The organism is Mycolicibacterium llatzerense, from assembly GCF_000878195.1.
GTDB lineage: Bacteria > Actinomycetota > Actinomycetes > Mycobacteriales > Mycobacteriaceae > Mycobacterium > Mycobacterium llatzerense.
Genome location: NZ_JXST01000046.1, coordinates 1 through 49,272 on the forward strand (window position 1 = coordinate 1; position 49,272 = coordinate 49,272).

Below are 49,272 nucleotides of genomic sequence, written 5' to 3' on the forward strand. Positions count from 1 at the left end.
GACGGGCTCCGGCAGCAGCAGCGGCGCATCCGGCAGCAGCGGTGGCGGTGCATCTGCGTCCGGAGGTGGCGCTTCCCACGCCGCCGCGTAGTCACACCTTTTCAAGTCCAGTGGGTCCCGCTCATGAGCGGGACCCACTGTCGTCTGGTGTCGCGAGGGGTCGCCAGACATGCAGCGGCCCCCGAGCTTTGGATTCTGGCGTGCACGGAAGGGCTCGGGGGCCCGGGGGCCGTGGGGAATTACCCAGCGCACGTGGGTGATTCACCTGCGCGCCTCGGGATGCACCGAATAGGCACTCAAGGTGATCGCCACGCAGTAGTCGCGGCCCAACCGGGTGCTCAGCGTGGTTCCGGTCGTCGGCGCCACCGGCGGCAGGCTCTCCATCGCCCCGCGATCGGTGATCGGGGCCTCGGCCCGGGATCACTCGGGTGCGAGCTCAATGGGTGTCATGAAATTCCGCATTCAATATCTTTCTGGTAATAACTTTCTTTTGTGCAATTCTCAATACTGAATAACTAATTGCGAGTAATGAATGCGACACGGTCATCGAAACGTATTCAAAATGTGCACGGAATTTCATTGGAGGCGAGTTATGTTTTCTTCGCTCTAATGCGGCGCGGCACCTCGCCCACGTCGCTACCTTCACCTCTTGGAGATAACTATGCGATCGAATGCGTCCATGTTGCGTCGTGCCGGCGCCATTACTCCGATGGCGCTTGCTGCCGCACTTTGTTTTGCAGGGACGGCACATGCGGCTGTCTCTGTGAATTGGAGTTGTCAGGCTACGGTTTCGGGCACCCCTCAGACGTCGAGCATGACAACCTCGGTTACCGGCACCGCGCCTGGTTCGGTAACCGCGGGTTCTCCCGTGGCCATTACCATTGCGCCGGGTTCATCGACGGTTCCGACGAACCCAGTCCCCCTTGTTACGGTCGTCAGTATCAGCAACATGAAGATGATCATCCCGATCCCGGCGAACTCGACCTATGTCTCCTCCAGTGCATCCGGTGGAACTTTCCCAGGCTCGACAGCCGTCGTGGGCAGTAACGTCGTGCTCACCGTTCCGGGTCCAATTCCCGGTGGCTCGACGTACACCCCGCCTGCGATCACCATCAACGTGACGGCCAATGCTCCCGGCTCAATTACCAGCAACTATGCCGGCAACAGCTATGCGAATCCCGGCATGACCTTCACCACTACCTTGAAACCAGTGATTGGTTCTAATTTCAACGCCGCAACCGCGTGCTACCCGAATCCTTCTCCGACGCTCACCACCACGACCGTCACCTAACTCTGGATGGCGCGCAAGAAATAGCCGACTGTACATATGGACGGCGCTGATCGGATTGGGGTCAGACTCAGCGCAGGGCCTGGGGAAGTGCAGCGGTGAATAGCCCTCGACTGGGCTGAATAACCAGCCCAGTCGAGGGTTATTTCTATTTTCCGGTCACCATCTCGAAGGGAGAAGATTATTCTCTCCCGAATCTCTTATTCGCACCTGTCGGTTGCGTTTGTGAATGAACCCCAGCCCGGCGGTGTCGTCCACCTCGCGGAAGCTGACGTTTGCACATCGAAATAAGCACCGGTACCTGTCTATGAATCCAAACCACCGATGCCACGGATACTGTGCAATGCGGAATTTTTTCTTGGCGTAAGCACTCCAACTCCGCATGCTCATCAAACAGAGATCGCCCGGGTTTCAGACAAGACGGTGCTCCCTGTATGAGTCCAGCGGTTTCCGAGGTTCCAACCCGCGGTCTGGCGCGGTTCGCCGCCGAGTCCAACATGTCCCAGCGGCCAGCCCCACGCGTGTTTGGTACAACGCAGCTGCTGACCGTTCTGGGGTCACGCGGAAAAGTTGAGGTCCATGACCAGCAGGTATTGACCGTCAAAGCGGCGGCAAAGTTGGTCATCGACAGTTCTAGCCAAAGCGTCAATAATGGCGTCCGGAGCCACTCGACCGTCGCTATGATCAGGTCCAGTGGAGAACCTTGGGGGAGGTCTTTCGTCCGATGGCAACTGAACTCGCTCGGATCGCTGCAGACTTGAAGAGAAGACTGGAATCTTTTCATGGATCCGTCGACGAATTGGCGCACGAATTGATGAGGATGCTCGGCGTCAATCACACCGATCTACGTGCCCTGTTGCACATTCTCCTTACGGGCGAGAAGGCAACGACGCCGGGACTTCTGGCCGACCGGCTCGGTCTCACTGCCGCCGGCACCACGATCGTGCTCAACCGCCTGGAAAAGCTGAGATACGTCAGTCGCTCGTTACATCCGACCGATCATCGCCGAGTAGTCGTGTTGGCCACGGATCTGGCTGCTCGCCGTATCTCGGAACTCGTCTCCCCGCTGCTGGATCAGGGCGGCAAGATGTTGTTGAGCTATTACAACGCGACGGAGATTGCCCTGATCGTCGGGTTCCTCAGCCGTACGGACGAAATACAACGAGCTCACCTGAAGCGGATGCGTGAATTGGATCCCTACCCCCAGTAGGAGTCATCGTCGATCTCCAGAACCGCGAACCGCGCGGTTGGCATCTTCGCGGCCGGGTCGTTGGGTATGACGTCGAGCGGTGCGCTGATGAGGCGCGCGGACCTGACGTGCAATGCCGGGAGGGTCCGATCCACGTCGCTGAACTCGTTGGTGCACAGGGTATCTGGTTGTTGTCGAGCATCACACTGACCGCTAGACGTCGCGAACCTGCGCTGCGGTTGAGCGGGAAGCGAAAGCAGATATCGGCCCCGGGCTTCGGGAGTGCGGGTCGCTCGTGCACAACGAGCCAGTAGTCCGGGAATCGGATTGACTCATGGGCATGTCGGGGTGGCAGTCAGCTTAGGTAGCGCCGGGCGTGTTCGTTGCTCTGCGCGCAGCTGAATCGCTCACGCGCGCTGGGTAATTCCCCACAGCCCCCGGCCCCCGAGCCCATCAGTCTGTCTACGCCAGGAACGAAGGTTCGGGGGCCGCTGCATGTCTGGCGACCCCTCGCGACACCAGACGACAGTGGGTCCCGCTCATGAGCGGGACCCACTGGTCTTGGAAAAGGTGTGACTACGCGGCGGCGTGGGAAGCGCCACCTCCGGATGCAGAGGCACCGCTACCACTGCCGGATGCGCCACTGCTGTTGCCGGATCCGGTGCTGCCCGAGCCCGTCTGGCTCCCGGTCGATCCGCTGGGCTTGGTGGGCTTGGTGGGCGTACCGGTCTTGGTGCCGCCGGTGGTGCTGGTGCCACCGGTTGGCGCGGTGGTGCTGCCCGAGCCCGTCCCACTGCCGGTCGATCCGCTGGGCTTCGTGGGCTTGGTGGGTTTGGTGGGCTTGGTGGGTGTATCGGTCGTGCCGGATGCGCCACTGCCGCTGCCGGAGCCGGTGCTCCCCGAACCCGTCTCGCTGCCGGTCGATCCGGCGGGCTTCGTGGGCTTTGTCGGCTCACCGGCCGTGGTGCCGCTGGTGGAGCCGGTGCCACCGGTTGGCGTCGTGGTGGTGCCCGAGGTCGTGCCCGAGTCCGGCTTCGTTTCGGTTGCGGGGGAAGGTGTCTCGGGCGACGATGCGGCAGGTGCCCCTGCGGTTGGCGTCGTCGCGGCGGGTTCTGCCCCGGTGGTCTCGGTCGCCGGAGTCTTCGTCTCCGAGGTCTTCGTCTCCGAGGTCTTCGTCGCCGCGACCTTCGGTGCATCAGGCGTCGTCACCTTCTCCGCACCCAGCGTGACCGTCGCACCCGACAAAGCAGCCGACGGAACAGCGGACGGTGCAGTATCGGCCACCTTCGCCGCGAGGGACGTGGACGTAGCCGGAGCGAGCGCGTGCGCGATCGCGTTGAGGCCTTGGATCACCTGGTCGATCAGTCCGCCTGAGGTGAGCAGCCCAGGGGCGCCGGAGAGCGCAAACCCGTTGAGCACCGCGTTGACGATCGCGCCGGGGGTGGCGACGAGGGCATTGACGGCACCCATCAAGTCCCTGGCTTTCAGCGCGTCGAGGATGGCTTGCGCTTGAAATGCGGTCGCCTGCATGGTGCCGTTGACGGTGCCGATGACTCCGAAACTTGCGCCGACCAGAACGCTCGGGGCCACGGCGACGACGTCCGCGAAATTCTGCGCCATGTTGACCGGAATTTGAAGAAGTTCGAGCAGCGGGAACACCGGACCGACGATGAGTCCGAGCCCTGCACTGAACAGCGTGTTGTAAGCCTCGTAGAGCTGGCCCGCCCGAATCTGGTTGAAGGCGTTTTGAACCCCTGCCGGGAAGCCGTAGGGGTTGTCCAACTTCAGTTGGTCGACGAGATTCCCGAACGAGCTTTGCAGTGCCGCAAACGTCTGCCCGCCGTAGCCGAGGCCGTTGATGAGCAGCTGGTGCAGGATCGGCGCAGGGTTGGTCATATAGGTTTCGACGAGTCCGCCGCCGTTGGCGAGTGCGTCTCGGATGATGTTGCCCCACTGCTCAATCGGGTTCACCGCCGCCGTGAGAGCAACCTTTGCCGAGGACACCGCTTGCGCTTGTAGTTCGGCGATGGCGGGCATCGGTTGGGCGATCGGGGCGAGCGCTATCGCACCGGCACCCGCCAGCGCAATACCCATATTGATGCGTGGAACGGCAACCTGCATGCCATCTCTCCTTAATTGACGGTCGTGACAACCGGAGGCTACCTGAATGGAAGTCGAATTCCGCAAGTATTTTTATTTCCGTCTCGGGACCCCGTCACTCGCAATCTGGATTGAGGTAGGTTGTTGCTGGCTGTTGAATTTTGGAACAGATATCAGCAAACCGATACTCAAACGCGTTTGACTAGGTTCATTTAGCTAAATCCGTTTAACTAAAAGCATTTAACTAAACATGGTTAATTGAATGTGTGAGAATAGTCGAGGGTGCTCAACCGGCGTTCTAGTTGGCTATTTTGATTCGCGCCGGTCGGGAACCAAGGCGCGGGCACCGTCGTGGCCACGGGTGGGTCGCCCGTGGCGCAGGCGCTCTTCGGTAAGGCGGTGGGTATCGCAGGCGGCCGCCCTGTTGCCATCCCGGCTGCACCATCCCGGCTTCGCCCCGTTCGGTGTGGCCGACTTGATTGAAAACAGATCGGCAAACTCCTGCCGACGTGGCTCCACGCAGGCAAGTGCCTGCTCGCGGGGGGCTCCAATGGTTGCCGCCGCAGGTGCCCAGGCAATGCGTGGAGCATTCGGGCGCCGTGGCTTCTAGGTTTGCTACTAGCCTGGCCTCGGGTGCTCAACTGCCCTGCATATGACCTATGAACTGGGCTGTTCAGTTGGCGCGAGAGGGGTATCGCCTTTCTGGAAGTAGCTGTAATCGCGGAAAACTGTTGCTTTGTAACTTACTCATGGGTTAATTTTGTGACAGCGGCGGGCTGAGATCGCTCACGCAATCGAGGGATGGGGTAATGCAGCTGACGTTACGGCCGGCGGGGGTCACGCCGGAACCGAGTAGCTGAACAGGTTGTGGGCTCTGCTGGAAGGCGGAGGGCCACAACCATTTTGGGTGTTCGATCGGTGCGGCGGCCGACGGTTCGCGGATCAGCCGTCACCGCGCGACGCCAGCACGAACACCCGGAGCAGTCAGGCGGGTGGACGCGCGAGCTCCCACGCGAACCGCGCGGCGAACGCAGGGTGATCGTAAGTACGCCTGCGGCGCAGTCAGCTCGCCCGCCCAACGGCGGAGACAGGAAGTGATCGCAAGTGTCATACCGAAACTGCGACGGTGGCAATCGGGTTCGTCATTCCGCCGCGGCCGCAGTAGTCAGCGCAGGTACCGCCATCGGCGCGCGCATGACCGAAGCAACCTCTGTCGTGAGCAGCTCTTCGACGTCGGGTACGGGGATGGTTTCGGTGATGCCGGTGGGTCTGCGCTGGCAGGCGCATTGCACCTGCGGAGAATTGGCCGCTGGTCCCCATCTGCTGAAAGGGGTAGCGGTCAACGACGCGCACGAGCACGCTTACAGGACTGGTTGCGCTGTCGGGTGGCCGCTCGTTGTCGCGCGTGGTTCGCGCACAACCGGATCGGTGCGCGGCTGGCAGGGACGACCGTCGATGAACGATTGCCACTCAGTGGAGTAGAGCCGGCTGTGCATGGTCGGATCACTCATGTTGGGTAGCAATCATTTTCGAATGAGGGGTTGAGAAGGGGCAGGCCGGTGGGAGTCCACCCGGTTGATTGTTTGCGTCGAAGTGCCCGGAAGTGAATCCGTCTGATTGCCTGTTCGAGGAAGCTGGCCGGTGTGACACGACCGCCTGTGAGGTGATTGTGGTTACTGTTCAGGTGAGGGTTCGACGATCGGAGACATACCAATGACCGAAGCACCACCCGAGACCGGTTTGGAATTGCGGTCATTGGTGACCCCGGACGGCATGCTCGAGCTCTCGCTGCACGACGTCGACATCCCGGCCCCGACCGCCGACCAAGTCGTCGTCCGGGTCGAGGCATCGCCCGTCAACCCGTCGGATCTGGGCCTGCTGATTCCGGGTGCGGACATGTCGGCCGCGACGGTCGCGGGCACCCCGGACCGCCCCGTCGTCACCGCACCGCTGCCGCCCGGGGCACTGGCGCAGCTGGCCGTCCGGGTCGGGCAATCGCTTCCCGTCGGCAACGAAGGTGCGGGCACGGTGGTGGCGGCGGGGGAGTCGCCTGCCGCACAGGCGCTCCTCGGCAAGACTGTGGGCATCGCCGGCGGCGCCATGTACTCGCAGTACCGCGTCGTCAATGCCGCCGCCTGTCTGGTCCTGCCCGACGGCGCGACTGCCCGGGACGGGGCGTCGTCGTTCGTCAACCCGCTGACCGCGCTGGGGATGGTGGAAACCATGCGGCGAGAAGGACATTCGGGTCTGGTGCACACGGCGGCAGCGTCGAACCTCGGCCAGATGCTGGTCAAGATCTGCCGCGCTGACGGGGTGCCGCTGGTCAACATCGTCCGCAAGGCCGAGCAGGAAGAAATCCTGCGCGACCTAGGTGCGGTCCACGTATGCAACTCTGCTGCAACGACTTTCGAACAGGACCTGCTCGAAGCGCTCAAAGCCACCTCCGCGACACTGGCGTTCGACGCCACCGGTGGCGGCACCCTGGCGAGCCAAATCCTCAACGGCATGGAGCAGGCCGCCAACGCGACCGCGACGCAGTACTCCCGCTATGGCTCCGCCGTCCACAAGCAGGTGTACATCTACGGCAGCCTCGACACCGGACCCACCGTCCTCAACCGAAGCTTCGGCATGTCGTGGGGCATCGGTGGCTGGCTGCTCACGCCGTTCCTCGCCGGCGCGGGGGCGGAGGTCATCGGCAGGCTACGAGCCCGCGTCGCCGCGGAGCTCACCACAACCTTCGCGAGCACCTACACCCAAGAAGTCTCATTGGCCGGCCTGCTCAAGCCCGAGGCGTTCACCAGCTACCTCAAGAAGGCGACCGGCGAGAAATTCCTCGTGACTCCGCAGGCGGTGCCGTAGCTGCGAGTGCCCTGTGAAGCGCCTCGCGTGACAGGCGTACGGGACGAATCTCAGCTACCTTTCGGCTCATGATCTCCGTGGTCATCCCATGCCGGGACGGTGCGCGTGTCCTCGCCAAACAACTCGATGCCCTGCTGTCGCAGCAAACCAGTGCCGAGTTCGAGATCGTCGTGGCCGACAACGGGTCAGCGGACGGCACTGCCGACCTGGTGCGCTCCTATTCTGATCCGCGCGTGCGTGTTGTGGATGCGGGTCGGGCGCCGGGCGCGAATGTCGCTCGTAATGTGGGGATTACAGCTGCCAAGGGGGAGTTCATTCTGCTCACCGACGCGGACGATGTGGTCCACGACGGATGGATCGAGGCGTATCACCGCGCTTTCGTGGGCGGGGCGGAGGCGGTCGGCGGTGGGCTCGATCGAATTCTCGACGACGGCACCCTGTTGGCGCGGGAACGCCGGCTCTACCCGACTCTGGCCCGCAAGGATGTGTTCGCGAACGGCACGAACTGCGGCTTCACCCGTGAGGTGTTTTCCCGCGTGCAGGGCTTCGATGAATCGTTCAAGCTTGGCGCCGATGAGGTCGACTTCTTTTGGCGGGTAGCCGAAGCCGGGTTCAAGTTGGAGTTCGTGCCCGGTGCGGTGGTGAGCAAGGTGCAGCGCACAGATCTGAAGGCAGCGTTCGTGCAGTATCGGAATTTCGGCCGCGGCGAAGCACGCATCCTGGACAAATTCCGCCCGTGGTGGCTGGGACCCGCCGCAATGGGGGCGGCGCTGCAATCGATCGTATGGGCCGCGGCGTGGTTGTCCGGTGTGGACCGCCGCAAGACGACGTGCTCGTTGGCGTGGAACCTCGGCGCGCTGCAGGAGGCAATAGGGCTGCTGCGTGTCCGTGCCGTCGGTCGGCCTGCTCCAGCAGTTCCGTAACTCAGCGCACGTGCTGCGCCGAAGGCCACGGCCGCCAATTTGCTGACGGCTGTCATCACTTTGGTGGTAACCGCCGTGTGATGGCGAGAAGGTCGCCATTGAGTGCCCGGCCTGCCAGATTACGGTTTGCTAGATGTTTGTCATTTGCGCGCCGTTAGGCCGGTGACAGTCGTACCCTGCTTACCAGTCGACATCGATGAAGGCCTGGCAACGGCGCCCGGCCGCACTTCGATCTGATGGTGGAATGGCATGACAAAACCACGGCCGCCGCTGGAGCCGCTGCCGCCTGTCGCTGCGGGGCAGGTGCATGCGCCGCTGAATCGAGATCGGACCCCGCCGTACAAGATCGCCGGCCTGATCCTGGCTCTCGTTGCTGCCGCAGGGATGGCGCTCACCTGGCTCCAGTTCCGAGGAGCGTTCGACTCCAAAGCCCAGGTGTACGTGCTGGCCAGTCGCGCAGGGCTGTCGATGGACAACGGCTCGAAGGTCACCTACAACGGAGTGCCGATCGGGCGGTTGAAGGGCACCGAAATCGTCACCGCACCCGGCGAGAAGCCCGAAGCCAAACTGATCCTCGACGTCGACCCGCAATACCTTGGCGTGCTGCCGCGCAACGTGGACGTCAAGCTGCTGGCCACAACGGTATTCGGCAACAAATACATCTCGATGACGTCGCCGCCGAACCCGTCGCCGCAGCGTCTCAAGTCAGGCGACACCGTCAACGCTGTCAGCGTCACCACGGAGTTCAATACGTTGTTCGAGACCATCACTGCGATCTCCGAACAGGTCGACCCGGTGAAGTTGAACGCGACGCTGACCGCCGCGGCACAGGCGCTCGAGGGGCTGGGTGACAAGTTCGGTCAGTCGCTGGTCAACGGCAACGTCATTCTGGCCGACCTGAATCAGCGGATGCCGTCGATCCGGCACGACAACCGCGCCCTTGCCGATCTGGCCGAGGTCTACGCGAACGCGTCGCCAGATCTGTGGGACGGACTCACGAACGCGGTGACCACCGAGCGCACGTTGAATGACCAGCGCGGCAACATCGATCAGGCGCTGATGGCATCAGTGGGCTTCGGCAACACCGGCGGCGACATCTTCGAGCGCGGCGGGCCGTACCTGGTTCGTGGCGCGCAGGACCTCCTACCGACGACTCGGGTACTCGACGAGTACAGCCCCGAGATCGATTGCGGGATAAGGGCTCTCCCTCGTGCGGTGAAGGCAACGTCCTTCGCCGTCGGCGGCAACGGTTACTCGCTGATCTCGCACACAGCGCTTGTCGGCTCGGCGAACCAGTACGTCTACCCGGACAACCTGCCGCGGATCAACGCCAGGGGCGGCCCCATGGGCCGGCCGGGGTGTTGGACCGTCACCCGCGACATCTGGCCGATGCCGTACATGGTGATGGACACCGGTGCATCGATCGCGCCGTACAACCACTTTGGCCTGGGTTCGCCTTTCGCGTCCGAATACGTCTGGGGCCGTCAGGACGGCGAGAACACGATCAACCCCTGACGCGCCATCGCCCCTGATCGCGCCATGTCTCGCACAGCACGTGGTAGAACTCGATGCTGTGAGTTGCCTGTGGTCCACGGGTGACGTGAGTGGGGGATCAGGCATCGATGAAGAAGTTCTGGGCGCTGGGATTGGCGGTTGTGCTGATGACCGCAATGACGGCCTGCGGGGAGAAGTCCGAATCGAAGGACGTCACGGCGTCGTCGTCGGCTCCGGCGAGTCAGGACGACGTCCGGGCGATCGCGAAAGACGCCTACGTCTACGGCTTCCCGATGGTCGACTCCTACCGCATCCAAAACGCCTACTTCGTCGACAAGGCCAACCCGCAATACAAGGGTGAGTGGAATCAAACCCACAGCATTGCAAGGGTATTCACGCCCGAGGACACCGCGGTGCAGACGCCGAACTCGGATACGCCGTACACCATGCTCGGTGCCGATCTGCGTGCCGAACCGCTGGTGCTCACCGTGCCGCCGATCGAGGCGGGCCGGTACTACTCGCTGCAGTTCGTCGACGGCTACACCTTCAACTTCGCCTACGTCGGTAGCCGGACCACCGGGAACGGCGGCGGGAAATACCTTCTGGCAGGCCCGGATTGGAAAGGCGACAAGCCGGCCGGCATCACCGAGGTGATCCGCTCGGACACCCAGTTCGTGCAGGTTATCTACCGTACCCAGCTGTTCGACCCCGCAGACCTGGACAACGTCAAGAAGATTCAGGCCGGCTACACCGTCGAGCCGCTGTCGGCATTTGAGCACCAGCCCGCAAAGACCGCCCCGCCAGTCGATTTCGCTGTCCCGCTGTCGCCCGACGACGAGAAGACCTCACCCAAGTTCTTCGAGAACCTCAACTTCCTGCTGAAGTACGCACCGGTGCTGCCGGGCGAGCAGGACGTGCGTGCCCGCTTCGCCAAGATCGGCATCGGCCCCGACGGCGACTTCCATGCCGACAAGCTCAGCAAGGAGAAGCTGGAGGCGGTGAAAGCCGGCATGGCTGACGCCTGGGCCGAAGCCGAGGCCTTCAAGAAGGACAAGCTGGACACCGGACAGGTGACGTCCGCGCAGCTGTTCGGCACGCGGGAGTTCCTGAACGGCAACTACCTATACCGCATGGCCGCCGCGGTGCTCGGCATCTATGGCAACTCCGCCGACGAGGCGATCTACCCCGTGCTGTCGGTGGATTCGACCGGGGCGCCGCTGACCGGCGCCGGCAAGTACACGCTGCGCTTCGCACCGGGCCAGCTGCCGCCGGTGAACTCGTTCTGGTCGCTGACCATGTACAAGATGCCGCAGAGCCTGCTGGTGGCCAACCCGATCAACCGGTACCTGATCAACTCGCCGATGCTGCCCAACCTGGTCAAGGACGCCGACGGCGGCATCACGATCTACGTGCAGAACCAGTCACCCGGACCAGAGAAGGAAGCCAACTGGCTGCCGTCCCCGGACGGTCCGTTCCAGCTGATCATGCGGCTGTACTGGCCCAAGCCCGAAGCACTCAACGGCACCTGGCAGGCGCCGAAGGCGGTGAAGAGTTAGTTCTTGCGGCCGCAGTTCGGCTGGGCCGGCTTGGCCGGCCACGCGCACACGTTGAAGAACGTCTCGGTGCCGAACCCGCCGCCGTCGAACACGCCGTAGTTGTTGCCGTGGGTGCCGGTGTAGGTGGCGCCGCCACCACCGCTCGATCCGCCGTCGTTCGACACGATGGTCGTGACGGCCCAGCCCTTGCCTTCGAGTGCGGCCTTGTAGGCCTTGACCACGTCAGCGGGACCGCCCGTCACCTTGAAGCTGAGGTGAACCCCGTTGTCCGCGATAGGGTCTGGGCCGAAGGTCTGCACGGTACCGGCGGGCGTCGGCACCAGTGCCTGCAGTTCTGCAGGGGTCGCCGCAGCTGCTGATGACGCGGTGCTGGACGCTGCGGCGCTCGTCGACGCGGAACTCGGCGAACTTTTGGCGCCCGAGTCGGACCCGCTGCTGCAGCCGGCCACGAGGCCGATCACTGCCGCCGCGACTGCCACCGAACGAATTGAGTTGCTCATGATCGCTCCCCTCGTTGAGCGCACGGTATCAACGTATTCGGCGGAGCGGTCAAAAATTGCCCGGTTGGGTGGCTGCGTGCATCGCACTTACGATGCCAACGTGGCAGGGGAAGGCTGGGTAGCGCACATTCCGACGGCTACCTACGGCCCGCCTCGGCTGGGCGGGGCCGTCATCGCGCGGCCGGCGATCACCCGATCCCTGCTCGCCTCGGACTCGGAACTCGTGGTGGTGACGGCACCCGCCGGATACGGCAAGACGACCGCGGTGGCGCTGTGGGACGACGCCGACGCTCGGCCGTTCGCCTGGGTGCGGCTGGACCACCTCGACAACGACCCTGCCCATTTGTTGCTGCATCTGCTGACCGCAGCGGACCAAGTCGCCGCCGTCGATGCCGTGACGTTCCAGTACCTCCGCGGCGCGGGCCGGGCCGTCGAAACCCAACTGGTGCCGGCCGTGGTCGCAGCATTGGAGTCCTCGGGACCAATTGTTGTGGTGCTGGACGATGTTCATGAGCTGACGCACGACGCGGCTGTCGACACCTTGCGTGCCCTGGTGCAGCTGGCTCCGGCGTCGACGACGCTGACGCTGATCAGCCGGACGCCGCCACCGCTGGATCTGGCTCGGCGCCGGCTGCAGGGCAGCGTGCTCGAGGTTGGTACCGAACAACTGAAACTCTCTACCGCTGAAGCACAATCGGCTCTCGACTCCGTCGGTGGACCCGACGGCCCCACGGCCGCGCTGGTGATCGACCGTTGTGAGGGCTGGGCCGCCGGGGTGGTCATGGCGGCGATGGCGTTGCGCGATGGCGCCTCCGGTGACGCGATCACCGGCCGCCACCGCCTGGTGGCGGGCTATCTGGTCGAAGAGGTGCTGGGGCGGCTGGACCCGGCCGTCGAGTCGTTCCTCGTCGAATCCGCGGTGCTCGACCACTTCAGCGCCGACGACCTGAACGACGTTCTGCAGCGCGATGATTCAGCCGACATGCTGAGCGCCATCCGCGCCTCGGGCAACCTGTTCCTGGTGCCGCTCGATGATCAGGGCACCGCGTACCGGTACCACCGGCTGTTCACCGATCTGCTCCGTGCGCGGTTGCGCGACCGCGATCCGGACCGGTACCGCGCTGTCGCCGCCCGGGCGGCGGACCACCTCGAGCGCGTCGGCGACATCGATGGCGCCCTGTTGCAGGCCTTGGCGGCCGACGACGCGGCACACGCCGCGGCGCTGGTCGAACGCGATGCCGTGCGTCTCGGATTCGACGGCCGCGCAGGCATCTTGGAGCGCCGGCTGAGCTCGCTCGACGAGCACGTCTTTGCCGACCATGCCGATGCCGCGATCGCCCGAGCCTGGTTGGGGGTGACGCTGGGGGACGCCGATCTGATCCAGCGTTCCCTGCTGGCGGCCTCGGCGGCGGACCGGGGCGCGGCCTTGGCCGACGGCACGCCATCGGTGAAAGTTGGTGCGGCCCTGGTTGGTTCGCTCGTCGGTATCGGCGGCGTGCGCGAGGTGGTTCGGCACGCCGACACGGTGTGCGACGCCGGCGACCACCTGGTCAACCCGTGGTGGGGCGCCGCCGCCTCGGTCAAAGGCGGCGCGCTGTCGATGATCGGTGACGCGGAAAATGCCAGGGCCACATTGGAATCGGCACTCCCGGTCCTTGACGACCTACCCGGCTTCCGGGCCGTGGCGCTGGCGCATCTTGCCCTGCTGGACCTCGACGACGGGGCCCTGTTGTCCGCGGCGCAGCGCAGCGCGCAGGCCCGCAGCATCGTCGATTCCCGCGATCTGTGCGACCTGGTGCCGATGGTGGTGGTGTACGCGGTGGACGGGCTGGTGCGGGGCCACCGCGGCGACGTCGCCGGCGCACGCGACGCGGTACGGGGCACCGAACGGCTGCTGGAGCGGCTGGGCGACCTGGCGGCACGTACCGCGGCGCTGGGGCACGCGCTGACCGCGGCCGCTGCCCTCGAGATCGATGACCCGGAGTTGTGTCGACGGCATCTCGATGCGGGACAGCTCGCCGGCCGTCGGGAGCCCGACGCGGTCGCGGTGCAGCTCCGGCTGGCGCGCGTGCGGGAACTGCTGGCGGCGCATGCGCAGCACGGGCCGCGGCAGGCCCTGACCGCGGCCGAGCTGCGTCTGCTCCCGCACCTGGCCACCCACCTGTCGCTGCAGAAGATCGCCGGGGAATTGCACCTGGGCCGGGAAACCGTGAAGAGCCAGGCCAAATCGATCTACCGCAAGCTGTCGGTGTCGTCGCGCACCGAGGCCGTCACCGAGGCGGCGCGCCTCGGTCTGCTCGACCAGTCCTGACCTGTCAGGCCCTGCGGGCCAGGAACCGGGCGAACGGGATGAGCATCGTGAACTCGGCGATCAGCACCACCGTGATCATCACCGTGACGCGTGGATCGTCGAAGTTCTGGCCGGCCACCACGAAGGCCGCCGCCGCATTGCGCTGCGCCGTGCCCAATGCGAGCACCGGCCGCGCGGTGGTGCTGAAAAACACCAGACCCCAACCGATTCCGGCGCACACGGCGGTGTACACGATGGCCGCCAGGATGCCACGGGTGCCGTACACCGACAGCACCTCCCGGAAATTGGCGACGATCGTCAGGACGACCACCAGCACCATACTGACGGTGCTGAGCAGTCCGATGGCCGGCCTGATCCGCGCGGCCACCGTCGGAGCCTGCTTCCGGCAGAACAGTCCGATCGCCAAGGGGATCAGCATGAGGACCACCAACGACGACGCGATCGCGAGCGGATCGACCTCCGATCCTTTGAGGAAGATCGGCAGCACGATCGGCACGTAGGCCACCGTGGTGATCATCAGCAGCGCCATCAGGCCCACCGTCAAACCCGCGTCGGCCTTGGCGAACTCGGCGAGTTTGATCAGGAACGGCGCGCCCGCCGCCAGCCCGCACAGCAGCAGGCCGATGCCCAGTGGCTCGTCGAGGGCCAGTAGGCGCCACAGTCCGAAGGCAACCAGCGGCGCCGCAACGAAATTGGCGACCAGGGCCAGGCTCACCACCCGAATGTCCTTGAGTGGCGCCAGAATCTGGGCCGGGGTCAGGCTCAGCCCGACGCCGAGAGTGCTGGACGCCACGAACAGGACGACGGCGATGTTGGCACCGCGCGCCGCCAGATCGCTCAGCGTCACATCGTCACCAGATTGCGCCAGAACGACTTCAGGCTGTCGCTGGCGCCGAACAGGGTCGTGAAGTGCGTTGAGTCGACCAGCACGATGTCGCCCGCACGGTCACCGGTCGGCGGCATGTGGATCAGCGCGTTGAACTCCGTATTGCCCGCCAGGGTGAACGGGTGCGGCCGGGTTTGGTCGATCAGCTGCCGGCCCAGCACCCGGAGGTCCGGGCTCTCCGGGGCGGTCAGCGCGTAGTGCGGCAGGTGTGGATGCAGGGCCAGCGTGGTGACGTCCCGCAGCAGGCCGGCCGAATCCAGATCACGGAAAGCGGTAAGCGGCACAATCTGTTTGGTGCCCTCAACCGTCGCGGGGCGCAGGCCCCAGGTGTTGTGCACCGGGATGTTCAGCCCGGTCAGCAGCGACCGCGCGAAACCGCTGAAGCGCTGGATCCGGGGCGTCAGCGGGTCGCCGTGGTGCAGGTACTCCATCTGCTGCTGCTCTTTGTCGTCGGTGAAGCCGACGTCGTGGTGCGGGGCCAGCATCAGGCACGTGCCCTCGCGCTTGAGCCACTGCTGGATCGCGGCGATCTCTTCCGGGGCGGCGTCCTCGTCGCCCAGCAGGTGGTCCAGGCCGAAGATCATCAGAGTGTCGGTGTCGTTCAGGATGCGCTCATCGATCGGCAGCCGGTAACCGGCCTGATCGACCCGCTGGAACACCGCCACCGGATGCCCGGTCGCTTCCCCGGCCACGTCCTGGAAGGCCAACGAGGAGCGGTGGAACAGCTCCAACGTGCCGTCGACGCCCTGCAGGAAGTTCCGCGGGCTGTAGTCGGGACCTTCGTACGCCGGCCACGTCGCCGCGCGCACCTCGGTCATGGTGGAGAACCGGTTGTACAGCAGCGCCGGGTCGCGCTGCGCCTCCCACGGGTAGCTCCACGACCAGTAGATGCTGACACGTCGGTTGCCGTTGTGCGGGCGGGTGATGTGCGCCTGGTTGTAGGTGCGGGCGTAGGACTGTGTCGATGCCATGATTTCTCCTAGTTCTTCAAAGTCGAGAGATGACGCAGTGCGCTCAGGCCGGGCAGGAAGAAATACGCCCCGCCGCGCAGCGTGGTGAATGCCGGTAACCCCTTGTGTACCTTGCGGATCGGCCGCTTCGGGATCGTGAAGTCCAGCGTGCCGTCCTGGGTGCCGCAGATGGGGTCGTGTTCGTTGCCGAGCTCCTGGAACGCCGCGTCGTTGATCCACACGTTCTGAGCGAACTCGAACTGCCGCACCAGGCTGGCGCAGATCAGGAACATTCCCACGCCGCGTTCGACACCGTCGTCGGGCACGCCCTCCGGCAGTGCCGGCCCGTACGTGCCACTGCGCCGGATCAGCCTGCGCCGATTGGGATTCGGCTCGGTATCACGTGGATTGAGCCGACGCGCATGCGAGCCCAGCGGACACTTATAGCCGTGCGGATCCATCGTGCCGTAGTCGAAGTCGTTGTTGCGCATCGGATCCGCACCGAGCTCGGGATCGTCGTGCTCAGGGGCCAGCACCAACGGAGCACCGCTGCGCCAGCGGCCCATGAACTTGGCCGCCAACAGCTCCTGGCTCTCGGCGTCCTCGGCGTTCTGCCGCAGATAGTCGCGGAAGACCCCGACATGCTCCTCCAGACGGCGGTATGCCATGAAACTGCCGTTGCGGGAAAGAGTATCGAGCGCAGGCTGATTCGATATCAGCCCCTCTTCGTCCGGATAGCCGAGCAGGAACTCGCCCGGGGCCAGCGCCCCACCCGCACCCGGGATCAACTCCTCGCCGGACCCCTGCATCTGCGGCTGGGATACCGGATCGCGGTACCCGAAGTGATCGTGGTCGTAGTCGAACGGCGCGGTGGCCGCCAGATCCAGATGCGACAGCGACCGCACCCCGGGGCAGCGGGCCAGCAGCGCGTCGTGTTCACCGACGCACCGCACCCGTTCGTCGTCGTCCCGGGCGAACAGGATGACGATCGCGTGCAGATCGTCGCCCGCGAGCCCACCCACCCAATGCTCGGGTGCGGCCGCACCGGTATCGCCGAGGATGTCGGCGCGGGCGGCCATGCCCTCCCGGAACTCGGCGGGGAAGGTGGCCAGCGCGTCCTCGTCAAGTCCCAACGCGCGCAAGCCGTTCCAGGCGAACGCCAGGTTGACCCACCGCTTGAAGATGTTGACCGTCTTGCGGACATCGGTCGCCGACTGCACGAGGGGAACCATCTCGGCCAGCCAGGCTTGGCCGGCTTCGGGAGTGTCGAAGGTCAGGAACTCGTACCGGCCGGTCAGATGAGGCGTCCCGGTCAGCATGATGTGCTGAATGTCGTCGAATTCGAGGGCTGTCACTGCATTTGGTCCAACATCTCGGAGAACGCGGCCTTGAGCCGCAGGGCCTTCTTGACCTCGACGGAGGTGACGTACGGATACTCGCCGTACTCCAGGAAGCTCGGTACCTGGTGCTCGCGGACGAACATGATGAAGGCCTCGGGGTTGGTCTTCCAATCCTCCGGGAAGCCCTCCAGGTGGGTGAACGCGGTGGTGATGCCGGTCGAGCTGAACAGCTTGACGGCGTCCTCGGTGTACTTGTCGAAGTCGGTATCGAAGATGCCCTGGTACTGGAAGTGCAGACCGGAGCCGACGTCGAACAGCTGCCACCGCAGGTAGTGCAGCTTCAGCGGGGCCAGGACGTCGGGCTGTGCGGCGACGGCGGCTTCGAGCTGTTTGCCGTAGTCGCGGATCGCCTGCTCATGGCCGTCGAGCACCTTGGCGATGATGTTGAAGCCGTAGCACGCCGGGGTGCGCGGGTAGACCGGTCCGTAGCGGCCGCGGGTCAGCTCGAAGTAGCCCTCCTTCGGGATGGCTAGAGCTGCGGGCTGGGTCCAATCGTCATTTCCGTTGTGCGCCATGGCAACGAGATTATGAGCGCCGCGCAGGCACGTCGTCCCCCGATTCGGGGGAAATCGTCGAAGCTGACTCAGCCGCGGCTGACGGTGTTGGACCTGCCCGGATTCGGGATGTCCGGCGTCCCCGAGTGATAGGTGACGTGGTTGTCCATGCCTGACGTGACGATCTTGTCGGCGGAGTCGACGGTCACGGTGTTCTCGATGCCGGATACCTGGACGGTCGAGCAGTGTCCGGTGATGGTGACGCTGTTGGACACCCCGCTGATGTTGATCGTGCGGTCGTTGCACGCCACGGTTCGGTGGCCACGCACGCCCGCGACCTGGATGGGCGCGTTGGGATCATCGGACTGCGGCGGCAATTCGACCAGGCCCGGTCCGGACATCACGGTGGTGCCGTTGACGACCACCGAGGATTCGTCGCCGGGGTGAGCCGGGGTCGGAACGGCGACCGAGACGCTGGGTTGCTGACCGGCGCTGGGCGGGAGAAACGTCGTGTGCTTCTTTCCGGTGAGGTTGGCGATGAAGACGATTCCCGCCACCACCGGACCCACCAACACTGCGAGGACGACGGCGCCCAAGATCATGCGACGTGCCGCGGTACTCGGCACCCCCGACGGCAGCGGCTGCGCCGGCCAGGTCTTCTGCGGTCGGCTGTACTGGGCAGAGTACGGCCGACTTGTGACCGGCGCCCGCGAGGACCACTGCTGGCCGGGTTCGGTCAGCTCCGAGGCCCGGGCCTGTTCGTTCATCGCGCGTTCGAGCTCGCGGATGCGGGCTTCGGGATCGTCGTCGCGACTCATGTTCCGATGCTGTCACACCCGGCGGGGCGGCTCAACGCCACAGGTAGCGGGTCTTGGGCCGGCCGGTCCCGCCGTATTCGCTTCGGCGCGTGACCGTTCCGTCGTCCGCCAGCCGTTCCAGATAGCGCCACGCGGTCACTCGGGCCACCCCGACCGCCTTCGCGGCCTCGTCTGCGGTCAGCCCGTCGGGACTGTCCCGCACCGCGCGGGCGATATCGTCGTTGGTCAGCGTGGCGGCGCCCTTCGGGGCCGCGGATTTGTCTGCGCCGGTGCGTAATTCGGCGAGCGCCCGGTCCACCTCGGCTTGGCTCGCGGCGTCTACCCCGGCCGGCAGCGCCGTCCGGTATCGCTGATAGCGATCCAACCGGTCCCGGAACGCGGCGAACGTGAAGGGCTTCAACAGGTAGGCCAGCGCACCGTGCGCGACGGCCGCCCGCACCATTTCGAGGTCGCGCTCGGAGGTGATGGCGATGATGTCCGGCGCCGGCCGCAGCCCGGACAGCGCCGAGGCCAGGCTGATCCCGGTGGCGTCGGGCAACCCGAGGTCCAGCAGCACCAGGTCGACGGGCTCGTCGGTGGTGGTCGCGCGGCTGGCGAACTGCATCGCCTCACGTGCGGTGTGTGCCACCGCTGCGACGGAAAAACCTTCCAGCCGTTCGACATACGTGCGGTGGGCCTCGGCGATCAGCGGGTCGTCGTCGACGATCAGCACCCTGGTCATCTGAGTACCGCCGGGATCGTCACCGAGACCACCGACCCGTAGCTGACGTCCGACTCGAGGGTGCCCCCGTGCCGCTTGACCACCTGCGCCACCAGGGCCAGGCCGAGGCCGTGCCCCGGCGCCGATTTCGTCGAATAGCCCCGGCGCATGGCGTTTTCGAAGGTCTCCGGGTCCATGCCGGAGCCGCTGTCGGCCACCCGCAGCACCAGTTCGGCACCCGGCTCGCAGCGCACCGTCACCTCAATCCACGGCTCGTCGCGGTCGCAAGCATCCATCGCGTTGTCGATCAGGTTGCCCAGCACCGTCACCATCTCCTGCCCGGTCAGCGGTAGATATGAAGTGTCCGAAGGCAATTGCGAGTCCAACGTGACGGTGAACTCGATACCACGCTCGTTGGCTTGTGCGCTCTTGCCCAGCAGCAGCGCCACCAGTGCGGGTTCATGGACCTCGCTGGATAGCCGGTCGACGAGTCGCTGCGACAGCTCCAGTTCGTCGGTGGCGAAGGCGACGGCGTCCGACGGGCGGCCCATCTCGACCATGGTGATCACCGTGTGCAGTTTGTTGGCGGCTTCGTGCGCCTGCGCCCGCAACGAATCGGTGAGGACCTTCAGTGAGCTGAGTTCGCCCAGGGTGCTTTGCAATTCGGTGCGGTCCCGGATCGTCACGACCTCCGAACCCGCGGCACCGAACACCGGTGAGCGGCTCACCACCAGCACCCGCTCGTCGGTGACGTGGACCTCGTCGCGCACGCCGGGGTCAGCGGCGCGCAGGAACTCCGGCAGATCGGACAGTGCCACCGTGCCCGGCGGCAGGGCCAGCAGGCGGCGCGCCTCGTCGTTGGCCAGCGCCACACGGCCCTTCTCGAGCACCAGCAGACCTTCCGAGACCGAATGCAGGACGGCGTCGTGGTGCTCGTACATCACGCGCAGTTCCTCCGGCCGCAGGCCGTGCGTCTGACGGAGCAGCCGGCGCCGGATCAGCCAGGCGCCGGCCAATGAAAGAGCAAGGGCGGCAAGGCTGATCGCCGCGATCACGGGAATCTGGTGGCGCCACTGCGCGGTCAGTGTGGTCTCGGTGATGCCCGCGGCGACCAGACCCAGCACCCGTCCGGAACCGTCCCGAACCGGGGCGATGGTGCGTACCGACCGGCCGAGCGTCCCGGTGTAGAACTCGGTGAACGTCTGGCCTTTCAGGGCCGGCTCCATGGTCCCCAGATAGTGGGCGCCGATCCGGCTCGGGTCGGTGTGGGTGAACCGGGTGCCGTCGGGCGCCATGACGGTGATGAACGCGACCCCGGTCTGTGCCCGAACGGTTTCGGTGACCGGCTGGAGCACCTCGGTGGCTCGGCCCGCCTGCAGCGCGGCCGCTGTCGATGGGGCATCGGCCAGCGCCGTGACGACGCCGGTCAGTAATTGCTTGGCCGCGGCGTCGTTGGTGCGGCGCGATTGCACCAGCGCCAGCGCGCTACCGGCGGCCAGCACCACGATGATGATCGCGATCTGCAGCGCGACGATCTGCCCAGCCAGAGACCAGCGCGGCGCGGCCGGCCATCTGCGCATCCCTGCGTCCTTCTGTGAACTTCCGTGAACGAAATGAACATATGCGTGACGTGCCTCACGTTCTGGACCAACATCCTTGCAGAAGTTTTCGCCATCGAGGCCGGAGGATTCCCCGACATGACTGATCAAGCGCCGCGTCGCGACCGCACGCACTGGCTGTACATCGCCGTGCTCGTCGCCGTCGTCGGCGGTGTGGCCGTTGGCCTCATCGCACCGGGGGTGGGCAAGGACATCGCGATCCTCGGCACCCTGTTCGTCAACCTGATCAAGATGATGATCACCCCGGTCATCTTCTGCACGATCGTGCTGGGCATCGGCTCGGTGCGCAAAGCGGCGACCGTCGGCAAGATCGGTGGCCTGTCGCTCGCCTACTTCCTGCTGATGTCGACGGTGGCGCTGGCCATCGGCCTCGTCGTCGGCAACCTTCTGAGCCCCGGATCAGGCCTGCACCTGTCCGCGCAGGCGACCGGCCAGGGCGCGAAACTGGCTCAGAAGGCGCACGAGGCGGGCGGTCTCATGGACTTCGTCTCGCACATCATCCCCGAGACCTTGCTGTCCGCTCTGACCAGTGGAAACGTGCTGCAGGCCCTGTTCATCGCGCTGCTCGTCGGATTCGCCGTGCAGGCGATGGGCACCGCCGGCGAACCCGTCCTGCGGGGCGTCGAGCACCTGCAGAAGTTGGTGTTCCGGGTGCTGAGCATGATCCTGTGGCTGGCCCCGATCGGCGCCTTCGGCGCGATGGCGGGCGTCGTCGGCCAGACCGGCTGGAAGGCGGTCACCCAGCTGCTGACCCTGATGCTCGGCTTCTACGTGACCTGCATCGTCTTCGTCTTCGGTGTGCTCGGGGTGGTGCTGTGGTCGGTGACGCGGATGTCGATCTTCCGGCTGGTCCGCTACCTGGCCCGCGAGTACCTGCTGATCTTCTCGACGTCGTCGTCGGAGTCGGCGCTGCCCCGGCTGATCGCCAAGATGGAACACCTGGGCGTGGACCGCAGCACCGTCGGCGTCGTGGTGCCGACCGGCTACTCGTTCAACCTCGACGGGACCGCGATCTACCTGACCATGGCGGCGCTGTTCATCGCCGACGCCATGGGACGGCCGATGGCGATCGGGGAGCAGCTGGCGCTGCTCGTCTTCATGATCGTCGCCTCCAAGGGCGCTGCCGGCGTCACCGGCGCCGGCCTCGCGACGCTGGCCGGAGGCCTGCAGAGTCACCGCCCGGACCTGCTGGACGGGGTCGGCCTGATCGTGGGTATCGACCGGTTCATGTCGGAGGCGCGGGCCGTCACCAACTTCTCAGGTAACGCGGTCGCCACGGTGCTGATCGGATCGTGGACCGGGACACTCGACCGCGCGAAGGCCGAGGCGGTGTTGCACGGCGCCGATCCGTTCGACGAACTGACGATGCTCGATTCGGGTGTCCCCAGCCCGTCCGCAACGTCGGTGTGACGCCCGTCTCATCATGAACAAAATGTGAACTCGTCGATAACAGCGAATCTCAAGCCCAGTTCAGGCGGGTGCTGACGCCCTAACGATCTTGATGAACAGAAGTGGGGCCTGAGTTGTATCGTGCGGATGAGACGGATGGGATTCAATGCGTTCGTGTCGCGGTGTGATGTTTCGCTCACTTTGCCTGGGAATGTCGGGAAACAGTGTTTGGAAACCCTCAGAAATGAGGTCTGCCTGAGTTTGCTCAAATTGAATTTGCCTGATGTTTACCCAGGTCGGAGCGTCGATCGCCTTTGATAACAAGTGCATAACAATTCGCACCTTAAGTAACTCCTAAGAGCACCTGTTCAATTCGCGATGTGGCGTCGCTGAAGCCGTCCGGAATGTCGGTGGGGATCACTACACTTCTTGAAAGCAGCGCTCATCCGGGCGCACCCGGACGGGAAATCGACTACCGGCGCGTTGCCGCGCTGGCGGAGGTACCGAAGATCGTGGCAAATAATAACGCTCGTGCAAAAGCGAAGCGGGCGGGCGCCCAGGCGCTGCGCGGAACCATGGACATCGCGCAGGTTGGCCGCGGCACCATCGCCGACATCGCCGAGAGCGCGGGCCAGTTGGTCGCGACCAGCTACGCCGACAACATGGTGTCGCTGATCGAGCCGCGCAGCCGCAGCATCCGCGATATCGCCGTCGACGGTGAGCCGTTCGCGGTCGTCGCCACCGATGACCGGGCCTACGTCGCCGTGTCGGGTGCCGAATTCGACGGCATCGCCGTCATCGACGTCGTCACCGGTGCCGAGCTGGCCGCCTACCCGCTGGCCTCCGGCGTCAGCGCCCTGGCAGTCAGCCCCGACGGCAAGCGCGTGTTCGCAGGCCGCGCTGGTGACGCCTACATCGACGTCGCCGTCATCGACATCACCGCCGACCGCGTCGGCACCATCGAGATCGCCACCGGTGCCGCCATCAGCATCGACGCCCTCTCGGTCGACCACACCGGTCGCCGGCTCTACGTCGCCACCACCGACGAGATGGGCAGCCAGCTGGTCGTCGTCGACACCGAGACCGCGCGCATCCGCAACACCATCGTCATCGGTGCCCCGATCCGCAGCCTGGCGCTCGGCCCGGACAACACCGCCTACGTGCTGACCTCGGACCTGACCGCCCGCGGTGAGGTGCACGTCGTCGACCTGGCCGCCGGCCGCGTGACCGGTCGCTTCGCCGTCGGTGACGCCCCGACCCAGCTGGTGCTCGGTGCCGACGGCACCCGCGCCTACGTGGTCGACTACGACCGCGTCTCGGTGTTCTGCACCCAGACCAACGCGGTCGTCGACACCATCACCGCCGATGTCCAGCCGTCCTGCGTCACCGTCAGCCGCGACGGATCGCGGCTCTACGTCGCGGACGTGGCCGGTGACGTCACCGCGGTCGCCGTCGAGGCGCCCAAGCCGCTGCTCTACTCGCAGTTCATGGCGACCAAGTCCGTGGCCATGAACGACGTGCGCGCGCTGGAGCCCGCGACCGTCTGATCAGTCCAAAGAGAACGCCCCCACTGTGAAGGTGGGGGCGTTCTGCGTTGTGCGGCTAGTGCGTGCCCGTGCAGTCGAGCGACACCGAAATGGTCTTGCTGGTCTGCGGCAGCAGGATGGAGTTGCCGTTGCGGCCCAGGACCGGTCCGGCGAACGGCACCCACTGCGTGGTCGACTGCGGATTGCGCACACTGGATACGCTGCACTGGGACATCGGCGCCGTCCCCAGCTTGTCGATCGTGACCACATAGCCCTCGGACTGCAGCCGGTTGATCGTGTCTTGTGCCGTTTCAGCAGCGGCCAATCCCGCCGGTGCCAGCACAGTCAGCGCAGCTCCGGCCATCGCTGCGGCGAGCGTCCAATTCCTGCGCATGATTTTCTCCTGTCGTGCCAACACTAATCATCCTCCTACCTGGCAGGGTCGGCTAGCATCTCGACATCCCAGCGGCAGCAACCCAGAGGCGAAATTCACGATGCTCAGTACGATGCAGGACGCCCCGCTCACCATCGCCACGATCATGCGGCACGCGACCGGGCAGAATTCCCGCCGAACCGTCACCACGGCGCTCGGCGGCGGGCAGTACCGCACCGTGAACTACGGCGAAGTCGGCGAGCAGTGCGGGCGGCTGGCCAACGCGTTGCGCGGTCTCGGCATCACCGGGGACCAGCGGGTGGCCACGTTCATGTGGAACAACGCCGAACACACGGTGGCGTACCTGGCCGTTCCGTCGATGGGTGCGGTGCTGCACACCCTCAATATCCGGCTCTCACCCGAGCAGATCGCGTACATTGCCAACGAGGCCGAGGATTCGGTCGTCATCGCCGACCTCTCGTTGACCGCTCAGCTCGCCCCGGTGCTGCCGCAGATGACCACGGTGCACACCGTGATCGCCATCGGCGCAGGGGATTTGGGGCCGCTGGAAGCCTCGGGCAAGACGGTCCTGCGGTACGACGAACTGCTGGCCGCCCAGCCCGCCGACTTCGACTGGCCCGAGATCGACGAGTGGTCCGCAGCCGCGATGTGTTACACCAGCGGCACCACCGGAAATCCCAAAGGCGTTGTCTACAGCCATCGTTCGAGCTTCTTGCATGCTATGGCGACGTGCACCAGCAATGCGCTGGACGTCGGTAGTGACGACGTGACCCTGCCCATCGTGCCGATGTTCCACGCCAACGCCTGGGGTCTGCCGTACGCCGCGCTGATGGCCGGCGCCGACCTGGTGATGCCGGACCGGTTCCTGGACGGCGCGTCGCTGATCGACCTCATCGAGACCCATCGCCCGACCATCGCCGGCGCCGTTCCGACGATCTGGAACGACGTGATGAACTGCCTGGAAAAGAACCCGGGACACGACATTTCGTCCCTGCGGATCGTCGGCTGCGGCGGCTCGGCCGTGCCGGTGTCGATGATGCGGATCTTCCAGGAACGGTACGGCGTCCACATCCGTCAGGCCTGGGGGATGACGGAGACCTCACCGCTGGCCACCACCGCCAAGCCGCTGCCGAACGTGTCCGACGAGCAGTACTGGGCGTCCCGCGCGACCGCGGGGCGTCCGATGTGCGGCGTCGAAATCCGGATCGTCGACGACGCCGGCGCCCCGCTGCCGCACGACGGAGAAGCGGTCGGGGAGATCGAGATTCGCGGGCCGTGGATCACCGGCAGCTATTACCTCGGCTACGACGCGAGCAAGTTCGACAGTGGCTGGCTGCGCACCGGTGACGTCGGCCGCATCGACGACTGCGGGTTCGTCACGCTCACAGACCGAGCCAAGGACGTCATCAAGTCCGGCGGCGAGTGGATTTCGTCGGTCGAGCTGGAGAACCACTTGATCGCGCACCCGGCCGTGCTGGAGGCCGCCGTGGTCGCCGTGCCCGACGATCGCTGGCAGGAGCGCCCGCTGGTTGCTGTGGTGCTGCACGACGGCGCTGCCGCGACTGCCGTCGAGCTGCGAGAGTTCTTGGCGGACAAGGTGGTTCGCTGGTGGCTGCCCGAGCGCTGGACATTCATCGACCAGGTGCCCCGCACCAGCGTCGGCAAGTACGACAAGAAGACCATCCGCGCCCGGTACGCCGACGGCGCCTACGAGGTCGTCACCATCTAGTTCCCTCGCGAGCAGACGCGAAACTGTCGTATTTCGGCCAAAAACGACAGTTTTGTGTCTGCTCGCGGGATCAAGCGCGGACCGCGAGGGTCGACATCAGGTCGGCGAGCCGGTCCGGCCGGTCGAGCATCGAGAAAGTCCTTGCACCGTCGATGATTTCGAGGCGGGCGTGCGGGATCAGGTCCGCCAGCTTCTCGCCGTCGCCGACTTCGAAGAACACGTCGTCGGCCGACCACGCGATGAGCGTCGGCTTATCGAACTCGGGCAGCCGCGCCGCCACCGCGGTGGTGACCTCGGTGCGCAGCGAGCTGGTGAACACTCGGAGGTCCTCGGCGATCGCTGGATTTGACAGCGGGTAGCTGACCCATTCCCGGGTCAGGGCATCGAGGTCGGAGTAGGCGAGGCCGGCATAGGCGCGCTTGCGTACCAACGGGATTCGGATTGCCTGGGCGGCGGTGCGGAACAAGGCCTTCGAGCGCGAAGCTGTGATCAACGGCTTGAGGATCGGCGGCGGAAAGTGCTCGAACGCATCGCAACTGGTCAGCACCATGGCGCCGATGCGCTCGGGGTGGTGGACCGCGACCAGTTGGGTGACGACACCGCCGGTGTCGTTGCCGACGATGACGACGTCGTCGAGGTCGAGTGCGGCCAGGGTGTCGGCGACGATGCGCGCGACGCCGTGGATGCTCCGGTCGGCACCGGGGCGCAGCGGTTCGGGATGTGCGCCGAGGGGCCAGGTCGGGACGATGCACCGCAGGCCTTGGGCTGCCAGCCGCGTTGCGACCTGTCGCCACAGCTGGCCACCCATCATGTATCCGTGTACGAAGACGACGGGTCTGCCGTCCTTCGGCCCGAATTCCTCGAAATGGATGGTTCCGGCGTTAATCTCGATGATCGACATGGATCACTCCTAGCTCGATACTGATTTACAAACAGGCTGTCCGCAACTTACCAACAGGGTGTATGGAAAACAAGAGGCGTACCCAGGAAGAACGCTCCGCGGCGACGCGTGAGGCGTTGATCGTCGCTGCGCGGCGACTGTGGGGTGAGCGTGGTTATGCCGAGGTGGGTACGCCCGAGATCGCGACGACCGCCGGGGTCACGCGCGGCGCGATGTACCACCAATTCGCCGACAAGGCTGCGCTTTTCCTGGCCGTGGTGGAGGCGGTGGAGCAGGACGTGATGGCCCGGCTCGGGGAGTCGGTGGCGGCGTCCGGCGCGACGACACCGGCCGATGCCATCCGGGCCGCGGTCGACGGCTGGCTGGAGGTTTCCGGCGACCCCGAGGTGCGGCAGCTGGTCCTGTTGGATGCCCCGAGCGTGCTGGGCTGGGCGGGCTTTCGTGATGTGGCCCAGCGCTACAGCCTGGGTATGACGGAGCAGTTGCTCAGCGAGGCCATCAAGGCCGGCCAGCTGGCCCGTCAGCCGGTGCGGGCACTGGCGCACGTGTTGATCGGGGCCCTCGACGAGGCGGCCATGCTCATCGCCACGTCCGAGGACCCGAAGAAGACTCGTCGCGAGACCAGGCAGGTGCTGCGCCGCCTGGTCGACGCCATGTTCGCGGGCTGATTACTGCCGCGAGTTACAGCCGCGAGCAGACGCAAAACTGTCGTTTCCGCTCGGAAATTGACAGTTTTGCGTCTGCTCGCGAGAGGTGGTGACTAGCGCTCGGCGCGCTGGTAGGCCGTCACGACGGCGGCGCCGCCCAGGCCGATGTTGTGCTGCAGGGCGGCGTTGACGCCGTCGACCTGACGCTTGTCGGCGGTGCCGCGCAGCTGCCAGGTCAGCTCGGAGCACTGGGCCAGGCCCGTCGCGCCGAGCGGGTGACCCTTGGAGATCAGGCCGCCCGACGGGTTGACCACCCAGCGCCCGCCGTAGGTCGTGTCGTTGTTGTCGATCAGCCGCGGGGCTTCACCCTCGCCGCACAGGCCCAGGGCTTCGTACAGCAGCAGCTCGTTGGCGGAGAAGCAGTCGTGCAGCTCGATGACCTGGAAGTCTTCGGGGCCGAGGCCCGACTGGTCGTAAACCTTCTGTGCGGCTTGCACATTCATGTCGTAGCCGATGATGTTGGCGGCGCTGCCGTCGAACGTCGACGCGAAGTCGGTCGTCATGGCCTGGCCGACGATCTCGACGGCCTGCGAGGCCAGCCCGTGCTTGTCGACGAACGCCTCGCTCGCGACGATCGCCGCACCCGACCCATCGGAGGTGGGGGAGCACTGCAGCTTGGTCAGCGGGTCGGAGATCATCTTGGCGGCCAGGATGTCGTCGAGCGTGTACTCGTCCTGGAACTGTGCGTACGGGTTGTTCACCGAATGCTTGTGGTTCTTGTAGCCGATCTTCGCGAAATGTTCGGCGGTGGTGCCGTACTTCTTCATGTGCTCACGGCCGGCCGCACCGAACATCCACGGCGCCACGGGGAAGGCGAACTCGTCGATCTCGGCCAGGGCCTTGACGTGCCGGCCCAGCGGCGATTCGCGGTCCTGTGCGCCGCCACCGAGCGAGCCCGGCTGCATCTTCTCGAAGCCCAGCGCGATGGTGCAATCCGCCAGGCCGCCGCGAATCGCCTGCGCGGCAAGGTAAAGCGCGGTCGAACCCGTCGAACAGTTGTTGTTGACGTTGACGATCGGGATGCCCGTCATGCCCAGTTCGTACAGGGCGCGCTGGCCGGAGGTCGAGTCGCCGGAGCAGTAGCCGACGTACCCCTGCTCCACCTGGTCGTACGAGATGCCGGCGTCGGCGAGCGCCTTGTTGCCGGACTCGTTCGCCATCTGCGGGTAGTCCCAGCCTTCGCGACTGCCGGGCTTCTCGAACTTGGTCATGCCGACGCCGACGACGAACACACGATTCTTGGCCATGGGTTTCCTTTCGTTACTACCTGTAGTTCAGTCACGCGCGGCGCTTTTAGTCAAGACCTCAAAGGTCTGGTCTCCGGAGCCGAGCCGGTGGTATACAACCTAGAACCTGTTCTAGTTCTGCCGGTCCTCAGGAGGTTTCATGGCGTTGCGGGTCGTGCAATGGGCAACCGGCGGAGTCGGCGTCGCCGCGATCAACGGCGTGCTGGAACACCCCGACCTGGAGCTCGTCGGCTGTTGGGTGCATTCGGAAGCCAAGAATGGCAAGGACGTTGGCGAGATCATCGGCGTGGCGCCGCTCGGTGTCACCGCCACCAACAACATCCAGGACATCCTCGACCTGGACGCCGACGCCGTCATCTACGCCCCGCTGATGGCCAACCCCGACGAGGTCGCCGCGCTGCTGCGGTCCGGCAAGAACGTGGTGACGCCGGTCGGCTGGGTGTACCCGAGCGAAAAGCAGGGCGCGCCGGTGCGCGAGGCCGCGTTGGCCGGTGGCGTCACGCTGCACGGCACCGGCATCGCGCCCGGCGGCATCAGCGAGAAGTTCCCGCTGCTGTTCTCGGCGATGTCCACCGGCGTGACTTTCGTTCGGGCCGAAGAGTTCTCGGACCTGCGGACCTACGAGGCACCCGACGTGTTGCGGCACGTGATGGGGTTCGGTGAGACCCCGGACAAGGCGCTGACGGGCCCCATGCAGAAGCTCCTGGACAGCGGCTTCATCCAGGCTGTCCGGATGTGCGTCGACCAATTCGGTTTCAACGCCGACCCGAAGATCGTTGCCCGCCAAGAGGTTGCGGTGGCGACCGCGCCCATCGACTCGCCGCTGGGGCCCATCCAGCCCGGCCAGGTGGCGGCCCGCAAGTTCCACTGGGAGGCGGTCGTCGGCGACGAGGTCGTCGTCCGCGTCACCGTCAACTGGTTCATGGGCGAGGAAAACCTCGATCCTGCATGGGATTTCGGCCCCGAAGGGCAACGCTACGAGATGGAGGTCAAAGGCAATCCGGACTTCACCGTGTCGATCAAGGGCTTTCAGGGACTCGTCGGCGAGGACGGACCGGAACCCGGCGTCGTCGGCACCGCCGCCCACTGCGTCAACTCCGTGCCCGCGGTGTGTGCCGCGGAACCGGGTATCGCCACCTATCTGGACCTGCCGCTCGTCAGCGCGAAGGCGCTGCCGCGCCTGAGATAGCGTTCATTCGCGCACGCTCGCGGGAAATGGGCTAGGGCTGGATCAGGATGCGGATCGGATTGCCTTCGGCCCGATCGAGTTTCGCGATGCCTTCGGCGACGTCCTCGAGCGGGACGATCTCGCTGATCGACCGAGTGAGGTCGAGGCGGCCGCGAGAGACCAGCGTGGCCAGGGTGCCGATGTCGGCGTTCTGGTAGCCCAGATGGCCGAGCACCTGCTTGCGGGTCAGGTTGAAGAACGACGTGGGGCCGATCGTCGGGGCGTCTGCGCTCATGCCGACACCGACGAACCGGCCGCCGACGGTCAGTGACGCCAGCGCCTGATCGAACGTCGAGCCCTTGCCGACGGCGTCGAACGCGACATCGAGCATCCGGCCTCCGGTGGCCGACGCGATCTGCGCCGCCAGTTCCGGGTCGCGCGCGTCGAACGCGTAGTCCGCGCCGACCGCCAGCGCGCGCTCCAGCACCGCCGGATTGACGTCGACGGCGATGATGGGCGCGGCCCCGACCAACCGGGCCAACTGCACGATGTGCGTGCCGAGGCCGCCCACACCCCACACTCCGACGGACTCGCCGATCCCCACCTGGCCGGTCCGGACCACGGCGCCGAACGGCGTGGACACCGCGTCGGCCAGGATCGCGGCCTGCTCCAGCGGCACGTTGTCGGGTACGCGGGTCAGCCCGAAGGCCTGTGCGACCGTGTACTCGGCCCAGCCGCCGTCGTATGCGAACGCCATGAGCCGGATCCGCAGACAGTTCGACATGTCGCCGCGCATACAGTTCACGCAGCCCATGCAGGGCTTACCGGCGGCGACGACGACGCGGTCGCCCTCGGCCCAGCCGGTGACACCCGGTCCCAGCTTGGCGACGGTGCCTGATGTCTCGTGCCCTTGGGTCACCACCGGGAGCTGCGACGGGAACGTGCCGTTGATCAGGCTGAGGTCGGAGTGGCAGATGCCGCAGTAGGCGACTTTGACGAGTACCTCGCCGGGGCCTGGTTCTGGAATCGGAACATCTTCCACCACAATCTTTTTGGTGTCGGAGTAGAACCGTTGGGCCCGCATCGTTGAGGTCATGACACTCCAGTGGTCAGCTTCGATGGTTACGATCGCCATCATGGCGCAGGCATTGGTGGTCGAGCAATCACGAACAGTTCCCGTCACGGTCGCTGACGCGTTCAGCGGTACGGTTCCGATGCCGTTGAACGAGCTGTTCTGTCGGTGGTACGGGCCGATCCCGCCGATCAAGGCGGTTCGTGACCAGACCGGCATCTGGGACGCGGTCGGGCAGACCCGCACGATTCTGCTGCGGGGCGGTGGCAGCATGGCCGAGACGCTGACGTCGTTCAACGAGCCGCACTCGTTCGGCTACACCCTGTCCGACATCACCGGCCCGATGGCCGCGCTGATCAGCGGCGTCAACGGCGAATGGCTGTTCCAACCCGCCGGCACCGGTACCAAGATCACCTGGCGCTGGACCTTGCATCGGCGCAGTGCGGCGACCGCTCCGCTGCTGCCGGTGTTCGGCCGGTTGTGGAAGGGCTACGCCGGCCGGTCCCTGGAGCATCTTTCTGCCCTCCTGGTGGGATGACAGTCCCACGATGCACGCCGGATCATGTTAGATGAACTAATGACTAAGCGTGCGCTCGTTTTGGCTGGTGGCGGCATCGCCGGCATCGCATGGGAGACCGGCATTTTGCAGGGAATCGCCGACGAAGCCCCCGAGATCGCGGCAGCGGTGCGGAATGCGGATGTGGTGTTGGGCACCTCGGCGGGCTCGGCGGTCGGCGCTCAGCTGGGCAGTGCGCTGAGCATCGGCGAGCTGTTCGAACGCCAGGTCGCCGCCGAGTCCGCGGAGATCAGCCCCGGTATCAACATCGAAGTCGTCTTGACCGTGTTCATCGAGGCGATGTCCACCGCCAACGGCACCCGCGCCCAGCAGTTGCGGCGCCTCGGGGCCGCCGCGGCGGAGGCCGACACCGTCAGCCAGGCCGTGCGCCGCGACGTCATCGAGCGCCGGCTGCCGTCGCACGAGTGGCCCGACCACGACCTGCGCATCACCGGCGTCGACATCGACACCGGCGAGTTGGTGGTGTTCACCCGCGAGTCGGGAGTGTCCCTGGTCGATGCGGTCCAGGCCAGTTGCGCGGTGCCGGCGGCCTGGCCGATCGTGACCATCGGCGGCCGCCGGTACATGGACGGCGGCATGGGCAGCAGCGTCAACATGGTCGCGGTCAAGGACTGTGACGCCGCCGTCGTCCTCGTCCCGGCTCCGTCAGACTCGCCGTCACCGTTCGGTGCGGGCCCCGGCGCCGACGTCAAGAGTTTCGCGGGCAGCGCCTGCGCCATCTACGCCGACGACGAGTCCCTCGCCGCCTTCGGTCTCGATCCGCTGGATCCGGCCTGCCGCATTCCGTCGGCGCAGGCCGGCCGGGCGCAGGGCCGCAGGGTTGCGGCTGAGGTCGCCGCGTTTCTGGCCTAGTTGCCGAGATCGAGGGAATCGAGTGCGGCGCTGGCCAATTCGTGCCCGATGTCGATGACCTCATCGGCGCGATAGAACTCCAGGCTGCGGCACACCGTGCGCGGGACCTCGATCAGCAGATCAGGTGGGTACGCCGCCAGGGTGTGTCGCATCAACGCGGCCTGCGAGATTTCGATGGTGCGGTTCATGACCTCGAACCCGCCGAGCCGCGGCACGGCAGAGTCCTCGGCATCGGCGTCGGCCTCGGCGGGGTTGTCGATGCCGTCGACCGCATTGCTGAAGCGGCTCAGCACCGATCGTGCGGTGGGGCCGTCGAGCAGCGTGCTCGCCGCGGCCCGGTCGATCAGTGACGTCGTGCTGCGTCGCATCCGGCTCAACAGTTCGGCGGTGGCACTGGGGGACTCCGCCGGGTGACTGGGGTCGCTGGCGTTGAGGCTGACCGCGATGGTCAGGTCGGCGTTGACGGCCGCGAGCGGCGCCATGGGCAGCGGGTCCAGGATGCCGCCGTCGGCCAGCAACCGGCCATCGAGCAGATACGGGGCGATGACGCCGGGGATGGCGATGGAGGCCCGGATGGCCGCATCGATGGGGCCGCGCTGCAGCCAGACCGACTTTCCCGCGATCAGGTCGGTTGCGACGGCGGTGAAGGGGATCGGCAGGCTCTCGATGGTCCGCGGGCCGATGATCTCGCGGACGGTGGCCAGAATCTTCTCGGCTCGCAGCACCCCGGCGGCGGTGAGGGACGGATCGAGCAGGCGGAGTACCGCGCTCTGGGTGAGGGCGCTGGCCCACGCTGTGAATTCGTCGAGTTTGTCGGCGGCTTGCAGGGCGCCGACGAGTGCGCCCATGGACGAACCGGAGATGCCGACGACGTCGTATCCGCGCTCGCGAAGCGCGTCGATGACTCCGATGTGTGCATAACCCCGGGCGCCACCGCTGCCGAGGACCAGTGCGACCCGCATGGCCCTATCTTGGCGTGCGGATCAGGCTGAGGTGAGGCGAGGCGGCGTCAGCAGCGGATGCGCGAGAAGAACGCCGCGGAGATCAGGCCGATGATCAGCGCGACCTGTGGCTGTCCGCTGCTCATGGCGAAGACGATGCCGCTGACGGATGCGACCGCGATGAGCAGCAGCAGGGTGCCCATGAAGAGCATCCGGCGCCCGTTGACCGCGCCACTGTGCGCCCGTGCGACCGGTACGTGCTGACGAGCAACCATCGGGCTCATCCCTTCGACTATGAGTGAGACACCCCATAGTGTGCACCATTATGTGAGTCGAAGCACAATTACTGGCCAGTAGTTGGGAAATACGTCGCATTCGTTAGCTGATCTCATTGGTTTCGCGATGTTTTGCCTGGTCGACGGGCAAATTTATTAGTTGTGCTTTGTGTTCTGGGAATGGCATTCGGGTTCGATTTCGCGCCGTAAGAGGCGGCAAAATTAATTTGTTGAACTAATCTAATTAATTCTCCGGAGGCGCCGGCTTGCGTGCGATGTATGACATCGCGAGCGTGCGGTCAGATCGCGAAATCGATGTTGCCAGGGTCCAGCGTGCGTTCAAGGCTGGCCTCCGCTGGTTCGGAGCGAGACCCGCTCGCAGGAGTGCCTAGCGTCAATCACCAATCGCACGCGGCGACCGTGATTGCACTCAGGGACCTTTCCGCGGCGTCTGCGGTCCCTGAGTGCAAAAACCGCCGGTCGATCGCAGTGCTGATTGCGCTCAGGTACTTGTCCCTGGGGATCGGGACTGACACCGCGACGAACACCGCTCGGCCGGCACAGATCAGGTCCGCCGCCACGTACGACGGTGGCGCGAGCCTGACGGGACGGCGGAAACACGCGTCGAAATTCGCCGTGTGGTCAGGCTCGGTGAAGGTCGAGGACGTTGAGTCTGAACTGAGGTCGCAAAAGTTCGATTGAGCAGGTGCGCAGGTGCGCAGGTTCGCGGCCGCCGCTGACGCGCTTCAGTTGACGCAGGGGATTCCGCCGTTGGCCCGCACGGGCGGGCCGGATTCGGGCGTCGGCAACGTGGTGTCGTAGTTGGACGACTTGGCCGCGGCCATGGAGACGCTGTCCAGGGTGTCGGGTACCTGGTAGCCCGGACCCAGCGTGACGTGGATGCGGCCCGCGGGCACCGACGGGTCGGCACGGACCGCGTCGATGCCGAGCAGTTCGGCCAGGTGCTTGGCCTCGGCGTCGGCTCCGGTGCCGAAGTCGACGGCCGTCGAGCTCAGCTCGCCGTCCTGCGAGCTCCTGGTCTGGCCCATGGAGTATTCGAGATCGCCCAGGATCTCCGACATCTGCCGGCCCAGGCCCATCACGTCGGAACCGTTGATGACGTCGATGATCGCGGTCTTCGCGTTCTTCGACGTGGTGCCCGTGCTGTCCGAGGCCTTGTCCAGCGTGGACGGCTCGGTCGACGTGGTCGGCGTCGACGTCGTCGCTCCCGGCGGCGGCTTGAGGCCGAAAGCCTTGGCGACCTCGGTCTTGACGGCCATCGGGTCGACGATGTTGACGTCCTGGCCGTCGATGTTGTCGTAACGCACGACGGGCAGCGTCCGGTACTGGACGTTCGCGCCGCCGGCGATCTCGCCCATGCGCTTGAACTGCTCCTGGCCCCAACCGGCCGACAGCACGACGTCCTTCTGTGCCACGCCGATCAACTGGTTCAGCTTGCCGAGGTCGCTGAACGATCCGTCCTGCTGCAGCTGGTGCATCACCGAGATCAGGAACGCCTGCTGGCGGTGGGTCCGGTCCAGATCGCCGTTGTCGAGGCCGTGCCGCTGCCGGACGAAGGCGACGACCTGCGAGGCGTCGAGGGTCTGCCGGCCGGCCGGGAAATCGGCGCCGGAGTAGTCGTCGTACACCGGGTGGTTCAGGCAGATCTCGACGCCGCCGAGGCTCTCGGCGATGTCGTAGAAGCCGGCGAGGTTCACCTCGGCGAAGTAGTCGATGGGCGCACCGGTCAGGTTGCGGACCGCGGCCAGTGTCGCGGCGCGGCCGGCCTCGCGGCTCTTGCGCTCCAGCTCGGCCTGGTCGGTGACGCCCTTGTCCATCAGGTGCTGCATGGCGTTGGCCTTGGTCAGGCCGTACGCCTCTTTGATCTTGATGTGGTCGTACCCGGGGATGCCGGTGACCCGCACGTAGTCGTCACGCGGAATCGAGAACGCGACCACGTGGTTGTCGGCGGTGATGTGCGCCAGGATCAGCGTGTTGGTGTTGTAGCCGCCGTTATCGGAATCGCCGGCGTGCAGCTTGTCGAGCAGTGCCTGCGGCAGGTCGTTGCCCTGCTGGTCTTTGCGGGAGTCCAGGCCGATCAGCAGGATGTTCATCGCCCCGCCGGTGGACTTCGGCGCGTCCGCTCCGAGTGCGTCGCTGACCGTGATGCCGTGCAGCGCGCCGCGCACCGTCCACCAACCCAGACCGGTCGCCGCCACGGCCACGACCGTCACCAGCGCGAGCGCTACGCGGCCGACGGTGTCCCAGCCCACGCGGGCGCTGAGCAGGCTTTGCAGCCGGCTCCGGCGGTGCCGGGCTGGAAGACGGTGGCGGGCGGAATCGCTGCGCTGGAAATCGGGGGTGCTCAGATGCGACCTCGAGGGGATGCGGTCATGGCGTTCATCTCGGCGGGCCTCGCGGGTACGTGTGGGCCGCCGGTCGGATCCGGCGGTCGGAAGTTCGGTAGCACCGCGGCCCGCGTGGATGCGTGTTCAGTGACCGGACGGCAGCACCACCGATTTTAGGGCAACGCCCCTGACTCAGCGAATCCTCAGAGAACGCCGGTGATCAGCCGCATTCGCCCTTGGATGCGCTGGTCGCGGCCATGATCACGCCCGCCTGTTGGGCTGCTGTGAGCTCGACCCAGGGGGTGTTGAAGTTACCGGGATCACGTGTTTCCGGCCTTTGCAGGATGCTCAGGTACGGCTCGACCAGCGTCGTCGGGTCGGCTCGCTGGCCGTCCATCCACAGTTTCGCGGCGTGGCAGGCCTGGCCGAATTCGGACTCCGTGGCCGCCGACGGGACGTCGACGGCGGTCGTCACACCGCCAGGGGAGACGGCGACCCCGCCGGGGGCCGGGTGTTCGTGCGACTGCGTGGGCAGCTCGGCGGCGGGCGTCTGAGCAGTACCCGACTGCTTGTCCGGACCGCAGCCCGTGAGCACGGTCAAGGCGGTGGCGGTGAGCAGCGTTGCTCGGCTGATGGTCAGCATGAGAGCCAATCTAGGTCGTCGCGCATTCAGGATCACCCTGACGCTAACCCTTTCCCACTCGCCGGGGGCCCGTCAGGATGGGGAACATGGCAGTGCAGAACGTGCAGAACGCGACGTGTTGTCGGGCTTGAGCCCGGCCTCATGAGGGCTGATAGCCCACCGTTCGTTTCTGCATTGGAGTTCCGTCATGTCCGTCCTGACCGATTTTTCTGTATCTGGTCCTGCTCTCGTCGCGCCGACCCGATTGCGCCTACCCGACCTGCTGCACGCCACTGACCGGTGCGCAGACGATGTGCTCAGTGGTCGATACGACCGGCTGTTGCCCGCCGATGGCCTGCCACTCGAAGAACGTTGGTACCGCCGGTTGTACGGCGACGACGAACTCGATCTCTGGTTGATCAGCTGGGTCCCCGCGCGCAGCACCGAACTGCACGACCACGGCGGATCGCTGGGTGCGTTGACCGTGGTGTCGGGTGCGCTGGAGGAGACCCGATGGGACGGTCGCGGGCTGCGCCAACGCACGTTGGCGGCCGGTGACCAGGCGGCGTTCCCGCTGGGCTGGGTCCACGACGTGGTGCGCGCCGCCGATGAGCCGGCGACGGTATCGAATCCCACCTTGAGCGTGCACGCCTATTCGCCGCCGCTGACCGCCATGTCGTACTACGACGTCTCCGATAGCAACAAGCTGCGTCGCGTCTACACCGAACTCACCGACAAACCCGAGGGGGACTGATGCCCAGCAAAGTCGACGCGATGCTGGACGCCGCGCGGGAGCGGTTGGTCCGGCTGTCGGCCGCCGAAATCCCGGCCGCGCTGAATCGGGGCGCCGTGCTCGTGGACATCAGGCCGGCCGCGCAGCGCGCCGTCGAGGGCGAGTTCCCCGGCGCGCTCGTGGTTGAGCGCAACGTCCTGGAATGGCGCTGCGACCCGACCAGCGATGCCCGCCTGCCGCAGGCCACCGGCGACGACGTCGAGTGGGTCGTGCTGTGCTCGCAGGGTTACACCTCGAGCCTGGCCGCCGCGGCGCTGCAGGATCTGGGGCTCTACCGGGCCACCGACGTCATCGGCGGGTACCGGGCGCTGGTCGCCGAAGGACTGCTGGGCGGGACGGCCGCGTCGGTGCTGCTACGTGCCGGCGCTTGGGTGTAGCGGGGCGTCTCAGCTCGAGTAGCCGCGTGCCAGCAGGGGGCGCAGCTGTTCGGTCTTCTCCGGTGTCCATCCCGGCGGTTGCAGGATGGCCGCCCAGGCGTTGGCGACGTCGCGGATGAACACGTGACCGTGCCCGTCCGGCACCTCGACGGCCACCGCCATATCGGCCGAGACCTGCAGGAAGGTCACCACCGGAATCCATTCCATCCGTGGCGACACGTCGCGGCCGCGGGGTTCGCGCAACCAATCCGGCATGTGGAACAACAGATCCGGATTGAACCAGGAGATCGGATCGGACGGGTGCTGCAGATACACCACCCGTGGGTGGTGCCACGCAGTGTTCGGACGGTCCAAATCCGTTGGCTGCGAGACAAACCGGACGTACTCGCCCTTGTCGTAGATGGGCAGCTTCTCGGGGGAGCCGGCGTCGCGCCGGGCGGTCAGATCGGTCCAGATCGTATTCTGGAATGTCGGTCCCGAGAACAGGGCGCCGTCGGTTCGGGCGATCAGATTGTTGAGCGACAGGAACGGTGCCTCGCCGCCGAACGAGCCGAGACTCTCGCCGAACACCACGAGCTTGGGTCGTTTGCCTTCGGGCAGTTCACGGACCATCTCGTCAACCGCCTCGAACAGCTCTTGACCTGCCTGACGGGCGTTCTCCTTGTCCACCAGGAACGAGATCCAGCTGGGCAGGAACGAGTACTGCATGGACACGATCGCGGTGTCGCCGTTGTACATGTACTCCAGCGCTGATGCCTCGGCCGCGTTGATCCAGCCGGTACCCGTCGTCGTCGCGACCGCGATCACCTTGCGGTTCAGCCCACCGGTGCGTTTGAGTTCGTCGGCGGCCAGCCGGGCGGTGGCGCGGATGCCTTCTGCCGAGTGCAGGCCGGCGTATGCACGAATCGGCTCAATTGCTTTGACGCCGTTGAATTTCGACAGTTCGTCGACGGTCGGTCCGCCCTTGACGAACACCCGCCCCTGATGGCCAAGGGAGTCCCAGCTGGCCAGCGACTGCGGGCCGCCGGAGCGCAGCGTGCTGGTGGGTGCCGGGTTGTCGGTGTCGTTGTTGGCGTTCTCGAAGATGTTGTTGATCGTCGACATGGCGAAGCGGACCACGACGCCATTGAGGATCGCGATGAACAGGCTGACGACCAGGACGACGGCGACCACACCCGACACCCGCGGCGGCGCAACACGTTCCAGCTGGCGCACCAGGAACAGCACGAGCTTGCGCACCAACTGTCCGAATTCGACGAACGCGAACAAGAAGACGACCGACAGCACTGCCGTGAGCGGGTGATCCCAGAAACCCATGCGCGGCACGCCCATCATGTCCCGGACGTCGTCCTGCCAGACGTGGAACCAGATGATCGCGAGCACCTGGCCGATGGTGCCGACCCCGATCAGGGTCAGCCAGGCCCAGCGCGGAGCCTTGGGGCTGCTGTCCTTCGACCGCATGTAGCGCACCAGCCAGACGCCGAGGACTCCGAAGCCGTAGCCGCACGCGCCGGCGGCACCGCTGACGATGCCCTGGAACAGCGGGCCGCGCGGCAACAACGACGGAGTCATCGACAGCCAGATGAACATCAGGCCCACTGCGGTGCCGAAGAACGTGTAGCGGCGAACCCACCAATCCGACGGCGGCTCTTCCAGTTTCGCCGCCAGCGACTCCTCACCCGACGGGTCGGCTACCGCGATAGCGGAGCCGTCGTCGTCGGCAGGATCAGCGTCTTGAGCAGTGTCGGCCACCGCTCGACTTTACCGATGCGTGAAGTTCGGTGCGCGCTTCTCGGTGAAGGCCGCCATGCCCTCGGTCTGGTCGTCGGTGGCGAAGGCCGAGTGGAACAGCCGGCGCTCGTACAGCAGGCCCTCGGCGAGGGTGCTCTCGAAGGCACGGTTGACGGCCTCTTTGGCCATCCGCGACGCCGAAAGGGACATGCCGGCAATGGTTTTGGCGACGGCGTTGGCCTCGTCGAGCAGTGTGTCGGCGGGGACCACGCGCGACACCAGGCCGCAGCGCTCGGCCTCTTCGGCGTCCATGTTGCGGCCGGTGAGGATCAGGTCCATCGCCTTGGCCTTGCCGACGGCGCGGGTCAGGCGCTGGCTGCCGCCCATGCCGGGCAGCACGCCCAGCTTGATCTCGGGCTGGCCGAATTTGGCGGTGTCGGCGGCGATCAGCAGGTCGCACATCATGGCCAGCTCACAACCGCCACCGAGCGCGTAGCCGGCGACGGCCGCGATGGTGGGGGTGCGGGTCGCGGCGAACTTGTTCCACAGCGCAAAAAAGTCCTGCGAGAACACGTCGGCGAACGTCAGGCTCGCCATCTCCTTGATGTCGGCGCCCGCGGCGAAGGCCTTCTCGCTGCCGGTGATGATGACGGCGCCGATGCCCGGGTCGGCGTCGAGTTCGGCTGCGGCCGTGGTGACTTCGGCCATCACCTGGCTGTTGAGCGCGTTGAGGGCCTTGGGCCGGTTCAGGGTGATGGTCGCGACGCGGTCGTCGCGGGTGACCAGGATGGTTTCGAACGTCATCAGGGCTCCTAGAAGGTCAGGTCGGGGTCGGCGGAGACGAAGTAGGCGTCGACGTCGGCGGTGGTGCAGTCCGACAGATTAGCCGGGGACCACTGCGGGTTGCGGTCCTTGTCGACGAGCTGGGCGCGGATGCCCTCCACGAAATCGTGGGACTTGTGCGACGCCATCGAGACCCGGAATTCCTGGGTGAGGACGTCCTCGAGGGTCGGCAGCTTGGCGGCGCGGCGCACGGCCTCCAGTGTGACGGTCAGCGCGATGGGGGACCGGGTGGCGATCAGGTCGGCTGCGGCGTTGGCCTCGGCGGCCTCATGGCCGCGCAGGTTCTCCAGAATCTCCGCGACGGTGTTCGCGGCGTAGCACTGGTCGATCCAATGCTGTTGTGCCAGTAGCTCACTGGCCGGTGGCTCGATGGCGTACTTCGCCAGGGCCGCGTCGGGTCCATCGCTGATGACCAGGTCCCGGAAAGCGGCGAGGTCGGCCTGCGGGACGAAATGGTCGGCGAATCCCAGGGCGATGGCGTCCGCGCCGGAGAACGGGGCACCGGTGAGTGCGGCGTGCAGGCCGATCAGGCCGGGTGCCCGCGACAGCAGGTAGGTGCCGCCGACATCGGGAATGAAGCCGATGCCGACCTCGGGCATGCCGAGCTTGGTCTTCTCGGTGACGACGCGGATGTTGCCGTGCGCGCCGACGCCGACGCCGCCGCCCATCACGATGCCGTCCATCAGTGAGACGTACGGCTTGGAGTAGCGGCCGATGTGGGCGTTGAGGAGATATTCGTCGTGCCAGAAGGTCCTGGCGTTGTCGTCGCCGGCCTTGGCGCTGTGGTAGAGCGCGATGACGTCGCCGCCCGCGCACAGGCCGCGCTCGCCGGCACCGGTCAGCAGGACCGCACGCACGCTGTCGTCGTGCTCCCACGCGGTGAGCGCATCGGCGAGGCCCGTGACCATCACATGGTTGAGCGAATTGATGGCCTTCGGACGGTTCAGCGTGACGACGCCGACGCCGTTCTCGACATTTACTAGGATATCCTCGTTTTCCGCCACGGTAAGCAATCTAGATCGTTGCGCGTCGGCTACGTCGACCAGGTACCGTTTCACAGTAAGTTCCCAGTTTTTCCGTCTCGCCGGGAACCAACACCCGAAGTCGTACGTTGTGTGGGTGTTCGTCAGCAGACGGACCACAGCTTCAGGAGAGGAACCCGACGGTGCGCGAGAGCAGCAACCCGATATTTCGTTCCCTGCCCAAGTCGCAGGGCGGATACGCGCAATTCGGTAGTGGCGCAGCCGCATATGGTGCCCAGCAGACCATGGCCCAGCCGTACACCGAGTACCCGCAGCAGCAGGCTGGTTTCGCCCGCCCGCTGACCATCGACGACGTCGTCACCAAGACCGGCATCACGCTGGCGGTGCTGACGGTCAGCGCGGTCGTTTCGTACTTCACGATCATGTCGAACCTGGCGCTGGCCGGGCCCATCGCCATGATCGGTGCCCTGGGCGGCCTGGTGATGGTCCTCATCGCCACGTTCGGCCGTAAGCAGGACAACCCGGGCATCGTGCTCACCTACGCCGTGCTGGAGGGCATGTTCCTCGGCGCCTTCTCGTTCATCATGGCCAACTTCGCGGTGTCCGGCGCCAACGCCGGCGCCCTGATCGGCCAGGCGATCCTCGGCACCTTCGGTGTGTTCTTCGGCATGCTCGTCGTCTACAAGACCGGCGCCATCCGCGTCACCCCGAAGTTCACCCGCATGATCGTGGCCGGCATGTTCGGCGTCCTCGCGCTGATGCTCGGCAACATGGTCATCGGCTTCTTCAACGGCGGCGCCGGCATGGGCCTGCGCAGCGGCGGCACCATCGCGATCATCTTCTCGCTGGTCTGCATCGCGCTGGCGGCGTTCAGCTTCCTGCTCGACTTCGACGCGGCCGACCAGATGATCCGCGCCGGTGCGCCGGAGAAGGCGGCGTGGGGCGTCGCGCTCGGCCTGACCGTCACCCTGGTCTGGCTGTACGTGGAAATCCTGCGACTGCTGAGTTACTTCAACAACGACTAGCTCCGTTGACAGAGAAGGGGCGTCCGCTTCGGCGGGCGCCCCTTCTTCGTGTCACGGTGCTGTCGGTCAGACCACGCGCGGCGTGACCCGGCTCGCGGCTTCGGCAGCGTTGCGTCGTGCGGTGTCGACATCCGCGGCGCGGGCCAGGGCCACGCCCATCCGGCGGGTCCGGAAACTCTCCGGCTTGCCGAACAGGCGAATGTCGGTGCCCGGCACCTGCAGCGCGTGATCGACGCCGTCGAAGACGATGCCCTCGGCCTCGACACCGCCGTAGATCACCGCGCTGGCCCCTGGCGTCTTCAGTGAGGTGTCCACCGGCAGGCCGAGGATCGCGCGGGCGTGCAGCTCGAACTCGTTCTGCCACTGCGTGATCATCGTCGTCATGCCGGTGTCGTGCGGCCGCGGGCTGACCTCGCTGAACCACACCTGGTCGCCCTTGACGAACAGCTCGACACCGAAAACGCCCTGCCCGCCGAGGTTTTCGGTGACCTTGTGCGCGATCTGCTGGGCATTGGCCAGGGCGGCGGCCGACATCGGGTGCGGCTGCCAGCTCTCCACATAATCGCCGGCGACCTGACGGTGCCCGATCGGTTCGCAGAACTGGGTTTCGACCTGGCCCTCGGCGCCTGTGGTGTCCCCCGTCGCTTCGCTCGCCCCAACGGCACGGACGGTCAACAGCGTGATCTCGTAATCGAAGTCGACGAAGCCCTCGACGATGATCCGGGTGTTGGTGACGCGCGCGCCCCGCCCATCGCGTAGTCCCAGGCCTTCGCGACGTCGTCCGGTCCGTCGAGCTTGCTCTGGCCCTTGCCCGAGCTGCTCATCACGGGCTTCACCACGCACGGGTAGCCGATGCCGCCATCGATGGCGGCCTGGAGCTCTTCCAGCGAGTCGCAGAACTTGTAGGGACTGGTCGGTACCCCGAGCTCCTCGGCGGCCAGCCGGCGGATGCCCTCGCGGTCCATCGTCAGGCGGGCGGCCCGAGCCGTCGGGATCACCCGCACCACACCGGCGTCCTCGAGTTCCTGCAGCGCCGGCGTCGCGATGGCCTCGATCTCGGGCACCACGAGGTCCGGCTTCTCGGCCTCGATCAGTGCTTTGAGCTGGTCGGGGTCGGTCATCGAAATGGTGCGCGCGTGGTGCGCGACCTGATGTCCCGGTGCGTTCGGGTAGCGGTCGACGGCAATGGTCTCGACGCCCAAGCGTTGCAACGCGATAAGCACTTCGCGACCGAGTTCGCCGGAGCCGAGCAGCATGACCTTGGTCGCGCTGGGCGACAGTGGGGTTCCGATGGTGATCATCGGGGGCTGAGTCTAGGGGGTGCGGCCCGATTTGCGTTGACCCGGAATCGTGGGCGCATGTCACTCGAATAAATGCGCCATGGTTTCCGAGTCGACGGCGTGGCGGCCGAGAAGCACGTTGATCCGGAACCCTGGGCGTTCGCTACTTGAACTTTTGCGCCATGGTTTGAGGGTCAACGCAAAACGAGGGCCCCGCACCGAAGCGCGGGGCCCTCGAAGAGACGAAACTAGCTGAGCCGCTCGATGATCATGGCCATACCCTGGCCACCACCGACACACATGGTCTCGATGCCGAACTGCTTGTCGTGGGTCTGCAGGTTGTTGATCAGCGTCGCGGTGATGCGGGCGCCGGTCATGCCGAACGGGTGGCCGAGGGCGATGGCGCCACCGGAGACGTTCAGGCGGTCCTCGTCCATGCCGAGGGCGCGGGCCGAGCCCAGGACCTGCACGGCGAAGGCCTCGTTGATCTCGTACAGGTCGACGTCGCCGATGTTCATGTTGGCGCGGCCGAGGGCCTGCTTGACGGCCTCGATCGGGCCCAGGCCCATGATCTCCGGGGACAGACCCGACACACCGGTCGAGACGATGCGCGCGAGCGGGGTCAGGCCGAGGGCCTTGGCCTTCTCGTCGCTCATGATCACCAGGGCGGCGGCGCCGTCGTTCAGCGGGCAGGCGTTACCGGCGGTGATGGTGCCGTTCGGGCGGAACACCGGGTTCAGCTGGCTGATCTTCTCGTAGGTGGTGCCGGCGCGCGGGCCGTCATCCTTGGAGACGATGGTGCCGTCGGGCAGGGTGACCGGGACGATCTCGCGCTCGAAGAAGCCGGCGTTGATGGCCTCTTCGGCCTTGTTCTGCGACCGGACGCCCCAGTGGTCCTGGTCCTCGCGGCTGATGCCGGTGTGCAGGACGACGTTCTCGGCGGTCTGGCCCATGGCGATGTAGACGTCCGGGAGGACGCCGTCCGCGCGCGGGTCGTGCCACTCGGTGGCGCCTTCGGCCTGCTTGAGGGTGCGGGCCTGGGCCTCGTCGAACAGCGAGTTCTTGCTGTTCGGGGCACCGTCGGCGGCACCAACGCCGAAGCGCGACACGGTCTCGACACCGGCCGAGATGAACACGTCACCCTCGCCGGCCTTGATGGCGTGGAACGCCATGCGGGTGGTCTGCAGCGACGACGAGCAGTAGCGGTTGACGGTGGTGCCCGGCATGAAGTCGTAGCCGAGCTCGACGGCCACGGCGCGGCCGAGGTTGTAGGCGGCCTCGCCACCGGGTTGTCCGCAACCGATCATCAGGTCGGCGACGTCGCGCGGGTCCAGCGCGGGGACCTTGTCCAGTGCGGCGCGGACCATCTGCGCGGCGAGGTCGTCGGGCCGCATGGTGGCCAGTGACCCCTTGACGGCACGGCCGATGGGGGAGCGGGCGGTGGAGACGATGACGGCTTCGGGCATGACGGGAGCTCCTAGTCGATCCAAAGGAAAAAAAGGTATTGCTTTCCTCGGAATTTATCCCGTCACAGGAGCGACGATCGGCGCGGGTACGCCTGTCGTGCGCCGCCACAGACGTGACACGTTTGTCAACCGCGCCAGCGCGTTGGTCTCGTCGGAGGTCCTGGAGACCAGCGCCGATGTCGGCGGCGAGTCAGTTGTCCACTCGCCCAACGCTTCACACAACGCGGGGAGCAGCTGCTGGGCGGCCAGCGAGTACCCGGCCGCCGACGGATGGAACATGTCCGAAGAGAAGAGCACCTCGGGTGCCTTGAGGAAATCGGGCGACAGCAGGTCGGAGAACGGCACCGGCACGCCGCCGAAGGTGCGGACCTGGCCGGCCTGGGCCCGGGCCAACCGCAGGCCACGATTGCGGGTGACGAAGCGCAGCGGTTGCGGGATTGCGGCGATGGCGCCGAAGTCCGGGCAGGTGCCGACGACGACGACCGCGCCGCTGGCGTGCAGGCGCTGCACGGCGTTGCCCAGCCGGTGGGCCGACTGCCAGATGCCGTTGACGGCGGTGATGTCGTTGGCGCCGATCATGATGACCGCGGCGTCCGGCGGTGGACCCGCGACGAACATGGCATCGATCTGGCCCGACAGACCCTTGGAGGTCGCGCCCACAATGGCCTTGGTGGACAGCCGGATTCGCTTGCCGGATTGCTGCGCCAGCCCGCGGGCGAGCAGTACGCCGGGCACTTCGTCTGCGCTGTGGCAGCCGTATCCCGTGGCAGTGGAGTCGCCGAAGACCATCAAATGCAGGTCGAAAGGCACCCCGCGCTGCCATTTTTCGACGGGTCCGCCACCGGGGCCGTAGACGCCGTCAGCCCTGGGTGGCACGTCCCACGACTTGGGTATCACTCGGCGGGCCTTGGCGGCCTGCCCGGTCAACAGGTTTCGCGCCCCGACGTAGAACGAGCCCGTCGAGGCAATGGTGGCTGCTGCCGCCAGCGCGATAGTCGTTCGGCGAGGTGCACGTGTGCCCACGGCGTTCAGTTTAGGTGCGTTGCGCAGATTCGCAGGTCGATGAACCCCGGGTGGCGCGGTTACGTAAATATATCGACTAGGGCATCAATTTGAGCACTTTGATTGTTGATCTATGTACCAGTGGCAAGCTAAGTTACGCGGGTTGTCTAACAAGTGACGTAGGTAACGAAGTACACCGGGAACTACAAAGGCGTAGGAGTGGTGGCGATGACCGCACCGAGTAGGGTCGTCAGGACCCATAGTGTTGGCATAAGTGCTGTTAAGGGGCGGAAACCACGCCGCTACCCGGTCAGCGACGGCGCGCCGGTAGAGATCGTCGAGGACGGTCCGAGCCTTGCTGGACGCCTGATGTCAGTGGCCGCAACCCTCGCCATCAAGTCAACTCTGACCATCGGCAGCTACGTTCCGAAGGCCCCCTGGCCATGGGGAATGGTCGACTTCGTCGCCCGCGTCATGAGGCCCGAGCCGGGTACCATCCGCGCCACGATCGGTTTGCCGAACTGTACGGCGCAACTGGTCCGCGCCAAGGGCGTGCTGCCGGCCGACGGCAGGCGCAGCGTCATCCTCTACATGCACGGCGGGGCGTTCCTGACCTGCGGCGTGCATACCCACGCCCGCGTGGTCGGCGCGCTGTCGAAGTACGCCGACGCCCCCGTCCTGGTCGTCGACTACCGGATGATCCCCAAGCATTCGATCGGTGAGGCCATCGAGGACTGCTACGACGCCTACCGCTGGCTGCGCCTGAAGGGCTACGAGCCGGATCAGATCGTGCTGGCCGGGGATTCGGCCGGCGGCTACCTGTCGCTGGCGCTGGCCGAGAAGCTGCAGGAGGACGGCGAGCTGCCGGCCGCGGTGGCGACCATGTCGCCGCTGTTCGAGATCGACAACGAGAGCCGGGCCCAGCACCCGAACATGAAGTCCGACGCGATGTTCCCGGCGCACGCCTTCGACGCGCTGGTCGAACTCATCGAGGACGCGGCGTCGCGCCACATCGTCGACGGCCGGCCGGAAGAGGTGTACGAGCCCCTCGACCACATCGAGCCGGGGCTGCCGCGCACCCTGATCCACGTCTCCGGCTCCGAGGTGCTGCTGGGCGACGCCCGCAAGGCCGCCCACATGCTGGCCGCCAGCGGCGTGCCGGTCGAGGTGCACGTCTGGCCGGGTCAGATGCACGTGTTCCAACTCGCTGCCCCGCTGGTCAAGGAAGCCGACCGCTCGCTGAAGCAGATCGGCGAGTACATCCGCGAGGCAACCTGGTAATCCGGTATGCGCAACCAGGGTGCGGCCTGACAACATGTACCCATGCGCATCGCCCGGCACATCAGTGAGCTCATCGGCAATACGCCTCTGGTCCAACTGAACTCGGTTGTCCCAGCTGGCTCCGGGGTGGTGGCAGCCAAGATCGAGTACCTCAACCCCGGCGGCAGCGCCAAGGACCGCATCGCGGTCAAGATGATCGACGCCGCCGAAGAGGCGGGACTGCTGAAGCCGGGCGGCACCATCGTCGAACCCACCTCCGGTAACACGGGCGTCGGGCTCGCCATCGTCGCGCAGCAGCGCGGTTACAAGTGCATCTTCGTCTGCCCCGACAAGGTCAGCGAGGACAAGCAGAACGTGCTGCGCGCGTACGGCGCCGACGTCGTCGTCTGCCCGACGGCCGTGGCCCCCGACCATCCGGACAGCTACTACAGCGTCTCCAACCGCCTCGTCAGCGAGATCGACGGTGCCTGGAAGCCCGACCAGTACTCGAACCCGAATGGTCCGGCCAGTCACTACGAGACCACCGGCCCGGAGATCTGGGCCGACACCGACGGCAAGATCACGCATTTCGTGGCGGGCGTCGGCACCGGCGGCACCATCACGGGCACGGGCCGCTACCTCAAAGAGGTCTCGGGCGGCCGGGTGAAGGTCGTCGGCGTCGACCCCGAGGGCTCGGTGTACTCCGGTGGCACCGGCCGGCCGTACCTCGTCGAGGGCGTCGGTGAGGACTTCTGGCCGTCGGCCTACGACCCGAGCATTCCCGACGAGATCATCGCCGTGTCCGACGCCGATTCGTTCGAGATGACCCGGCGCCTGGCGCGTGAAGAGGCCCTGCTGGTCGGTGGCTCGTGCGGCATGGCCGCGGTCGCCGCGATCAAGGTCGCCGAGCGGGAGGGTCCCGACGCGGTCGTCGTCGTGCTGCTGCCGGATGGCGGAAGAGGTTATCTGTCAAAGGTTTTCAACGACGAGTGGATGTCGTCGTACGGCTTCCTGCGGAGCCGGCTGGATGGCACACCCGAGGAACACACCGTCGGCGACGTGCTGCGCGGCAAGTCCGGCGCGCTGCCGGACCTGGTGCACACCCACCCGTCGGAGACGGTGCGCGACGCCATCGGCATCCTGCGCGAGTACGGCGTCTCGCAGATGCCAGTGGTCGGTGCCGAGCCGCCCGTGATGGCCGGTGAAGTGGCGGGCAGCGTGTCCGAACGTGAGCTGCTCTCAGCGGTTTTCGAGGGCCGGGCGAAGTTGGCCGATGCGGTGGCGCAGCACATGGGCCCGCCGCTGCCGCTGATCGGTGCCGGCGAGCTGGCGTCCGCGGCGGCCAAGGAACTGCGCGAGGTCGACGCCGTCATGGTCGTCGACGACGGCAAGCCGGTCGGCGTGCTGACCCGGCACGATCTGCTCGGCTTCCTGTCACAGGGCGGCTCGCGCAAATAAGCCGCGTAAGCAGGGGAGATTGACTTATCTTCTCCGATAGGGCGAGATGCTCGCTTCTCGCTAATTCACCTTTGGAAAGGCCGCAATGACCGAGTACCCGCCACCGCCGCCCGGGAATTTCCCGCCGCCCCCTCCGGGGAACTTCCCGCCGCCTCCGCCGGGCGGTTACCCGCCGGCTGGTGGGTACCCCGCTGCAGGTGGCCCGCCGGACAACAACCT

General features: G+C 66.1%; 42 protein-coding genes and 2 pseudogenes. 19 read left to right on the plus strand and 25 right to left on the minus strand.

The annotated features are described in order from the left end of the window. Positions 1–273: 273 nt before the first annotated feature. Positions 274–414: pseudogene (locus tag TL10_RS31795) on the minus strand (Mu transposase domain-containing protein); the annotation flags it as partial. 535 nt (positions 415–949) lie between these two features. Here TL10_RS31795 and TL10_RS29815 point away from each other — a divergent pair. Together TL10_RS29815 and TL10_RS24760 are read left to right on the plus strand one after the other, a co-directional pair. Beyond that, positions 950–1,291, plus strand: coding sequence for a hypothetical protein (locus TL10_RS29815; RefSeq protein WP_131630805.1), 342 nt, complete (start codon positions 950–952; stop codon positions 1,289–1,291). Positions 1,292–2,012: 721 nt separating this feature from the next. Next, positions 2,013–2,498: a MarR family winged helix-turn-helix transcriptional regulator gene (locus tag TL10_RS24760; protein ID WP_043401039.1), complete on the plus strand. Its 486-nt coding sequence runs from the start codon at positions 2,013–2,015 to the stop codon at positions 2,496–2,498. Here the strand turns inward: TL10_RS24760 and TL10_RS31335 are convergent. Next, positions 2,486–2,632, minus strand: a complete 147-nt coding sequence (locus TL10_RS31335; protein WP_157850393.1) for a hypothetical protein — start codon at positions 2,630–2,632, stop codon at positions 2,486–2,488. The two genes, TL10_RS24760 and TL10_RS31335, sit on opposite strands and share 13 nt — an antisense overlap. 421 nt (positions 2,633–3,053) lie before the next feature. Continuing rightward, positions 3,054–4,598, minus strand: coding sequence for a hypothetical protein (locus TL10_RS24765; RefSeq protein WP_131630806.1), 1,545 nt, complete (start codon positions 4,596–4,598; stop codon positions 3,054–3,056). A 1,692-nt stretch (positions 4,599–6,290) separates the two neighbouring features. Here TL10_RS24765 and TL10_RS24770 point away from each other — a divergent pair. The 4 genes from TL10_RS24770 (at position 6,291) to TL10_RS24785 (ending at position 11,409) form a co-directional block, all read left to right on the plus strand. Beyond that, positions 6,291–7,436, plus strand: a complete 1,146-nt coding sequence (locus TL10_RS24770) for a zinc-binding dehydrogenase (RefSeq protein WP_043987776.1) — start codon at positions 6,291–6,293, stop codon at positions 7,434–7,436. A 68-nt stretch (positions 7,437–7,504) separates the two neighbouring features. After that, positions 7,505–8,359 (plus strand): glycosyltransferase family 2 protein, encoded by an 855-nt coding sequence (locus tag TL10_RS24775; RefSeq protein WP_043987777.1) that lies wholly within the window; start codon positions 7,505–7,507, stop codon positions 8,357–8,359. A gap of 249 nt (positions 8,360–8,608) precedes the next feature. Beyond that, positions 8,609–9,874, plus strand: a complete 1,266-nt coding sequence (locus tag TL10_RS24780) for an MCE family protein (protein ID WP_082068078.1) — start codon at positions 8,609–8,611, stop codon at positions 9,872–9,874. Between the two features lie 107 nt (positions 9,875–9,981). Beyond that, positions 9,982–11,409 carry a DUF1254 domain-containing protein gene (locus TL10_RS24785; RefSeq protein ID WP_043987792.1) on the plus strand — a complete coding sequence of 476 codons (1,428 nt, stop codon included), beginning with the start codon at positions 9,982–9,984 and terminating at the stop codon, positions 11,407–11,409. Here the strand turns inward: TL10_RS24785 and TL10_RS24790 are convergent. Then, a complete protein-coding gene (locus TL10_RS24790) occupies positions 11,406–11,909 on the minus strand; it encodes a hypothetical protein (protein ID WP_043987778.1) in 504 nt (167 codons plus the stop codon). The two genes, TL10_RS24785 and TL10_RS24790, sit on opposite strands and share 4 nt — an antisense overlap. Before the next feature lie 100 nt (positions 11,910–12,009). Between TL10_RS24790 and TL10_RS24795 the strand changes: the two genes are divergently transcribed. Next, complete coding sequence (locus tag TL10_RS24795; protein ID WP_338048689.1) at positions 12,010–14,220, plus strand: winged helix-turn-helix domain-containing protein; 2,211 nt, start codon at positions 12,010–12,012, stop codon at positions 14,218–14,220. 4 nt (positions 14,221–14,224) lie between these two features. On the opposite strand, the gene TL10_RS24800 is transcribed toward TL10_RS24795, so the two are convergent. The 7 genes from TL10_RS24800 to TL10_RS24830 all read right to left on the minus strand — a co-directional run bounded on the left by TL10_RS24800 (position 14,225) and on the right by TL10_RS24830 (position 21,048). Continuing rightward, on the minus strand, positions 14,225–15,067 hold the full coding sequence (locus tag TL10_RS24800) for a bile acid:sodium symporter family protein (RefSeq protein WP_043987779.1): 843 nt from the start codon (positions 15,065–15,067) through the stop codon (positions 14,225–14,227). Next, positions 15,064–16,077 (minus strand): hypothetical protein, encoded by a 1,014-nt coding sequence (locus TL10_RS24805; RefSeq protein ID WP_043395895.1) that lies wholly within the window; start codon positions 16,075–16,077, stop codon positions 15,064–15,066. The genes TL10_RS24800 and TL10_RS24805 overlap by 4 nt, the downstream gene beginning before the upstream one ends. Before the next feature lie 8 nt (positions 16,078–16,085). Next, a complete protein-coding gene (locus TL10_RS24810) occupies positions 16,086–17,411 on the minus strand; it encodes a Dyp-type peroxidase (protein WP_338048690.1) in 1,326 nt (441 codons plus the stop codon). Further along, entirely contained in the window at positions 17,408–17,971 is a 564-nt protein-coding gene (locus tag TL10_RS24815; RefSeq protein ID WP_043987781.1) for a hypothetical protein, read from the minus strand. Before TL10_RS24815 ends, TL10_RS24810 begins: the two co-directional genes overlap by 4 nt. Positions 17,972–18,039: 68 nt before the next feature. Next, a complete protein-coding gene (locus tag TL10_RS24820; protein ID WP_043987782.1) occupies positions 18,040–18,768 on the minus strand; it encodes a DUF3060 domain-containing protein in 729 nt (242 codons plus the stop codon). A 31-nt stretch (positions 18,769–18,799) separates the two neighbouring features. Next, entirely contained in the window at positions 18,800–19,489 is a 690-nt protein-coding gene (locus tag TL10_RS24825; protein WP_043987783.1) for a response regulator, read from the minus strand. Next, entirely contained in the window at positions 19,486–21,048 is a 1,563-nt protein-coding gene (locus TL10_RS24830) for a sensor histidine kinase (RefSeq protein WP_043987784.1), read from the minus strand. Before TL10_RS24830 ends, TL10_RS24825 begins: the two co-directional genes overlap by 4 nt. 117 nt (positions 21,049–21,165) lie before the next feature. Here TL10_RS24830 and TL10_RS24835 point away from each other — a divergent pair, with 117 nt between their 5' ends. Both TL10_RS24835 and TL10_RS24840 read left to right on the plus strand, forming a co-directional pair. Next, a complete protein-coding gene (locus TL10_RS24835) occupies positions 21,166–22,497 on the plus strand; it encodes a cation:dicarboxylate symporter family transporter (protein WP_043396082.1) in 1,332 nt (443 codons plus the stop codon). Between the two features lie 491 nt (positions 22,498–22,988). Further along, a complete protein-coding gene (locus tag TL10_RS24840; RefSeq protein WP_231575578.1) occupies positions 22,989–24,023 on the plus strand; it encodes an MmpL3/TtfA transport complex stabilizer in 1,035 nt (344 codons plus the stop codon). A gap of 55 nt (positions 24,024–24,078) precedes the next feature. On the opposite strand, the gene TL10_RS24845 is transcribed toward TL10_RS24840, so the two are convergent. Continuing rightward, positions 24,079–24,396 carry a hypothetical protein gene (locus TL10_RS24845; protein WP_043395880.1) on the minus strand — a complete coding sequence of 106 codons (318 nt, stop codon included), beginning with the start codon at positions 24,394–24,396 and terminating at the stop codon, positions 24,079–24,081. A gap of 100 nt (positions 24,397–24,496) precedes the next feature. Between TL10_RS24845 and TL10_RS24850 the strand changes: the two genes are divergently transcribed. Further along, a complete protein-coding gene (locus tag TL10_RS24850; protein ID WP_043987785.1) occupies positions 24,497–26,125 on the plus strand; it encodes a fatty acid--CoA ligase in 1,629 nt (542 codons plus the stop codon). Between the two features lie 70 nt (positions 26,126–26,195). Here TL10_RS24850 and TL10_RS24855 read toward each other — a convergent pair whose 3' ends face one another. Next, entirely contained in the window at positions 26,196–27,026 is an 831-nt protein-coding gene (locus tag TL10_RS24855) for an alpha/beta fold hydrolase (protein ID WP_043987786.1), read from the minus strand. A 62-nt stretch (positions 27,027–27,088) separates the two neighbouring features. Here TL10_RS24855 and TL10_RS24860 point away from each other — a divergent pair, with 62 nt between their 5' ends. Next, positions 27,089–27,694, plus strand: a complete 606-nt coding sequence (locus TL10_RS24860) for a TetR/AcrR family transcriptional regulator (protein ID WP_043395874.1) — start codon at positions 27,089–27,091, stop codon at positions 27,692–27,694. Positions 27,695–27,786: 92 nt separating this feature from the next. Here TL10_RS24860 and TL10_RS24865 read toward each other — a convergent pair whose 3' ends face one another. Next, positions 27,787–28,980: a lipid-transfer protein gene (locus tag TL10_RS24865; protein ID WP_043395871.1), complete on the minus strand. Its 1,194-nt coding sequence runs from the start codon at positions 28,978–28,980 to the stop codon at positions 27,787–27,789. A gap of 139 nt (positions 28,981–29,119) precedes the next feature. Between TL10_RS24865 and TL10_RS24870 the strand changes: the two genes are divergently transcribed. Further along, positions 29,120–30,169 (plus strand): NAD(P)H-dependent amine dehydrogenase family protein, encoded by a 1,050-nt coding sequence (locus TL10_RS24870; RefSeq protein WP_043395867.1) that lies wholly within the window; start codon positions 29,120–29,122, stop codon positions 30,167–30,169. Between the two features lie 31 nt (positions 30,170–30,200). Here TL10_RS24870 and TL10_RS24875 read toward each other — a convergent pair whose 3' ends face one another. Next, a complete protein-coding gene (locus TL10_RS24875; RefSeq protein WP_043396079.1) occupies positions 30,201–31,244 on the minus strand; it encodes a zinc-binding dehydrogenase in 1,044 nt (347 codons plus the stop codon). A gap of 40 nt (positions 31,245–31,284) precedes the next feature. Between TL10_RS24875 and TL10_RS24880 the strand changes: the two genes are divergently transcribed. Both TL10_RS24880 and TL10_RS24885 read left to right on the plus strand, forming a co-directional pair. Further along, complete coding sequence (locus TL10_RS24880; RefSeq protein WP_043395864.1) at positions 31,285–31,758, plus strand: SRPBCC family protein; 474 nt, start codon at positions 31,285–31,287, stop codon at positions 31,756–31,758. Between the two features lie 39 nt (positions 31,759–31,797). After that, on the plus strand, positions 31,798–32,649 hold the full coding sequence (locus TL10_RS24885) for a patatin-like phospholipase family protein (RefSeq protein ID WP_043987787.1): 852 nt from the start codon (positions 31,798–31,800) through the stop codon (positions 32,647–32,649). Here the strand turns inward: TL10_RS24885 and TL10_RS24890 are convergent. The 4 genes from TL10_RS24890 to TL10_RS24910 all read right to left on the minus strand — a co-directional run bounded on the left by TL10_RS24890 (position 32,646) and on the right by TL10_RS24910 (position 36,856). Further along, entirely contained in the window at positions 32,646–33,611 is a 966-nt protein-coding gene (locus TL10_RS24890; protein WP_043395858.1) for a patatin-like phospholipase family protein, read from the minus strand. The genes TL10_RS24885 and TL10_RS24890 overlap by 4 nt on opposite strands. Before the next feature lie 47 nt (positions 33,612–33,658). After that, positions 33,659–33,874, minus strand: a complete 216-nt coding sequence (locus TL10_RS24895; RefSeq protein ID WP_043395855.1) for a hypothetical protein — start codon at positions 33,872–33,874, stop codon at positions 33,659–33,661. A gap of 737 nt (positions 33,875–34,611) precedes the next feature. Beyond that, the gene (locus tag TL10_RS24905) at positions 34,612–36,234 is read right to left on the minus strand and encodes an LCP family protein (RefSeq protein ID WP_043395849.1); all 1,623 of its coding nucleotides are present in this window, start codon (positions 36,232–36,234) and stop codon (positions 34,612–34,614) included. 199 nt (positions 36,235–36,433) lie between these two features. Beyond that, complete coding sequence (locus tag TL10_RS24910) at positions 36,434–36,856, minus strand: lipoprotein LpqV (RefSeq protein ID WP_043987789.1); 423 nt, start codon at positions 36,854–36,856, stop codon at positions 36,434–36,436. Positions 36,857–37,043: 187 nt separating this feature from the next. On the opposite strand from TL10_RS24910, the gene TL10_RS24915 reads away from it, so the two are divergent. Further along, positions 37,044–37,589, plus strand: coding sequence for a cysteine dioxygenase (locus TL10_RS24915; RefSeq protein WP_043395846.1), 546 nt, complete (start codon positions 37,044–37,046; stop codon positions 37,587–37,589). Further along, positions 37,589–38,005, plus strand: a complete 417-nt coding sequence (locus TL10_RS24920; protein ID WP_043987790.1) for a rhodanese-like domain-containing protein — start codon at positions 37,589–37,591, stop codon at positions 38,003–38,005. The genes TL10_RS24915 and TL10_RS24920 overlap by 1 nt, the downstream gene beginning before the upstream one ends. Positions 38,006–38,014: 9 nt before the next feature. Here the strand turns inward: TL10_RS24920 and TL10_RS24925 are convergent, their stop codons facing one another. From TL10_RS24925 to TL10_RS24935, 3 genes are read right to left on the minus strand one after another with little or no spacing between them, the layout of a single operon-like run. Then, positions 38,015–39,706, minus strand: a complete 1,692-nt coding sequence (locus TL10_RS24925; protein ID WP_423136077.1) for an alpha/beta hydrolase — start codon at positions 39,704–39,706, stop codon at positions 38,015–38,017. Between the two features lie 60 nt (positions 39,707–39,766). Further along, positions 39,767–40,540 carry an enoyl-CoA hydratase gene (locus TL10_RS24930; RefSeq protein ID WP_043395843.1) on the minus strand — a complete coding sequence of 258 codons (774 nt, stop codon included), beginning with the start codon at positions 40,538–40,540 and terminating at the stop codon, positions 39,767–39,769. 8 nt (positions 40,541–40,548) lie between these two features. Further along, positions 40,549–41,583 carry an enoyl-CoA hydratase/isomerase family protein gene (locus TL10_RS24935; RefSeq protein ID WP_043395840.1) on the minus strand — a complete coding sequence of 345 codons (1,035 nt, stop codon included), beginning with the start codon at positions 41,581–41,583 and terminating at the stop codon, positions 40,549–40,551. A gap of 161 nt (positions 41,584–41,744) precedes the next feature. On the opposite strand from TL10_RS24935, the gene TL10_RS24940 reads away from it, so the two are divergent. After that, positions 41,745–42,587, plus strand: coding sequence for a Bax inhibitor-1/YccA family protein (locus tag TL10_RS24940; RefSeq protein ID WP_043395837.1), 843 nt, complete (start codon positions 41,745–41,747; stop codon positions 42,585–42,587). Between the two features lie 66 nt (positions 42,588–42,653). Here the strand turns inward: TL10_RS24940 and purT are convergent. The 3 genes and pseudogenes from purT to TL10_RS24955 form a co-directional block, all read right to left on the minus strand. Further along, positions 42,654–43,888, minus strand: a pseudogene (gene purT / locus TL10_RS24945) (formate-dependent phosphoribosylglycinamide formyltransferase). 227 nt (positions 43,889–44,115) lie between these two features. After that, on the minus strand, positions 44,116–45,333 hold the full coding sequence (locus tag TL10_RS24950) for an acetyl-CoA C-acetyltransferase (protein WP_043395831.1): 1,218 nt from the start codon (positions 45,331–45,333) through the stop codon (positions 44,116–44,118). 54 nt (positions 45,334–45,387) lie between these two features. Next, positions 45,388–46,356 carry an SGNH/GDSL hydrolase family protein gene (locus TL10_RS24955; RefSeq protein ID WP_043395828.1) on the minus strand — a complete coding sequence of 323 codons (969 nt, stop codon included), beginning with the start codon at positions 46,354–46,356 and terminating at the stop codon, positions 45,388–45,390. Positions 46,357–46,563: 207 nt separating this feature from the next. Between TL10_RS24955 and TL10_RS24960 the strand changes: the two genes are divergently transcribed. Next, positions 46,564–47,616 carry an alpha/beta hydrolase gene (locus tag TL10_RS24960; protein ID WP_043396066.1) on the plus strand — a complete coding sequence of 351 codons (1,053 nt, stop codon included), beginning with the start codon at positions 46,564–46,566 and terminating at the stop codon, positions 47,614–47,616. 42 nt (positions 47,617–47,658) lie between these two features. Then, complete coding sequence (locus tag TL10_RS24965) at positions 47,659–49,053, plus strand: cystathionine beta-synthase (RefSeq protein ID WP_043395825.1); 1,395 nt, start codon at positions 47,659–47,661, stop codon at positions 49,051–49,053. The last annotated feature ends 219 nt before the right edge of the window (positions 49,054–49,272 follow it).

Bases quoted from the DNA above. Each gene is read 5' to 3' on its own strand.
- TL10_RS29815 (WP_131630805.1), top strand. From the start codon at position 950: ATGAAGATGATCATCCCGATCCCGGCGAACTCGACCTATGTCTCCTCC.
- TL10_RS24760 (WP_043401039.1), top strand. From the start codon at position 2,013: ATGGCAACTGAACTCGCTCGGATCGCTGCAGACTTGAAGAGAAGACTG.
- TL10_RS24765 (WP_131630806.1), bottom strand. From the start codon at position 4,598: ATGCAGGTTGCCGTTCCACGCATCAATATGGGTATTGCGCTGGCGGGT.
- TL10_RS24770 (WP_043987776.1), top strand. From the start codon at position 6,291: ATGACCGAAGCACCACCCGAGACCGGTTTGGAATTGCGGTCATTGGTG.
- TL10_RS24775 (WP_043987777.1), top strand. From the start codon at position 7,505: ATGATCTCCGTGGTCATCCCATGCCGGGACGGTGCGCGTGTCCTCGCC.
- TL10_RS24780 (WP_082068078.1), top strand. From the start codon at position 8,609: ATGACAAAACCACGGCCGCCGCTGGAGCCGCTGCCGCCTGTCGCTGCG.
- TL10_RS24785 (WP_043987792.1), top strand. From the start codon at position 9,982: ATGAAGAAGTTCTGGGCGCTGGGATTGGCGGTTGTGCTGATGACCGCA.
- TL10_RS24790 (WP_043987778.1), bottom strand. From the start codon at position 11,909: ATGAGCAACTCAATTCGTTCGGTGGCAGTCGCGGCGGCAGTGATCGGC.
- TL10_RS24805 (WP_043395895.1), bottom strand. From the start codon at position 16,077: ATGGCATCGACACAGTCCTACGCCCGCACCTACAACCAGGCGCACATC.
- TL10_RS24815 (WP_043987781.1), bottom strand. From the start codon at position 17,971: ATGGCGCACAACGGAAATGACGATTGGACCCAGCCCGCAGCTCTAGCC.
- TL10_RS24820 (WP_043987782.1), bottom strand. From the start codon at position 18,768: ATGAGTCGCGACGACGATCCCGAAGCCCGCATCCGCGAGCTCGAACGC.
- TL10_RS24825 (WP_043987783.1), bottom strand. From the start codon at position 19,489: ATGACCAGGGTGCTGATCGTCGACGACGACCCGCTGATCGCCGAGGCC.
- TL10_RS24830 (WP_043987784.1), bottom strand. From the start codon at position 21,048: ATGCGCAGATGGCCGGCCGCGCCGCGCTGGTCTCTGGCTGGGCAGATC.
- TL10_RS24835 (WP_043396082.1), top strand. From the start codon at position 21,166: ATGACTGATCAAGCGCCGCGTCGCGACCGCACGCACTGGCTGTACATC.
- TL10_RS24845 (WP_043395880.1), bottom strand. From the start codon at position 24,396: ATGCGCAGGAATTGGACGCTCGCCGCAGCGATGGCCGGAGCTGCGCTG.
- TL10_RS24850 (WP_043987785.1), top strand. From the start codon at position 24,497: ATGCTCAGTACGATGCAGGACGCCCCGCTCACCATCGCCACGATCATG.
- TL10_RS24855 (WP_043987786.1), bottom strand. From the start codon at position 27,026: ATGTCGATCATCGAGATTAACGCCGGAACCATCCATTTCGAGGAATTC.
- TL10_RS24860 (WP_043395874.1), top strand. From the start codon at position 27,089: ATGGAAAACAAGAGGCGTACCCAGGAAGAACGCTCCGCGGCGACGCGT.
- TL10_RS24865 (WP_043395871.1), bottom strand. From the start codon at position 28,980: ATGGCCAAGAATCGTGTGTTCGTCGTCGGCGTCGGCATGACCAAGTTC.
- TL10_RS24870 (WP_043395867.1), top strand. From the start codon at position 29,120: ATGGCGTTGCGGGTCGTGCAATGGGCAACCGGCGGAGTCGGCGTCGCC.
- TL10_RS24875 (WP_043396079.1), bottom strand. From the start codon at position 31,244: ATGACCTCAACGATGCGGGCCCAACGGTTCTACTCCGACACCAAAAAG.
- TL10_RS24880 (WP_043395864.1), top strand. From the start codon at position 31,285: ATGGCGCAGGCATTGGTGGTCGAGCAATCACGAACAGTTCCCGTCACG.
- TL10_RS24885 (WP_043987787.1), top strand. From the start codon at position 31,798: ATGACTAAGCGTGCGCTCGTTTTGGCTGGTGGCGGCATCGCCGGCATC.
- TL10_RS24890 (WP_043395858.1), bottom strand. From the start codon at position 33,611: ATGCGGGTCGCACTGGTCCTCGGCAGCGGTGGCGCCCGGGGTTATGCA.
- TL10_RS24895 (WP_043395855.1), bottom strand. From the start codon at position 33,874: ATGAGCCCGATGGTTGCTCGTCAGCACGTACCGGTCGCACGGGCGCAC.
- TL10_RS24910 (WP_043987789.1), bottom strand. From the start codon at position 36,856: ATGCTGACCATCAGCCGAGCAACGCTGCTCACCGCCACCGCCTTGACC.
- TL10_RS24915 (WP_043395846.1), top strand. From the start codon at position 37,044: ATGTCCGTCCTGACCGATTTTTCTGTATCTGGTCCTGCTCTCGTCGCG.
- TL10_RS24920 (WP_043987790.1), top strand. From the start codon at position 37,589: ATGCCCAGCAAAGTCGACGCGATGCTGGACGCCGCGCGGGAGCGGTTG.
- TL10_RS24930 (WP_043395843.1), bottom strand. From the start codon at position 40,540: ATGACGTTCGAAACCATCCTGGTCACCCGCGACGACCGCGTCGCGACC.
- TL10_RS24950 (WP_043395831.1), bottom strand. From the start codon at position 45,333: ATGCCCGAAGCCGTCATCGTCTCCACCGCCCGCTCCCCCATCGGCCGT.
- TL10_RS24960 (WP_043396066.1), top strand. From the start codon at position 46,564: ATGACCGCACCGAGTAGGGTCGTCAGGACCCATAGTGTTGGCATAAGT.
- TL10_RS24965 (WP_043395825.1), top strand. From the start codon at position 47,659: ATGCGCATCGCCCGGCACATCAGTGAGCTCATCGGCAATACGCCTCTG.